This window comes from Embleya sp. NPDC005971, from assembly GCF_040629175.1.
GTDB lineage: Bacteria > Actinomycetota > Actinomycetes > Streptomycetales > Streptomycetaceae > Embleya.
Genome location: NZ_JBEXUX010000011.1, coordinates 57,672 through 115,342 on the forward strand (window position 1 = coordinate 57,672; position 57,671 = coordinate 115,342).

Below are 57,671 nucleotides of genomic sequence, written 5' to 3' on the forward strand. Positions count from 1 at the left end.
GTGCCCCGGCGAGGTCCTGGGAACAGGGCGTGCCCGAAAGGCGGTTGCGTTGCCATTCGGCCGACCGACGACGATTCGCGGTCATTTCCCTGCCGGCATCTCGCCCGGATTCGATCGCACCTGGTGTCATGGGCGCGCCATTGCCGACTCACCGGAGGTACGCATGTCACGCAGGAGATCGTCCGGGCTTCCCACCCTGCCCGCCCTGGTCCTCTCGCTGCTCCTCTCCCTGCTCCTCACGCCCGCAGTGGGCCCGTTCGCCGCTTCCGCGTCCGCCACCGAACACGAGTTCCTGAACGACTACGGGCTCCTGCCGCAGTCTCCGCAGCCGAAGTGCGCCGATCGCCGCCTCCACCTGGACGCGGGCACCTACGCCTGGACCCTGGATACGCCGGGCGGCAGCATCGGGCGGGACGCCGTGGAACTGGAGAGCGGCTGGTACCGGTGGACCGTCTGTGTCTGGCGTCGCGTCGGCACGTTCAATCAGACCGTCGAACTCCGCCCCGAGAACCCCGGGGCGCTGCTCACGATGGAGTACCCGTTCGCCGTCGACAGCGCCCTTGCGTACACGTGGGGCAGCATGCTCTATTGCTGGAAGCCCGCCTGAGCCGTCGGCTCGATCCACGGCTCCTCCGCCCGAGCCGACCCGCGCGCCCCAGCCGCAGCGGACCGACTCCCGCAAGGAGTGGGCCACTTCGTCGGCCGCGACCCGAGACTCGGGTCGCGGCCGACTCGCCTGTCGGGGTTGCGTTTGCGGGCGGACGCGCTGCCCGGGGTCCGGCTGCGTCTGCGTTGTCGACGACGGCCGCAGGATCAGAGGTCCGCCGGCGGCAGGCCGAGGTGGTCGTGCCATGCCCGACGGCCGGCGGGCGTCACGACGAGGGCGCGGGTGGTGCCGACGCGCGTCATCCATCCGGCGGCGAGTGCGTGGGCGCACAGGGCGGTACCCACTGCGCCGGCCAGGTGGGGACGGCGCTCGGTCCAGTCCAGGCATGCGCGCACCGGCGGTCGGCGTGAGCCGCCGGGCACGGTGATACCGACCTCGGTCAGCCAGAGGGTGCCCTTGCCGGTCAGGCCCGGCTCGGTCCCCCACTCCAGCAGTCCGCGCTCGACCATGGCGTCGGTGATCGCCAGCGCGACGGTTCCGGCCAGATGGTCGTAGCACAGCCGCGCACGGGCCAGCGCCTGCTGTCGGCCGGAGGCCGACAACGAACGCGGTCGGGCGCTGCTCTGCGGGGCCAGCGCGGCAAGGCTCTCGATCAGTTCGACCACCCTGCGGTCGGCCACCCGTACGTAGCGGTGGCGTCCGTGCCGCTCCTCGACGAGGAGTCCGCCACCGACGAGCAGGTTCAGGTGAGACGTCGTGGTGGACGGTGCGACTCCGGCGTAGCGCGCGAGTTCGTTCGCCGTCCACGCCCGGCCGTCGAGCAGTGCCAGGCAGAAGGCGGCCCTGGTCCCGTCGGCCAGCAGCCTGGCCACGCCGGCCAGGTCCACCCCTACGTCCCGACCTGCACGCCGAATGTCCACGTCGGTCATTGTCGCCGACGTCCCTTCGACGTTCGTCGAAGCGTCCACGTCCTAGCGTCGGCACGTGCGCGGGGCTTGCCGGCCCCGCACCCGAATCCGCTCGCGAGGCCGTGCCGCCTCCACCCACGTACCGGAGCAACCGTGACCACATCCGACACGAACGTCACCGCGTCACCACATCCCGAACCCCGGACGGAGCTCGTGGTCACCGACGCCCCCACCCCGGCGGACATCACGGTGATCTCCGACGCGCTGGACCGCTTCAACATCGAGCACACGGGAATCGCCGACCGCAAGGCGCTCGCCGTCCTGGTCCGTGATCCCGAGACGCACCGGGTGGTCGGCGGGCTCACCGGGCGCACTTCGCTCGGGCTGTTCTTCGTCGACCTCTTTCACCTGCCGCCTCGGCTGCGAGGCAGCGGGCTGGGAAGCGAGATCCTGCGGCGGGCCGAGGACGAGGCCCACGCCCGCGGCTGCCGCACGGCCGTGCTCTACACCATCACCTTCCAGGCCCCCGGCTTCTACCGGAAACAGGGGTGGAAGCTCCTGGGAGAGGTCCCCTGCGATCCGCCGGGCGCCGGCCGCGTCTTCATGACCAAGGAACTCACCGCACCGACCGGCCGACCGGTTCGGCCCCGGTAGGGTCGCCGTGCTCGTTGCACCATCACGCCGCCGGCGTGGGCGCTGCGTTGCGGGGGCCATTATTGTCTGCCTCCATCGCCTGGAGCCTGGTGGTCGGTGCTCATGAAAGCCACTGTCCGGCCCACACCAACCTCCGGGCCACCGGCAAACTGACAGCCGATGCCGGAAAACCGCCAACTTTCTCCAGGATCCGCAGAGCCGCGGGACATGGCCAGTGGCGCCGGATGGCTGCCGCACGGCTACCGCCTCGGCCCCCACACCCACGACCAGGGCCAGCTCGTCTACGCTGCCGCCGGGACACCGGCCACCACGACGGAGCGCGGAACCTGGGTGGCCCCGGCCAACCGTGTGACGTGGACGCCACCCGGCTTCGCCCACGGACACCGCTTCTACGGCCGCAGCGACGCACGCCTGCTGACGATCCCGCTCGAACTGTGCGGCCAACTCGCGGGACACCCCAGCGTTTTCGCCGACCTCCTGCATTCCGACCCCGCCCGGCCGGCAACCCCGACCGAACTGGGACGCGCCGCCGGAGCCAGTGAGCGCACCCTCAGCCGCCTCTTCCACACCGAACCGGGCATGAGCTTCCACCGGTGGCGCACGCTCCTGCGCATCCAACACGCCCTGGCCCACCTCACCAACGGCATGTCGGTCACCGAGTGGGACCGGCTCATGATCGGTGGGCCGCAGCCGATCGGCATCCGCGCGAGGTGGCTCGGCAGCGGCATGAATGTGTGATCACTACTTCGAGTCAGGGGGCCACCGCACACTTCCGCCGCCAATCAGCGGTCTGTCGATGCCTTCGGGACCGGTGAGACCACCCCTGGCCATGCGTCCGGCAGGGGAGACCGTCGTGCCGATCCCGAAGGTCGGGGTGAAGTTCGTCCACGCCCACCACACGCAGAAGACCGCGCGGAAAGGAACGATTTCCGACTCGGGTGTTCGAAATTCGTGCACGGGAGATTTCGCGGGATCTGTCACACCGGCACGGGCTGCGCGGTCCTATCTGGCAAAGAACGCCCTGAACACCGGAAAGGACCACTCGTGAGCATCACCGACCGGCCGGTCGTCGTCCTTGTCCACGGAGCCTTCGCCGAGTCGGCGAGTTGGAACCGTGTCATCCGGTTGCTGGAGGGCCGCGGGGTGCACGCGGTCGCGGTGGCGAATCCGCTGCGCGGACTCGCGGACGACGCGGCGTACGTACGCGATGTCGTCGACGGCCTCGCTCGCCCGGTCGTCCTGGTCGGCCATTCCTACGCCGGTCTGGTGGTCACCCAGGCCGCGGCCGGCCTGCCGGCGGTTCAATCCCTGGTCTACGTGGCCGCGTTCGCCCCGGAGACGGACGAGTCCGCCTTGCAGTTGTCCGGCAGGTTCCCGGGCAGCACCCTGGCCGACGCGTTGGCCGGGTATCCGGTGGCCTCCGGCGGCATCGAGTTCCGGATCGCCGAGGACCGGTTCCACCACCAGTTCTGCGCCGACCTGTACGCCGACGAGGCCGCCCTGATGGCGGCGACCCAGCGCCCGGTCACCGAGCGGGCGCTGACCGACGGACTGACCGGCGAACCGGCGTGGCGGACCATCCCCTCATGGTTCGTCTTCGGCGGGACGGACCTCAACATCCCGGTGGAGACGCTGCGGTTCATGGCCGAACGCGCCTCCTCGCGCGGAACCCGCGAGGTCACCGACGCCTCGCACGCGATCGCGGCAAGCCGGCCCGATGCGGTGGCCGCCACGATTCTCGACGCCGTCGAGGGAAAGCAAGGCTGAGCGTCGGATCGGGAGGTGCCGGGTGGGAGATCTCCGCCCGGCACCATCGACGCCGGCCCGGGCAGGGGTGCCCGTTCGTCGGCGTCAGGTGCCGGCCAGCGCATCGCGGAGCTTGTTCCGCGAGGTGATGCCGAGCTTGATGAACACCTTGTGCAGGTGCCACTCGGCCGTACGCGGGCTGATGAACAATTCGGCGCCTATCTCGGAGTTCGTCCTGCCCTCCGCGGCGAGCCGGGCGATCTGGACTTCCTGTGTGGTGAGTGACCCCTGTACGTCGACGGTGCGCTGCCGGACCGACTCGCCGGTGGCGGCAAGTTCTCGGCGGGCGCGCTCGGCGAAGGCGCGCGCACCGAAGCCGTTCAGCATCTCGTAGGCGGTGCGCAGGTGCTCGCGCGCGTCGGCACGCCGGTTCTCGCGGCGCAGCCACTCGCCATACACCAGGTGGGTGCGCGCGAGGTGGACGGCGATTCGGCTGTGCTCCAGGCGCTCCACGGCTTCGCGGTAGAGAAGGTCGGCGGCCTTGCCCTCGCTGAGCAGCGCTTGTGACCGGGCCAGCACTCCCAGGCCCCAGTCCGTGCTCTGCGCGCCGACCCGTTCCTCGAGTCGGCGCAGGGCCGACGCGGCCGACTCGGGGGCGTCGCTGCGCACGCCCGCTTCGACCTGTTCGACGAGGGTGAATCCGGCGACCGCCAAATCCTCGTGCTCACCGGCCCGTTCGGCACTCCCTCGGGCGTCCCGGTACCGGCCGAGGCCGTTGTACAGCACCGCCAGCAGGTAATGTCCCAGCCCGATCGCGCGCCCCTCACCCCAGGCGGTCGCGTCCTGAGCGGTGCTCAGGATCACGTCCGCCGCCTGGACGTCCTCACCGCGCCAGGCCATGAGGAGAAGCGAGGCGTACGCCAGCGGCGAGTTGCCGGTTGCCTCGGTGATGTTGTCGGACTCGTTGATCAAGGTGGAGGCGAGGTCGAACTCTCCGGCGTGCACGTGCACGGCGGCGCGGTAGGCGAGTGCCAGGGGAAGGAAATTGAGCGCGCCGGTTTCCCGGGCCGCCTGTACCGCGTGTGTGCTCAGAACATGCCACGTCTCGTCGTCCCACATGTCGCCGGCGACCGGCCACGCCAGCCAGAGCCAGCGCATGACGTCGTCCTCATTGCGTGCGGCGGCCTTTCGGAACGCTCCCAGCGCGGGCTTCAACAGCGTCGCGCCTTGCGCGCACCCTTCGGTGAACCATGTCGCCAGGCCGTCGAGGAGGGCGTCCGCCGGCCTGCCGGGCTGCGGTGCGCGCGGTGCCCTGCGGGCAGCTTCGGCAACCTCCCGCGCTCCGACGGGTCCGTTGAGGCGACCGCCGAAGACCGCCGCTCCGATCGCTTCGAGATAGGCCTCGCGCGCCTGGGCGCTGTCCCCGTGTTCCAGTCGCCCGGCTGCGTCGAGCATCAGCGGAAGAGCCTCACCACCGCGCCGGCGGGCGAAGACGATCTGAGCGCGCAGCCGGGCCAGTCGTGCGCGTTCGAGCTCACTCACGGGGCTCGTTTCCGCGGCCGCGACGAGTTCGAGTGCCGCGTCGGGGGCGCCGGCGTCGAAGGTGGCTCGCGCGGCGGTCGCAGCCCTGGTCCCGTACCGGATCGGGTCGGGCGTCAGTTCGGTCGCGCGCCTGAGGAAGGCGGCCGCCGCCGCGACGCCGCCGCGGGCCTTGGCCTGGTCCGCGGAGCGCTCCAGTTCCTCGGCCAGAGCCTCGTCGGGCGCAACCGCCGCGTGTGCCCGGTGCCAGGCCCGGCGGTCGGAGTCGAAATCGGAATCGGTCGCTTCGGCCAACGCACGGTGCACGTCGCGGCGCACCGCGGGATCGGCCCCGTGGTAGGCGGCGGAGCGCACCAGCGGATGACGGAACCGCACTCGCGGACCGATCTCGATCAGTCCCGACGCCTCCACCGCCTTCGCGACCTCCGCCGCGATGTCGAGCCGCTCGGCCACCCTTCGCAACAACGACACGTCCCCGACCGGCTCTGCGGCGGCCGCCAGCAGCAGGCGCTGTGCCGAGTCGGACAGGCACCCGATCTGGCGAAGGAAACTCTCCTCGATCCGGCTCGCCAACGGTCGCGCGTCCGGACGCCCGAAGCCGGCCAGCTCCGCCGGAGTCAACCCCCGGGTCAGTTCCAGCAGAGCCAGCGGGTTGCCGCGGGTTTCCGCGACGACGCGGTCCCGGATGCGCTCGTCCAGCCGTCCGGGGATCACCGAGTCCAGGAGCGCACGCGCGTCGTCGTCGCGCAACCCGCCGATCGTCAGCTCCCGCAGCCCCGTCAGCGGATCGCCGCCTGCGGCAGGCACCGTCGTGCGCGCCGAGAACACCAGGGCGACCCGCTCCGCGAGGAGCCTGCGTGCGACGAACGCCATCGTCTGTGCGGAGGCTTGGTCCAGCCACTGGGTGTCGTCCACGACACAGACGACCGGCTGTTCCTCCGCCACGTCGGCCAACAGACCGAGGACCGCCAGCCCGACCATGAAACGGTCCGGGGCACTGCCCGCCCGGAGGCCGAAGGCCACGGCCAAGGCATCCCGCTGCGGATCGGGAAGACGGTCGATCCGCCCCATTATCGGCATGCACAGCTGGTGCAGTCCGGCGAACGCCAGCTCCATCTCGGACTCGACCCCGACCACACGCAGGACACGGCATCCGGCCGCGTTCCCCACCATGTGCTCCACCAACGCGGACTTGCCGACCCCCGCCTCACCGCGCAGCACCAGCACACGGCTGTCACCTGCCCTGGCGTCGGCAACCACCTGGTCCAGAGCCCGGCATTCGCTGCGCCGGCCACGCAGCCAACGCAGAGGAGTGCCGTTCGACATGGGAACCACCGCAGGTCAGAGGGTCGGACCCGCTTCAGTCCGGGTCTTCCCCATGATGCACCAGCGTCCGGGCAGCGGTGCGGGCGGCTCGGACATCCGGCGGGAAGGGTGTCCGGGAGCGCGGGGCTGCTCCCCTCGATGGCACGGGCCCCGAGGGGGTTTCATGGCTCGTCGGGGTGCGGAGCCCCTGAAACAAACCGATGAGGCGCGCCATGTTGCCGGTGCGAGCCGCGTCGAGGAAGGCCTCCAACAGCCCGTCCAGCTCTGCGGGATCGACCGGGCGATGCCGTCGTCGGGCAAGATGCCCGCGCGCGCGGAACGCAAGTTGCCGGGCGTTTCCTTCGCTGAGGCCGAGGAGGTCGGCTATTTCGCGGAACGGGTACGCGAAAGCCTCCCGAAGTATGTACACCGCACGTTCGACCGGGGGCAGCCGTTCCATCAGCAACCGCAAGGCACTTGCGAGCGCCTCCCGGCGTTCCGCGCCCGGCGCCGGATCCACGGACCACGGCGCGTGCGTCGGACTTCGGAACTCGACGCTGACCTCGTGTCGGGCCCACGCCGAGGTCGCCGCGTTGAGCGCCGCATGGGCGGTGACGGTGGCGAGGAACGCCGCACGGTCCCGCACCCGGGCCGGGTCCACTCGCTGCCAGCGGAGCCACACGTCCTGGACCACGTCCTCGGCGTCGGCGGCACGACCGAGGTAGCGGTAGGCGATCCCGAGAAGCCGCGAACGGACACTTTCGAAGTCCGCGTCCGCATGCGGTCCCGGGCCGACCCTCGCCGCCGCGTTCTCCGGTACGTCTTCGGTCGACGAGTGTGACTCCGATACGACATCGATGCCGGACAGGCACACGACGATCTCCCCGCTTTCGATGGTCCGGAGCGCCGGGGGAACAGCTGATCGCCCGAAAAGGCGCCCCGGCTCGGCTCCACCCACCGTCGTCCCCGGCGGGCCCCGGGCGCGCCCGGGGAGACCCGGGTGTATGCCCGGGGGTGCCCCCGGGCCCATTCCCGTGCCCCGGCGTTCCTGCGGTCGGCCGCGCACGGGACGACCGCGCGGATCCCGGGTCCGCGCAGCCGGTGATCCCCGGGCGGCGCCCCGCACACCGGCACCGTGCGACTCGGCGGCACCGTCGCCGAGCATCCTCGGGCGAAGCCGCCGGCGGATCGCATCGAGCGCCGGGAACGGCTTGCCCACGGGCTCGGCGTACGCCTCGTGCACGGCGACGGAGCGTGGCGCGGACAGCAGCACGGCACGGACGACAACGTCGGACGGTGTCACAACCAGCGGTGCCGTCCTGTCTCTACGGGTGCAACCTAGAGGAACAGAGGACACCGTGCGGGAGATCTTGATCGTCGGCGGCGGTTACGCGGGCTTCTACACCGCGTGGGGCCTGACGCGGAAGTTGGGTCGGGACGAGGCACGTGTCACCGTGGTGGACCCGCGCCCGTACATGACGTATCAGCCGTTTCTGCCCGAGGTCTTGGCCGGGTCGGTGGAGGCCCGGCACGCGGCGGTCTCGCTCCGGCGGCACCTGCGTCGCGCCCGGCTGATCGCGGGAACGGTGACGGAGATCCGCAACAGCGCGCGGACCGTGACCGTTCGACCGGAGACAGGACCGGAGTACGAGCTGGCCTACGACATCCTCGTGGTCACCGCGGGGGCGGTCACCCGGACGTTTCCCATCCCGGGTATCAGCGAGGAGGCATTCGGGCTGAAGCATGTCGAAGAGGCCGTGGCCATTCGTGACCGGCTGCTGGCCTCGTTCGATGTCGCGGCGACACTGCCTCGCGGTCCCGAGCGACGCAGGCTCCTCACCGTCACGTTCGTGGGTGGGGGATTCTCCGGCGTGGAGGGGTTCGGCGAGTTGTTGTCCCTGGCGACCGCGCTGCTCGGGCACTACCCGGAACTCGACGCGGAGGAGCTGGACTTCCACCTGGTGGAGGCGCGTGGCCGGATTCTTCCCGAGGTCGGTGACGGGCCCGGGGCGTGGGTCGTACGCGCGTTGGAGAAGCGCGGAGCGCGGGTGCACCTGAACACGCAACTGGTCTCCGCCGTGGGCGGACATGTCGTGCTGTCGAACGGGGAGCAACTCGATTCGGGCCTGATCGTGTGGGCGGCGGGGAACGCGCCCAATCCCGTCGTTCGCAACCACACGGATCTTCCGGTCGACGAGCGCGGTCTGCTCGTCGTACGGGCGGATCTTCGCGTGGGCACGGAGTCGGAGGCGGTGGCCGACGTGTGGGCCGCCGGCGATGACGCCGCGGTACCCGATCTCGCGGTGGGGCAGCCGGGAGCGCACACGGTTCCCAACGCCCAGCACGCGGTTCGACAGGGCAAGCTTCTGGCGAAGAACATCGTGGCGACGCTGCGGGGGCGGCCCACCCGCAACTACGTCCACCACAGTCTGGGCGTGGTGGCCACGCTGGGGCTCGGCCGGGGCATCTTCCAGTACCGCCGCCTGGTCATCAAGGGCTTCCCGGCCTGGCTCATGCACCGCGGGTATCACGTGCTCGCCATTCCGACCTGGGAACGCAAGGTCCGGGTGCTCGCCGTCTGGATCACCGCGACCCTCTACGGACGGGACATCGTCTCCCTCGCCGCGGTGCAGCGCCCCCGGGAGGCATTCGTGTCCGAGGGAAACCCACGGCACGGCGAGCCGGTTGACGCCCCGACGCGGTGAGCCGGCCGCCTCGCCGCCGGCCGATCGCCCGGCGCGGGTCCTGCGGCGGCGCTTCAGGACCCCCTGGCGCGGCGACGCCCGTGTGATCCACGAAGCGGAGCAGGGACCCGGGTGAGTCGGTGAGTCGCCAACAAGCCGCGGCCGACCACCGGACCGCGGGCACGTACGCGGACGCCGCACCGGTTCGCGCTCGCCGTGGCCCCGAGACCGGGCGCCTCCGCCTTCCAGGGCCCGCTTCGGAGGCGGGCGGCCTCCCGGCGTGCTCTTGACCGACTGCGGCGCAGTCCGGGCACCTTCGGCCGGCGGCATGTGCGCGGTTGGAGTATCGCGCCGTGCCCGGATGTGGTGCTGCTCGTTGTCGGGTGTGCACGTTCCCGGCTGACGACAAGGAGAAGTCTGTCTCCGTTCGCTATTTCTCGGCCCGTTTGGTGCCGGCTGCGGTGCTGAGTGTGTTTGCCGTCCTGGGGGTGGCCGGTACCGCCCAGGCGGATAACGCTGCGGGGCCTGTCGAAACCACATGAAGCGGGTCCCGCAGCCCGCGCCCGGAGGTTCCGGACCGGGCGACCGTCCGCTCGGGTGAGGACGGTGGCCCGGTGGCGACGTCGTTCTCGGGACCGGGGCGGACGGCGTCCGACAGTCGGCACCACGGGGTGTGGCCGATTGCAGGGCGGCGACGAACGACTGCGGCCGGACCTCGGTCGCCACCTCGTGGGATGGGGATCCGGTGGAGGGCGTCGGATACGGTGCGCGCCGGCACGAGTCGCCGTCCTCGTCGTCGGTGCGTGGGCTATTCGGCGAGTTTTCCGTCGGTGGAGATCGCCTCCATCAGGGCGGCGATCTCGTCGGGAATGGGCGGGATGCTTTCGTGGGCGATCCCGGTGGTGGGGGACCACACGAGGTTCACTCGGAAGGCGGGATCGCTGTCCGGGTAGTCGCCGCGGTTGTGGCAGCCGCGGGTCTCGCGGCGTTCGAGCGCCGCTTCGAGGGTGGCCCGAGCCGCGAGGGCGGCCGACTTGAGGTCGAAGGCGTGTGCGAGGTCCTGGTAGCCGGCGATGTCGGGGTGGATGCCCACGTTCTCCATGCGCTTCTCGATGGCTTCGAGTTCCGTGAGCCCGGTGCGCAGCCCCTGCTCGTCGCGGAGGACGCCCGCGTGTTCCGTCATGGTGTTGCGGATGGCGCGCTGCAGAGCCCGGACGTTCTCGGGGCCGTCGGCGGCGAGCAGATCGTCGATCTCGGCGCGGGCCTGGGCGAGCGCCGCTGCCGAACGTGGTTGTGCGGTCAGGGCCCGGGAGTAGTCGGCGGCCGCCTGTGCGGTGATCCGGCCGTAGACCAGCAGTTCCACGAGGCTGTTGCCGCCGAGCCGGTTGGCCCCGTGGAGTCCGCTGGCCGCCTCGCCGATGGCGTAGAGGCCGCGTACGTCGGTGCTGTGGTCCTCGGGGCGGACCCAGACCCCGCCCATCGAGTAGTGGGCGGTGGGCGCGACCTCGATGGGATCACGCGTGATGTCCAGCATCTGCAGTTCCAGCAGCGTCTGGTAGACGCGGGGGAGGCGGCTCATGATCGTTTGGCGTGGGAGGTGGGAGACGTCGAGCCAGACACCACCGTTGGGTGTGCCGCGGCCCTCCTTGATCTCGGTGTAGGCGGCCAGGGCGACCCGGTCGCGCGTGGACAGTTCCATGCGGGTGGGGTCGTAGCGCTTCATGAATCGTTCGCCCAGGCCGTTGCGCAGGATGCCGCCCTCGCCGCGGGCGGCCTCGCTGACCAGCGTGCCGGCCGCGTTCTCCGGCTCGATGATGCCCGAGGGGTGGAACTGGACCAGTTCGGGATCGCGCAGCCGCGCACCGGCGTCGACGGCGAGCCGGAAGGAGTCGCCGGTGTTCTCGTCGCGGCGTGACGACGTGCGCCGCCAGATCCGGGTGTGACCGCCGGCTGCGAGGATCACCGCGTCGGCATGGACGAGGTAGCGGGTTCCGGTGCCGAGGTCGAAGCCGTACGCACCGAACACGGCACCGTCGTGTACCAGGAGCCGGGTGATGTACACGGTGTCGAGCATGGGGATGTCCAGTTGATTCGCACGCCGGATGAGGGTGCGTTGGATCTCCAGGCCGGTGTAGTCACCGGCGAAGGCGGTGCGCCGGAACTTGTGTGCGCCGAAGAAGCGTTGGGAGATGCGGCCGTCCTGTTCCCTGGCGAAGGCCATGCCGTAGCGCTCGAGGTCGTCGATGCCCCGGGCCGCGCCCCGGGTGACGATCTCGGTGGTGCGAGGATCGCCGAGCAGGTAGCTCTCCTTGAGGGTGTCGGCGGCGTGTTGTTGCCAACTGTCCTCGGGATCCATGGTGGCCAGCGCGGCGTTGATCCCGCCGGCGGCGAGGGACGTGTGGGCGTCTTCCTTGGGGCGTTTGCCGACCGCGAGGACGTCGAGCCCGGCCTCTGCCAGCTCGATCGCCGCTCGCAGCCCGGCGCCGCCGGTCCCGATCACCAGGACCGCGGTGGAGAGGCGCTTTTCGGTGGCGGCCACGATTGCTCCGATCAATGGGGGTCATTGATTACGACCGGGCCGCTCGGGTATTTGTGACACTTCGGTTCGCGAACTGCGGTGGATTGTTCGGGGAAGCAGGCCGTCCGGCGGCCCGGCGTGGATGGCGAGGACGAACGGCGTTCAACTGCTCAGCGATGCCAGGTAAGGCGACAGCTTGGCCGGGTTCATCACCCACATGATCCGGTCGATCCCCTCGGCGGACACATCGACGCAAAGGAGGGCCACGGCGTCCCCACCGGACGAGACGACGACGGCGGGACGACCGTTGGCCTCGACCCACCGCACCTCCGACCGGGGCCAGAACCGGGGGGCGAAGGCCACGAGGTATTTGGAGACGTGCAGGCGTCCGACAACCGGGATCCTCGACGCGCCGCGTAGTCCTCCGCCGTCGGTGTAGCTGACGACATCCGCAGCGAGCACCTTCTCCAGCGCCGCCAGATCACCCCGTTGCGCGGCGGCGAGGAACACTTCCAGGAGACGGCGGTGATCCGTCGTGCTGACGGGTTCCCTGCGCTCGGCAGCCAGGTGTTTGCGCCCGCGGCTCACCAGTTGACGGGCGTTGACCTCACTCGTCTCCAAAATGCCCGCGATCTGCGCGTAGGGGTAGTTGAAGGCTTCCCGCAGGACGTAGGCGGCACGTTCCATCGGGTTCAGCTTCTCCAACAGGAAGAGCACCGCCAGTTCGAGGGCCTCGGCCCGTTCGGCACCCACCTGCGGATCCGTGCCGGTGTTGATCGGCTCGGGAAGCCACGAACCGACGTAGGACTCCCGTCGGGCCCTCGCGGACTGGGCCAGGTTGATGGCCAGACGGGCGGTGACCGTGGTCAGGAAGGCCGTCGGCTCCACGATGTGAGTGCGGTCCGCGTTCTGCCACCGCACCCACGTCTCCTGGAGGATGTCCTCGGCTTCCACGGTGCTTCCGAGCACCCGGTAGGCGACACCGAAGAGCTGCGGGCGCGCCGCGAGGAAGTCCCTCGCCGCCTCGTCGAGGGAATCGGCGTCGGCCCCAGCGTGCATTCCTGTCCCCTTCGGCTTGGCGACGCCATGCTACAAGCCGGTCCGAAACAGTGCTTCTGCGGTGTACACGCCGAGTTGTCACGAGGCGACCATCCGCCGACGCCCGTTCGCCGGTCCGTGCCGGGTGCGGCTGACGCGGCGGACACCCCACGGATCGGGGGCGAACATCTCTGTCACAGACCCGAGGGTTACCCGGTCATCACTGCGAACGGCCATGGACGCCGGGCGCGATGACGCCTCCGGCAGATGGCGTGACCGCCCCATGCAGCGGCGGACCTACGGAAAGGTGGCGACACAGTGTCGGAGCAGGACTCGGCGCACGTGCACGGGAAGCATGCAGGATCGCAGGGCTGGATGACGGCGGCGAAGATGTTGCAGGACGCCTCGCCGATCACCGTCCCCGAGGGCGCCTCGGCGATGACGATCCAGGTCGACTGGGAACCCGGAGATCCGGGGACTCCTCCGCATCGTCACTCGGGACCGGCGTTCGGCTACGTTGTCGAGGGCGCGGTCCGGTTCGAGCTGGAGGGCGAGCCCGAGCGTGTGGTCGAGGCCGGCGGGACGTTCTGGGAGCCGGGCGGCGATGCGATCCACTACCAGGACGGCAACGCGCTGACGGATGCGCGTACCCGGTTCGTGGTCACCATGATGTGCGCGCCCGGAAAGCCCATGCTCGAACTGGTCGACCCGGAGGAGTTGGAGCAGCGGGCCCACCTGCGCGCCCCGCGGCCCACCGCCTGACCCGTCCGACCCGTCCGACCCGTCGAGGATGTACCGAATCCGTGTGCCGACATCTCGCGTGCAAGGCACGGTCGGTCGCGGCGGACGCGGGAAAGTCCGTCTCCCGGCCCAGGGCCGGGAGACGGACGGCCGGATCCGGCGGTGTGCCGGGTGGCTCAGCCGAACTGGCCGGGCTGGTAGTCCCCGGCGGGCTGCTGGTTGAGGATGTTGATGCGGTTGTAGGCGTTGATGACGGCGATGAGCGAGATGAGCGCGACGAGCTGGTCCTCGTCGAAGTGCTTGGCGGCGTTCGCCCAGGCCTCGTCCGCGGCGCCGCCGGCCGCGTCCGCGATGCGGGTGCCCTGTTCCGCCAGTTCCAGCGCGGCGCGCTCGGCCTCGGTGAACACCGTGGCCTCCCGCCAGGCTGCCACCAGGTTGAGGCGCTGCTGGGTCTCTCCGGCGTGGGCGGCGTCCTTGGTGTGCATGTCGGTGCAGAAACCGCAGCCGTTGATCTGGCTGGCGCGAATCTTCACCAACTCCTGCGTCGTGCCGGGCAGGGTCGAGTCCGACAGCACCTTGTTGGCAGAGTTGATGTGCTTCAGCACCTTGCCGGCAAGGGAGTTGCCGAAGTAGTCGAGACGCGCATTCATGATGTGATCTCCTCGCCGTTTTTCGGATACGTGCTACTGACCGGGCGACCACGGCATCTGTGACAGAAGCACGGGTGTGACGTGGAACTCATCCCCCGCGGACCCTGCCGAGTCCGGTCGCTGCTCGGCTGCCGGCGTGAAGATGCCGGACGGTTCGGTGGTGACCGGTGGAATCGACGCCGCGTCGCACCGAGCGGGGCCGTCCGTGTCACACCTTTCATGGGTCGGCTGTCTTGAGGGGTGAAGGCAGTACACATCTTCACTCACACCAGGAGCTGAGCCGTGAACGATCCGGTACTCGAATCCGCTGCTCGGGGACTCGCGGACGCGACCGCCAATCCGCCGTTCCTGTACGAGCTGGGTGCGGAGGGCGCGCGGAAGGTCCTCGACGATCTGCAGGCGGCACCCGTCGAGAAGCCCGACGTGGAGGAGAAATGGATAACCGTGCCGGCCGAGGTCGGCGACGTGCGGGTGCGCGTGGTCAGGCCCGTCGGTGTCGAGGGTTCGCTTCCGGTCGTTCTGTATGTGCACGGCGGCGGGTGGGTCATCGGCAACGCGGGTACGCACGATCGCCTCGTGCGTGAACTGGCCGTCGGTGCACGGGCGTCCGTGGTGTTCGTGGAGTACGACCGCTCCCCGGAGGCCAAGTATCCGGTGGCGATCGAGCAGGCGTACGCGACCGCCCGGTGGATCACGGCCAACGGTGACCGGGAGGGGCTGGACGCCGCGCGCCTGGCGGTGGCCGGGGACTCGGTGGGCGGGAACATGGCGGCCGCGTTGACGATCATGGCCAAGCGACGGGGCGACGTGTCCTTCGTACATCAGTCGCTGTACTACCCGGTGACGGATGCGGGCCAGGACACCGCGAGTTATCGGGAGTTCGCCGACGGGCCGTACCTGACCGCGAAGGCGATGGCCTGGTTCTGGGACTGCTACACCACGGATCCGGCCGAACGCGCCGAGATCACCGCGTCTCCGCTGCGGGCGGATACGAAGGACCTGGAAGGGCTCCCGCCCGCGCTCGTCCTCGTCGACGAGAACGACGTCCTGCGTGACGAGGGTGAGGCGTACGCCCGCAAGCTGATCCGGGCCGGCGTCCCGACCACCAGCATCCGCTACAACGCCACGTTGCACGACTTCATGATGTTGAACCCGCTTCGGTCCACGGGGGCCACCACCGCTGCGATGCAGCAAGCCGTCAGCACGCTTCGCGTCGCGCTGCAGACCGGCTGAGGTCCGCCGCCCGCGCGATACCGCAGGCCCAAGGCCGCGGAAAGGGCTCCTCGTTCGGGAGCCTCGTCATCCGGGGCGGGGACCGGCTCACGGCCTCGACCCCCTGCGGGAGCGCGCGTCGGGTGAGACCCGGCGCGCGTCGCCCCTCGGCCCTGCCGCGACGTGCGGTCCGGGAGCCCAACGGGCCCGCCACGGACCGGTGTTCGCGGTACATCTCCTTCCTGCCCGCCGGTTGTGTCCGTGTCTGATCGGACGCGACTGGTTCGGTTCACGACTCGAAAGGTTCTGTGATGAAACGTTCTCGTTCCCGAGGTGCCCGTTCCGCACTCTCCGTGATGGCCATGGTCACGGTGGCCGCGTCCGTTCTTGCGGTGTCGGTGTCGCCGGCGAGCGCGGAGAGAGAGGATTCCACCTCCCTCGCCTCGTCGAAGCGCAAGCCGACGGTGGTTCTGGTCCATGGTGCGTTCGCCGACTCCAGTAGTTGGAACGGGGTGGTGGCGAGGTTGCGGCGGGAGGGCTATCCGGTGGTGGCTGCGGCCAATCCGCTGCGTGGGCTGAGCAGCGACTCCGCGTATCTGAAGGAGGTACTGGCCGGAATCGAGGGGCCGGTGGTGTTGGCCGGTCACTCGTATGGCGGGTCGGTCATCAGCAACGCCTCATCCGGTGCGCGGAACGTGAAGGCGCTGGTCTATATCGCGGCCTTCCTCCCGGAGCGGGGGGAGAGCGCGGTCGAGTTGTCGGGGAAGTTCCCGGGCAGCACGCTCGGTGAGGCGCTGCGTCCGGTTCCGGTCACGCTGCCCAACGGGACGGCGGGTACGGATCTGTACATCGAGCAGGGGAAGTTCCGCAATCAGTTCGCGGCGGATGTCGCGAAGGGTACGGCAGATGTCATGGCAGTGACCCAGCGCCCGGTGACCAGTGCCGCGTTGGAGGAGGGTGCCTCCGAGCCGGGTTGGAAGACGATTCCGTCGTGGGTGCTGGTTACCGAGCAGGACCGCAACATCCCGCCCGAGGCCCAGCGTTACATGGCCGAACGGGCGGGGGCGCACATGGTGAGTGTGCGTGCGTCGCACGCGGTGAGTGTGTCGCGTCCCGACGAGGTGGCGCGGGTCATCGAGAGCGCGGCGCGCCCGGTTCGCTGACCGGCGGACGGACCCGGAGGGCGAGATGGCGACACCGCCATCCGCCCTCCGGCGGGCACGAACGTGACGCACAAGGACCGAACGAGCCGATGGTCGCACCAAGCCCATGAGGTGTCGGGCCCGCGAAGCGTGGTCGGCCCGCATCGGTTCTCAGCGCCCCGGCCTCCCGGCGCTCCCGGCCGGAGGGCCCGCGAGGGCATCCGGCAGTGCACGACGTGAGTTGATTCCGAGCTTGGAGTACACCTTCCGCAGGTGCCACTCCACGGTATGGGGGCTGATGAAGAGTTCCGCGCCGATTTTCGCGTTCGTCATGCCGTCGGCGGCGAGCCCGGCGACCTGTGACTCCTGGGGGGTGAGGGCACTCGTCGGCTTGCTCTCCCGCGCCCTGACGTGCTCGCCGGTGGCGAGCAACTCGCGGCGGGCTCGTTCGGTGAAGGCGTGTGCCCGCATTCCGTCGAACATCTCGTGAGCTGTGCGAAGGTGCTCTCGGGCCTGCGTTCGGCGGTGATTGCGGCGCAGCCACTCGCCGTACAGCAGGTGGGTGCGCGCCACCTCCACGGTCACACCGCCGCGGCCGAACTCCTCGATCGCGGTCCGGTACAGCCTGTCGGCATCGTCACCGTCGCTGAGAAGAGCCCGGCTGCGGCTGCCGGCACCATGGGCCCACCCCGAATCGGTGGCGCGGGTGAGTTCCAGCAGCCGGGCCAGCGAGGCGCGGGCCTGATCGAGTTCGCCGCACCGGGTCGCGGCCTCGACGTGCTCGACCAGCGACAGGCCGGTGAAGTTGAACCCGTCGTGCTCGATGCCCGTGCGAGCGGCCTCCAACGCCTCCTCGTAGCGTGCCAAGCCGTTGAACAGCACCCCTTGGATGTAGCCCATGGCGCCCAGCAGGGACACTTCGCCTCGTTGGTCGGCCCTTTGCTTGGCTTCCTCGATGATGGCGGCGGCGACGTCCGCCTCGCCTTGCCAAGCGGCCAGTACGAGGGTCGCGTACTTGTGCGGGGCGTGGCCGCTCGCGTCGGCGAGCGCGTCGGCTTCGCCGATCATCCTGGTCGCCTTGGCGAAGTCGCCGTAGTGGATGTGCACCCCACCGGCGTAGATGAGGGCGGGTGGCAGCGCGCCCAGGGCTCCGACGTCGCGGGCCAGGCGCACCGCGCGACTCGACAGCGTGTCCCACGCGTGCAGGTCCCAGGCGTAGTGAATGAACGCCTCCAGCGCGACCGGCACCAGCAGCAGCCAGCGCATGGTCGACTCCCGGGTGCCGAGCTCCTCGTGCGCGAGCAGCTCCAGCGCGTCGCGCAGGGCCGGGATGCCGGACTCGGATCCGTCCGTGAGGAGCGCCGCCACACCATCCAGGAGCAGGTCGGCGGCCTTGGAGTTCGACGGGGGCGCTCCGGAACCGCGGGCGGCGATCGCGGCGGCGCGGGCACCCGCGGGACCGTGGACCCGGCCCGCGAAGATGGTCGCGCTGATCGCTTCCAGGTAGGTTTCCCGCGCCAGGGGCGACCCGGCGGCGGTGAACTGGGCCGCCGCTTCGAGGAGGAGCGGTGCCGCCTCGTCGCTGCGGCTGCGGGCGAACAGGATCCGGGCCCGCAACCGTGCCAGGCGTGCACGGTCCAGGGCGCTCAGAGGACACAGTTCGGCCAGCGTCGCGAGCTCCGTCGCGCGGTTGGGCGCGGCGGCCGAGAAGTGCGCCTCGGCGGCCGCGAGGGCTCGGCGCCCCTTCGGCCACCGCTCCGGCGTCATCTCGGCCGCGCGTTCCAGCAGTACCGCCTCGGCCGCGATGCCGCCGCGTTGCCGCGCGCGGTCGGCGGCTCGCTCCAGCCCCGCGGCGACCTCCTCGTCCGGCCCGTCGGCAGCCTGGGCGGCGTGCCACGCTCGCCGGTCGGGGTCCAGGACCGGGTCCGTGGCCTCGGCCAACGCCCGGTGCACGGCGCGGCGTTCCTTGGGCTCGGCTCCGTGGTAGACCGCCGAGCGGACCAACGGGTGTCGGAACCGAACGGACTCGCCGAACTCGATCAGGCCGGCCGCCTTGGCCGGCGCGGCATCGGTGGTGATCTCGAGAGAGGCGGCTGCGCGGAGCAACAGGCGTGCGTCACCGACCGGTTCCGCCGCGGCGATCAGCAGCAGCGTCCGAGTCGCAGCCGGCAGCGAGCCGAGCCGGCTGATGAAGTCCCGTTCGACACGGCTCGCGACCGGCACCCGGATGTTCGGATACGCCGACGAGTCCAGGCCGTAGGCCAACTCGGCGGCGCTGCGGCCTCGGGAGAATTCGAGCAGGGCGAGCGGGTTGCCGTGCATCTCGGCCACGAACCGGTCCCGGACCCGCTTCTCGAGTTGTCCGCCGACGGTGGCCTCCAGGAGTTCGCCCGCCGCGGTGGTGTCGAGACCGCCGGTCTGCAGCGCCGGCAGACCGTTGAGTGCGGTCCGCCCCTCGGGGTCGCGTACCGCGAAGGCCATCGCGACCGCCTCGGCGAGCAGCCGTCGGGCCACGAACTCCAGGGTCTGCAGGGACACCTGGTCCAGCCACTGGGCGTCGTCGACCAGGACGAGCACGGGTCGCGTCTCGGAGGCCCGGGTGAGCAGAGTAAGCACGGCGAGACCGACCAGGAAGCGGTCGGGCGGGTCGCCGGCCGCCATTCCGAACGCCACACGGAGGGCGTCGCGTTGGGGCGCCGGCAGATTTTCGAGCTCGCCCAGGAACGGCGCACACAGTTGGTGCAGGCTCGCGTAGGGCAGCTCCATATCCGCCTCGATGCCATGCGCCCGGGCCACGTTCACCCTGGACGCCTGCGCCGCCAGGTATTCCAGAAGCACCGACTTCCCGATGCCGGCTTCGCCACGGACCACCAGCACTCGGGATCCGCCTTCGCGCAGGCCGATCAGCAGCTCGTCGAGCACCGCGCACTCGCGATGCCGGCCGACCAGGTCCGGAAGTGGACTGGCGATCATGCGACATGGCTCCTTGGGGAAATCGGGAAAGGATGTCTTCCACAACGGTTGGAACGGTCATTGCCACGATATCCGAGACGGTGTCGGCACCTTGTGATCGAATGTTGTGAGGGATTCCACGTCGGGAAATGCCGGGAGAGTGTCACGTTCGGCCGGGCTATTCGGTCTCCCACTGCCGACGAGCTCGTCCGCCCGCCGTCGTCGGATACCGGCTCGCCACATCCGTGCTCGTGGCGGGGGCCGGCGGGCAGGCAGCCGAGCGACCGTCGAGGTCGCCGGGTCCGGTGTCGCGGTGGGTCGACGCGATCGAGGGCCGCGTGCGGAACGTGGGAGCGCACGCCGACATCGGCCGCTTCCAGGACCTCGCCTATGCCGGTGACGTACCCGCCGCCGGTCCGGCGGCGCACCCCGTGGTCTCCGAAAGTGTGCCCATGGCCTGCCTGTCACACTTCCCGCGCCCGACCGGTCTGAGCATAGGACGATCAGGAGGGGCACGCGTCGGCGACGAACGCCGGGGGACGGACAGCACTCACCTGCCAACGGAAAGCCTTGACATGACGAGCGTATTCTCAGTGCCGGCCGCGCGTGACTCACATCGACACAGGATGGAGTTTCGGGAAGATGCGGCGACGAAAGAGAATTCTCTTTTTCGTGACCTCACCGTGCTCCTGATTTCGGAGGACGAGGAAGAGGGTTTCCGTATATGCGATTTGCTGCCGATTCCATTCGTTCGGTCGATGGTGTGGCACAGGAACGCCGGCGAAGCAGGGCCCTTCCTCACCGCCTGCCGCGGGCCCATGTGTGTGCTGGTGGGTCGTTCCCCTTCCGGGACGAGGGCGGCCGAGATCGCCCGCCGGCTGCGCCGATCGGCCCCGCACGCGGCCGTTGTCGTTCTCGCCGACGCCGCATCGGCTGCGGCGATAGGACCGGGTGACGGCGCGGCGCACGCCTATGTCGACCGACGACGTGTCGACCCGGAGGGACTGCGCGGTGCCATCCGGCTCGCTCTGCGGAGAAGGCACATGGAGGCGGCCACGGCCATGAGAGAGGGCAATGCGCAGATCGTTGGCGATTCACTCGTACTGGAGCGGGGTCTGCTTCCTGCGCCGGCTCTCCGGGGGAATGATTTCTCCGCGGCCACACGATACGAGCCGAGGCGCGCCCACGCGCTGTTGGGCGGCGACTTCTATGATGTGGTGCAAATCGAGGATTCCAGCGTCCACGTCATCCTGGGGGATGTCTCGGGGCACGGGGCTGCCGAGGCCGCCCTGGCGGTGCAGTTGCGGGTGGCCTGGCGAGCCGCCCTGCTCTGCGGAAAGACACAGCTTGAGCAACTGGGGCTGCTCGAAAGGATATTGACCGGCGAAAGGCCGGACAGCGAAACGTACGCCACCGTCATTTCCTTGGTGTTTCCCGCCGGGGGCGGCGCCGTGCGGGTGGTCAGCGCCGGGCACCCCGGCCTTCTCCTGCGGCGGGCCGGGGAGTTGCGATGGGTGGAGCCACGAACGGGAACGGCGCTGGGGATCTTTCCCGGGCAGGCGGACTGGTCGGAGACCGAGCTGGAGCTTGGTCCGCTGGACCGTGTGGTCGTCTTCACCGATGGCCTCTTCGAGGGTAGGACCGAGCCGTCCGCACGGCTCGGCGAGGAGGGACTTCTGCGCCTGGCGACCCACTACTCCCATCTGCCGTCCCAGGAGTTCGTCGACGCGCTGGTGCGCGGCGTCGCCTCCATGGCGGCTCCCTTCGGAGGACTGGCGGACGATGTGGCCGTCCTTCAACTCGGCTGGAATCCGCCCGCGTCACCGCTGGGGCGCTGAGCGCGAACGGTGCCTCCCCGGAGCGTCGACGCCGACGTAGTGCGGGCTCCGACGACGTTCGGCCGCCGCGCGGAACGGCTCGGCGGTTCGCCCCACGAACGCGGCAGCCGCCGCGACGTCCCGCGCGCCTGAGCCCGGCCGGCCGAACGCCGGATTCCCGCCCCCGCGCCCCGATGGTGATCGGCCCGGCGGCCTGGGACGGCGAGGCGGCGGCCCCGGCGATCATCGCCTTCACCGGGACCTGGGACGTCCCGGCCAAGGCCCACGCCTGAAAGCGCCGGTGGATGGTTGGCCAAGGCCCGTACGCCCGTACCGCTCGGGCGAGTCCCGGCACGGACCGCCCTTCGGCATTGCCACATCACCCCGTCGAGGCAGCCCCGCAACCGCCCGGGAGACGGGCCACGCTCCCAGATCGGGAGGACCGGCGGGCGGGTGGCGCCGACGGGCCGAGCTGCGAACCGTGCATTCGCGCGTGAGTGGGCCCGGGGGCCGCAGCCCCCCTGGTTCACCCCGGGGTGACCAGGGGGTGGACCAGGCATTCCCCAGGGTCCCGCGGAGCGGGCGATCGACGAGTGTGAAGACAGCCAGTTCGGCGGATGTCGTGGCCGCTCCGTCGGCGGTCCGAGGTCGTTGCCTCCGGGGGTGTCCGCCCGATTTCCCACGGTCGCGCGAGCCGTCGCATCCATACCCGCAGGATCGGAGACAGCAGGCTCATGCATTCCGAGTCGTCCCTCATCGAGGGCACATTGGACGAGGCCGTTGCCGTGTTCTTGGAGTTGCGTCCGCGCCTGTTCGGTATCGCGTACCGGATGCTGGGCAGCGCGGCGGAGGCGGAGGACGTGGTCCAGGAGGTGTGGCTGCGGTGGCAGCGGGCCGACCGCTCGGTGGTGGTCAGCCCCGCGGCGTTCCTCTCCAGCGCCACCACCCGCCTCGCCATCAACGTGGCCCAGTCCGCCCGGGTCCGCCGCGAGACCTACATCGGGCCCTGGCTCCCCGAACCCGTCGACACCAGCGGCGACCCTGCGGCCGGCGCCGTACGGGCCGAAGCCCTCGAACTCGCCCTGCTCCTCGTCCTGGAGAAGCTGGCTCCCACCGAGCGCGCGGTGTACGTCCTGCGTGAGGCCTTCGACTACGCCTACACGGACATCGCGGACATGCTCCGACTCAGCGTCGTCAACGTACGAAAGATCCTGAGCCGAGCCCGTAAGCATCTGCTGGGGGAACAGCGCGAGGACGTCGACGCGGTCGAGCACCGCCACCTGTTCGAAGCCTTCGTCTCGGCGGCACGCACGGGGGACATCGCCTCCCTGGAGGAGCTTCTCACCCCCGACGGCGTCGGCCTGCCCTCTGCTTCCGGCGTGCGGGCATCCCGCCGAACCGCGGTGCTGCCGGGATGACTCCGCCGAGCGAGCGGGGCTCGTGCGGGCGGTGGCCGGCCGACGCCGACCGCCGGGTCGCTGCGGCCGGCGTCCGGTTGTCGTCGTCGCCGGGATCCCGGATCGGGCCCGGGCGACGACGAGGGAGCCGGGCGACGACGAGGGACCTGGATCATTCCCGCGCCATCGTCTATAAGTGTATCCACAACGCTAAATGAGGCGGCGTGCGGCGCCGTCCGGCCCGGAACGCGCCGCCTCGGAGGAGCCCACATGGTCCAGGACCCGGACGAGGCACCCGTCACGCGGGGGTCGTCCGGAGCGGACCGGGGCCCGACAGGCGCCCCATTCCGCAGGTGGGTTCGGGAATTCGGCGCCGCGGGCGAGTGGGTCCTCGATCCGTCGTCGCCCCGCGAACCGACGGGCCCGGACGGGCGGCGACCGCATCGGTCGATGGACGCCGTGTCCATCAAATGTATGATGGGTACATTCATTGGAGCGCCCCGACGCGCCTGGGCGCGGGTCGACGGCCGACTCCTGGCACTGGGAGGCCCCCAAGGTGAACGCTCGCTCGCAACAGTTCGTTCTCATCCCGGAATTGGCCGCCATCATGGCCGCGGTTCCGCCGCTTCCGGTCGTGACGCCGCAGAGCGTCGCGGCGGTTCGCCGGCGGGTCGACGAGGCCGCGGCGCGCCAACCCCGCCCCGAGGTGCACTCGGTCGCCGACCGAGTGCTGCCGGGTCCCGCCGGAGACATCCCGGTGCGCATCTACTACCCCGGACCTGCGGAGCGCCTTCCCGTGCTGGTGTTCGCACACGGCGGCGGCTGGTCGATCTGCGGCATCGAGACCCACGAGGGCATCTGCCGGGAGATCGCCAACCGCAGCGGCTGCGCCGTCGTGTCCGTCGAGTACCGCTTGGCGCCCGAGCACGTCTTTCCCGCCGCCGCGGAGGACTTCTACGCGGCGGCGTGCTGGGTCGCCGAGCACGCCGAGGAGATCGGGGTGGACCCCGCGCGGGTGGCCGTGGGCGGCGACAGCGCGGGCGGCAACCTCGCGGCGGTGGCCGCCCTGATGACGCGCGACCGCGGCGGTCCCCGGTTCGCCTTCCAACTCCTGGCGTACCCGGCCCTGGACGCGCTGTCCGAACGGCCGTCCGCTCTGGCCAACGCCCACGCGCCGATGCTGGACCGGGAGACGTCGCAGTCGATGTGGAGTGCCTACGGCGGTGGCGCGGACTTCACCCAGCCCTACCTGTCGCCGTTGTACGCCCCGGAACTCGCGGGCCTCGCACCCGGGTTGATCGTGACGGCCCAGTACGACACGGGCCGGGACGACGCCCACGCGTACGCCGAGCGGGTGAGCGGGGCGGGCGGGGCGATGGAGGTGCTGGAGGTGGAAGGCGCCGTGCACGGCTTCCTCTCGTGGTTCGCGCAGGTGCCGGCCTGTTCGCACGCGCTCGACCACGCATGTGACGCGCTGCGAACCGCACTTGGTCATCCCGCGGTTCGCTGAGAGCTCGCCCCGCCTTCCCGACTTGGTCACGGAAGGCGGGGCGACATCGGCGCCGGGACGCTCGGTCGTGCGAACGTCCCGGCGATCACCCGGTCCTCCCGCCCCGTCAGCCCGAAGCGGCCGTGACGCGCTCGTCCGTCGCGGCGACGATGTCGGATGCCGTGCCGCCCGTGGCAGGTGTGCGGCCGGACTTCAACAGGAGGGCGATCACGGTGCCCAGACCACCCGCCGCGGCCACGACCCACAGCGCGGTGGTCCAGCCGGCGTCGGTGTACACCTGGGGAATGTCCGTCGTCACGGTGCCCTGCCCGGTCGGACCGGGGGAGACCGTTCGGAAGGTGTGCGCGGACAGGACCGCGGTGATGATCGCGGTTCCCACGGCCGCCCCGAACGACTGCGCGACCGCCAACATCCCTGCCCCGACGGCGGATTCGCGTTCGGGGACCGCCTCGACGACGAGGTTGTTGGCGGCGGAGTAGTAGAACCCGAAACCCACGCCGTAGACGGTGTAGAAGACGAGCACGGTCACCCAGTGTCCATGCCACAGTGCCAGCAGCCCGGCGGAGGTCCCCATCACGGCCATCCCCGCGATCAGCGGCCCGCGCAGGCCCGAGGCACGCCCCCACATCCCCGCAGCCGGCCCTGCGGCCATGCTGGTTGCCGACATGCCGATGGTGATGTGGGCGGCGAAGGCAAGGAGGCTGAAGCCGAACCCGTAGCCGAGGTCGCCCTCGAAGGTGATGATCTGCCGCATGACCTCCACCGGCTGCCCGGCGGTCGCCGCGGCACCGGCCAGGATCTGATCCTTGATCGCCGAGGCGTCGGTCTGGGCCATATACGGAACGATGTAGCCGATCCCGCCGATCACCACGTTGGCCAGGAATCCGACGGCCAGCACCATCGAGACCTTGGACGAACGCAGCAGGTGCGGACTCATCATCGGCGACGGGGTCTTCGTCTCCCATACCGCGAACAGGCCCAGCACGATCAGACCGACCGTGAGATACGCCCAGGCACTCGGCCGACTCCAGCCCCAGGTCTGGCCGTTGCTGATGTACACCAGGGCGAGTGCCACACCGCCGCCGAGCAGGATCGCACCGACCCAGTCGAGTCTCTCGTGCACCCGCACACTGCTCTCCGGGACGAGCAGCAGCATGAGCGGGATGATGACCGCCCCGTACACCACCAGGAACCAGAACAGCGAGCGCCAACTGTACTGGTCGGTGAGGGCGCCGCCGACGAACGGGCTGAGGATGCCCGAGAAGCCGAAGCCGGCCGCCAGGGCGCCGATCGCGACCGGGACGTACCGACGGGGCAACAGGTCGCGGAGCAGCCCCACGGCGATCGCGGTCATCGCGAAGGCGGTCGCCTGCAGGGCCCGGCCGACCAGGAACAACGCCCAGGAGTCGGTGACGGCGCACAGGATTGATCCGACCAGGAAGCCGACACTGCACATCAGCATGATCCGACGCTTGCCGTAGAGGTCGGCGAGCTTACTGACGATGGGGGTGGTCGCGCCGCCGACCAGGGCGATGATGATGACCATCCAGCCCAGGTTGCCACCCACCTCCGGCCAGGAGGCCCCGACCTTCTGTACGGCGGGCAGGACCATCGCGTATTGGAGGGGGACGACCTCGGCGAACAGGATGACGACGGCGGCGACGGTGACGATGCGCGCCTTGGATGCGCCGTCCAGGCGCCCGACGCCCGTTCCGCGCCTTGGGGTGGCGTCCGGCGGTGGGCTGGGTTGTGCGTTGCCGGCCATGAATCCTCTTCTCGGCATTGCGCGACCGCCGCCGATCGAGGGGATCGACGGGGACGCCTGCGGGGGTGAGCCGTCGGCCCGAAATTTTCGGGCCGGGGGGCGAAATACGGAGCGGCGCGGGCGCCGCGTCCGATGGAGGAACGGGCGCAGAAATTAACATAGGATGTACGCAAAATAAAGAGGTCCGTACCGGACGGGCCCGCCACGAGAGCCACCTCGTGCTGCCGAAACGGCACGGGGCAGCCCCGCCGGTCCGGCGCAGCCGCCCCGTGCCCTTGCCCGTGCTCGGTGCAGGGCGTGGTTCTGCGCCACCGGCCCGCGGGGCAGCGCCGGCGGCTTCCCGGGTCGGTCGGTCGGCCGTCGAAGCCGCGTCCGGAGGCGCCGACGACGCTTCCCGACTCACCGACATCGGGCGCTGCCGGCACCGATTTTGTGGGATGCGTACGCTTGTCCCGCGGATGATGGGCGCCGGTGGGGCGTGGCGAAAGGACGGAGCTCATGGTCGAGTCGTCGGGGGAGGCGCCTTCGCGCGGTCGGGGTCGGCCGCCGCGGCTGTCGCGCGGGCAGATCGTCGACGCGGCGGTGGCGTTGGTGTACCGGGATCCGGGGGCGCCGTTGACGATCAAACGGGTGGCGGAGGCGGTGGAGTCGGCGCCGATGGCGCTGTATCGCTATTTCCCCGATCGTGACGACCTGTTGTACGCCGTGGCGGACCGGGTGGCGAGCGACATGGAGTTCGACCGGCCGACCGGTTCGTCGTGGCGGGAGGAACTGCACGAGTGGATGTGGATGAGTCTGGAGCACCTGCGGCCGTATCCCCAGTTGCTTCCCTACATCACGTCGACCCGGCAGCCCGCCTGGTTGCCGGCGATCATGCTGTTGACCGAGATCCTGGCGCCACTGGAACTGGGGGACGAGGACCTGGCGTTGGCGGTCGCGCTGGTCAGCACGACGATCGTCGGCCAGGCGACCCTGGCGGCTCGGCGTGCCCCGGCCCCGGAGATGGCATCGGTCCTGCGGGAGGCGTTGGATCGCGCCGACGAGGGTGCCCGCGCGCGGGTCGGCCCGGTCCTGGCGCACCTGCCGGGCGCGTTCGAGCGACTGTACGACGAGGTCGTCGAGAGCACGATCGCAGCGCTCGAGTCCTTGAGCGGCGCCCCCGCCGGACCGGCCCACGCGCCGGGGCCGGGCCGGCGGGCCGTGGCGTCGACCCCCTTGTTCAGCAACCCCTCGCCCTGGTAGACGTCTCGCGCGGGGGGTCGGGGTTTGGCCGGCGAGGCTACGGAGGCGCCGCGCGAGCGGACGTTCGAGAAACCTGGTCAGGCCAGGTCGGGTGGCGTCGTCGGGTGGTCCAGGGTGAATTCCCGCCGCCGGATGCGCCACCCGTTCGGTGTGCGCGTCACGTGGTCGACGAAGCGGCCCGTGGTGTTGACGCGGCCGCTGTCGTCGGCGCCGGTCCGCAGCATGCCCAGCATGTAGTAGTGCACGGCCGCGCCCTCACGGGTGGGCTCGATCCACAGATTGCTCACGACGTGCCAGGCGTGGCCCTGCGTCCAGGTCCGGGTGTCGCGCGCGTGCCGTATCTGGGCTTCCAGGCCCCGGTATTCACCGATGCCGACGAGCGTGGTCACCACGTCCGCGGTGAACAGGTCGGCGAACCCTTCGTACCGGGCGTAGTCGGAGCAGTGACAGAACCTCGCGGGCAACTCGGCGATCTCCAGCCGATCCGCGGCCGACAACGCGTGGACGCCGTCCGACCCGGTGCCTTCCCGGGCGCTCATCGGGCGGCCGTCGCATGCGCGGGGAGGGCACGGCGCAGACGCGCGGCGGGCTTGCGAACGGGACGGACGTCGAGACGATCGCACCCGGGCTCGACAGCATGTATCGAGACGTACAAGAGACTTCTTCCTTCCGTTGTCGTGGTGACGCGACGCCGAAGCCGCGCCGGGTCGGGGACGCGACCGGTTGTCTTGCATCCGGCAGCCGGGGCTCGCGGGCGCGCGAGGACTCGGCGGGACACGGCGACACGCTCGAAGCGGACCGGCGGTAGTGGCCGGGCGCCACGGGCGTGAGCGGGGCGGGTGATCGGCACGTTACGCGGGAGCCACGGCGGACTCGATCGCGGCGACGAGATCCGGCGGCAACGCCACCAGCGCCTCGGCGTTGCGGAAGACCTGCTCCGCCGAGGTCGCGCCCACCAGGACCGAGGGGACGGACGGCCGACTTGCCAGCCAGGACAGGGCCAGGCTCACCAGGTCGTGCCCGGATTCCCCGGCGAGCGCGCGCAGGCGCTCCACGGCGGCGAAGTTCTCGGGCGTGGCGACGGAGGCGAAGTAGGGGAGATCGGCCAGACGTGACCCCCGGGGGTAATCCGCGCCCTGCCGGTACTTGCCGGTCAACAGGCCGGACGCCAACGGGAAGTAGGGGATGACGCCGACCCCGAAGTGCTCGGCGGCGGGGACGAGTTCGCTCTCGGCGGCGCGGTTGAGCAGGTTCCATTCGACCTGCACGGCGCAGAATCGGGCGAGCCCGTGCGCGTGGGAGACGTGTACGGCGTCGGCCAACTGCCAGGCCGACACGTTGGAGACCGCCGTGTAGCGCACCTTCCCGGCGCGGGTCAGGTCGTCCAGGGCGCGCAGCGTCTCCTCGACCGGAGTCGTGTCGTCGGGGTAGTGCTGGTAGTAGAGGTCGATGTGGTCCGTGCCGAGTCGGCGCAACGTGTCCTCGCAGGCGCGGACGAGGTGCCGCCGCGAGGAGCCGCCGCCGTGGGGACCGGGTGCGATCGGGGCGCCGAACTTCGAGGCGATCACCGCGTCGGACCGGCGGGCACCGAGTGCCTTTCCGAGGATCTCCTCGGAACGACCCTTCGCATAGACGTCTGCGGTGTCGAAGAGCGTGATGCCGGATTCCAGGGCCGCGTCGACCACCTTCGTTGCGGCGGCCTCGTCGATCTTCATCCCGAAGTTGTTGCAGCCCAGGCCCAGCGAGGACACCTTCAGGCCGGACCGGCCGACTGTTTCGTATTGCACGCGTGCTCCTCGGTGGAGATCGGTCGGGGGAGGCGAATCGATGCACGAGTACGTCACCGGTTCGCCGAGTGGGCGTAGGTCTGTCGTGGGTCGCGGTCGAGGAGCTTGCCGTTGGGGTTCTCGGCGAGGGCCTCGACGGCCACGACGTTATGTGGGCACGTCGAAGCCGGCGAGGTGGGTGCGGCAGGCGCCCGCGGTGCGGACCGGGGGTGATCCGGCCCGCTGCGCGGATATGTGTAACCGTTACACGAAATCTGGATGGGATCAAGCGTCGGGACGGCTTGTAGGTCCATCATGGCTATGATAGCTATGAAGTCATCGACGGATCGGGTGGCCGCCGCCCGGTGTCGACTCCCAATGGCCCACCGACGAAGAGGGACTCCATGAGCGAGCAGAAGCGCGTGGTCTACACGACCGCCGTCTACGACCAGGCCGAGATCGATGCCGTCGTCTCGGTCCTGACCGAGGGGCAGAACGGGCTGCGGGTCGGTCCGCGCGTCGCCGAGATGGAGCGCAGGGTCGCCGACCTGTTCGGCAAGCGCCATGGCGTGATGGTCAGTTCGGGCTCGGCGGCGTTGTTCCTGGCCGTCGACCTGCTCGATCTGCCGCCGGGGTCGGAGGTGATCACCTCTCCGCTCACCTTCTCCACCGACCTGTCCTGCCTGCTGCGGGCCGGGCTGGTCCCGGTCTTCGTCGACGTCGAACCGGACACGTTCCAGATCGACGTCACCCGCATCGAGGAGATGATCGGCGAGCGGACGCGGGCGATTCTGGTGCCGAACCTGGCGGGCAACGCGCCCGACTGGGACGCGATTCGTGACATCGCGGACCGGCACGGCCTCAAGGTCGTCGAGGATTCGTGCGACGCGGTCGGGTCGACGCTGCGGGGAACGCCGACCGGTACGCGGGCCGACATCTCGGTGACGAGTTTCTCGCTGTCGCACATCATCACCGCGGCCGGCAGCGGCGGCATGGTGATGCTCGACGACGACGAACTGCGGGACCGCTGCCTCACGTTGCGTGGTTGGGGGCGCCGCTCGGAGGCGCAATTGTTCGGCTCCAAGGCCGGGTCGCGCGACTTCTGGACGGACCTGGACGGGATCGACTACGACAACATGTTCATCTTCGACGAGGTCGGCTGGAACTTCCTGCCGAACGAGCTCTGCGCGGCGTTCGGCGTCGAGCAGGTCAAGAAGCTGGACCGCAACCACGCCCGCAGGCAGCACAACTTCGACCGCTACACCGAGGTGCTGCGTCGGCACCCGGACCTGTTCACCACCCCGCGTCAACTGGAGGGGTTGCACACGGCGTGGTTGTCGTACTGCTTCCTGATCAGGCCGGACGCCGGTTTCGGGCGCAGCGACCTCCAGCAGTTCCTGGAGGCGCGGGGTATCGACACCCGCGTGGTGTGGACGGGCAACGCCGTGCGGCAGCCGTTCATGAAGGACGCGGCCTTCCGTCAGCCCGAGGGCGGACTTCCCGGTGCCGACCACGTGATGGAGTTCGGCATGCTCATCTCCTGCAACCACGGTCTCACCGACGAGATGATCGACCACGTGGGCCGGCAGATCGACGCGTTCGTGACCGAACGCCTCGGCGCGGGTTGATACATCGGCGGACGAGGCCCGACGGGGCGCCCGGCGGGGCCGGTGCCGGGGGGCCGTCGGGCCGGTAGGTGAAGGTGCCGGACGCTCATCGGTGGGCTGGGCAGGGGGATGGCCTTGGGGACTCGGGCCCGGTGCGATCGGGCGCGGGCGGATCGGTGTCGCCTCAGGCGTCGCGGCCGATGATGCGGCGGAAGTCCGCTCGCCCTGTTCGTCCGAGGCAAGACGTGCGTGCACGGGAAGGGGTGGCGAGGGCGCCGCGCGTCTACCGCGGTGGTGTCGGTGTCTACTGCGTTCGCAGCAGACGCAAGTGTCTACGGCCGGGCAACGACACGCGGCCGTCGACGCGCGAGGGTTGACCAGGGCGGATGCGACCGATTGCCACGGTTTTCGTCGTCCGCCCCGGAACCTGTCCCCGACGCCGGCGTCCGCACGCGGCGTACGTGGGAGACACCCCTTCCTCGGAGGTTCGATGTCCGCGCTTGCCCGCTGGTGCCACAAGCACCGGATCCTGGTTGTCGTGTTGTGGGCGGCGGTCCTCGCAGCGCTGGCCGTCTCCGCCTTGTCCGCCGGAGCGAAGTACGCCAACGACTCGACCATGCCGGACACCGAATCGGCGACCGCCATCAAGCTCATGCAGGCCAACGCACCGGCCGCGGCCGGCGCCGGCGGGACCATCGCCTGGCGCGTCGACGCCGGCACCGTGACCGACGCGGGCGTGCGGGATCCGATGACCGGGGCCCTGGATCGCGTCGCCCACTCTCCCGGCGTGGCCGCGGTGGTCGGCCCGTACACCGATGCGGGTGCGAAACAGGTCAGCCCGGACCGGCGCATCGCCTACGCCACGGTGAACTTCACCCGGGCCGGCGGTGATCTCGACAAGGCCGAGGTACAGGCCGTGGAGGACCTGGCGACCTCCGTACGCAGCGCCGGCCTGCATGTGGAACTGGGCGGCCGCGCGTTCACCGAGACGGCCGCGGTGTCGAAGTGGAGCGAGATCATCGGCATCGGCATGGCCGCACTGCTGCTCTTCGTGGTCTTCCGCTCCGCGTGGGCCGCGGCCCTGCCGGTGATCACCGCGGTGGCCGGTGTCGTCACCGCGCTGATGGCCACCATGTTGCTCAGCCACGTGCTGACCCTCGCGGATGTCACGCCGACCCTGGGGGCGTTGATCGGCCTGGGGGTGGGCATCGACTATGCGCTGTTCATCGTCAACCGACACCGCGGCAACCTCATGCGAGGCGACGACGTGGCCTCCTCGGTCGCCAAGGCCCTGGACACCTCCGGACGGGCGGTCGTCTTCGCCGGACTGACCGTGGTCATCGCGCTGCTGGGGATGTTCACCCTCGGGATCGGCATCCTGAACGGCATGGCGTTGGGCGCGGCGCTGACCGTGCTCGCGACCGTGTCGGCAGCCGTCACGCTGCTACCGGCGTTGCTCGGCCTGTTCGGGACCCGGGTGCTCAGCCGCCGCCAACGCCGCGACCTGGCCGCACACGGGCCGCGCCCGGGCAAGGACGACGGCAGCGGGTTCTGGGGCCGCTGGGCCGCGCGGGTGCGGCGCCACCCGAAGGGGCCGGCCGTCGTGGCCGTGGTCGTCATGGCGATCGTGGCGATCCCGGCGCTGTCCCTTCGGCTCGGCGCGGCCGACGCGGGCAACAACCCGCCGGCCTCGTCCAGCCGAAAGGCCTACGACATGCTCGCCGACGGCTTCGGCCCCGGCTTCAACGGTCCGCTCCTGCTGGCTGCCCAGACCCCGGACGGCGCGGCCCGCCAGGCATTGAGCGGTCTGGTCGACCGTCTCGACACCGTCGACGGTGTCGCGGCCGTCAAGGCGCCGCCCGCGACACCCGGGCAGGCGTTCTCCGTGATCACGGTGGTTCCGGACACCTCCCCGCAGTCGCAGGCGACCGGCGATCTGATCGAGCGTCTGCGCAAGGACGTGGTCCCCGCCGCCGAGCACGGGAACGCGCTGCGCGTGCACATCGGTGGGAGCACCGCGAGCAGCAACGACTTCGCCGACGCCCTGATCGCCAAGCTGCCACTGTTCGTCGCGATCATCGTCGTGCTGGGATTCCTGCTGCTGATGCTGGCGTTCCGCAGTGTGCTGGTGCCGCTGATCGGCGCGCTCACCAACCTGCTGACCCTGGGAGCCGCACTCGGGGCGATCGTACTGGTGTTCCAACACGGCTTCGGCAGCGAACTGCTCGGGGTCGGCTCCGCGGGGCCGATCGAATCCTTCGTCCCCATCCTCGTCATCGGTGTGATGTTCGGCCTGTCCATGGACTACCAGGTCTTCCTGGTCAGTCGCATGCACGAGGAATGGACGCGCACCCGGGACAATCACCGCGCGGTCCGCGTCGGTCAGGCGGAGACGGGGCAGGTGATCGTGGTCGCGGCGGCCATCATGTTCAGCGTGTTCGCGGCCTTCGCCGGTGGCGGCATGCGCGTCATCGCCACCTTCGGCGTCGGCCTGGCCGCGGCCATCGCCCTGGACGCGATCGTGGTGCGGATGATGTTGGTACCCGCGCTGATGCATCTGCTCGGTCGAGCCAACTGGTGGCTGCCGTCGTGGCTCGACAAGGTGATGCCGCGGATCTCCGTGGAAGGCGCGCACCAGGACGCGCCGACACCCGCGACCAGGGAGGCCCCGACGGCGCACGCCGGCCGCTGACACCCCGTCCACCGACGACTTGCCGCCCTTTCGGCCCTGGTCGGCACGGATGACATCCCGTGCCGGCCGGGGCCTGCGTACCGTGCAGGAGTGCGCATGATCACCACCGTCCGCGACTACCTCGCGGCACATCGTCGGGCCAAGGACGCGTTCCCTGGTGCGCTGCTCCTCGTGGTCTCGGTGTTCGCCTCGATGGCGGGGCCCTCCGGCTGGCACGGCCCGCGGGCCGCCCCGGTGCTGTGGACGGCGGCCGCCTGCGCGCCGCTGGTGTGGCGTAGCCGCGCGCCCGTCCTCGTGACCGTCGCCGTCGCCTCGGTGGAGGTCGTCCACCTCGCGTCGGCGCCGGGCCAACCGCTGGTACCGGGGGCGAGCCTGATCGCCCTTTACACTCTCGCGTCGCGTCTGCCCCGTCGACGGGCGTGGGTCATCGGCCTGGTGGTCACCGTCGCGCTGACCGTCGCCCTCGCCGCAAGCCGCTCCGACGAGGTCTTCGCGGCAGGGACGCTCGCCTCGTTCGACCTGCTGGTGCTGTCGGTCGCGCTCGGGGACCTCACCCGCTCGCGGCGCGCGCATCTCGCGGCACTGAGCAAGCGAGCCGAACAGGCCGAACGCACGCGTGACGACGAAGCCGCCCGCCGGGTCACCGCCGAGCGCGTGCGCATCGCGCGGGACCTGCACGATGTGGTGGCCCACCACATCACCCTCGTCAACGCCCAGGCGGGCGTCGCCCAGCACCTGGTGCGCACCGATGCCGAGGCCGCATACCAGGCGCTGGGCCAACTGAAGGACAACAGTCGGGCAGCTCTCGACGAACTACGCGCCACGGTCGGCTTGTTGCGTCAGGACGACGACGTATCGGAACCGCGCACGCCGGCCCCCACACTCGCCGACCTGGACGACCTGGCCGCGTCGTTCGTCCACACCGGCCTGCCGGTACAGGTCACGATCACCGGCGCCCTCCGGCCGGCGTACCCCTCGATCGAACTGGCTGCCTACCGGATCACCCAGGAGGCGCTGACCAACACCGCCAAACACGCCGGCCCGGGTGCAACCGCCCGGGTCCACCTCGACTACGGAGACACGGCGCTGCGGGTGGAGATCACCGACACCGGCAACGGAGTTCGCGCCGCCGACATGGCCGCCACGGACGGCCACGGCCTGATCGGCATGCGGGAACGCGCCGCCGCGTTCGGGGGCACCCTCACCGCCGGCCCCGGCCGGGGCGGGGGCTTCCGGGTCGTCGCGGAACTGCCCTTGCCCCAAGACCCGGGAGACGCCCGATGACCATCCGGATCCTCCTTGCCGACGATCAGGCGCTGCTGCGCGGCACCTTCAGGCTCCTCATCGACAGCCAGCCCGACATGGAGGTCGTCGCCGAAGCCTCCACCGGCGCGGAAGCCGTCGAGCGTGCCCGCGCCGCGTGCGCCGACGTCGTCCTGATGGACATCCGGATGCCCGTCCTGGACGGCATCGAGGCCACCCGGCTCATCGGCGCCGACGAGGACCTCGCGGGCGTCAAGATCCTGATCCTGACCACGTTCGAGGTGGACGAGCACGTCGTCGACGCGCTGCGCGCCGGAGCAAGCGGCTTCCTCGGCAAGGGCATCGACCCGCCCGAACTACTGGACGCCATCCGCACCGTAGCCGCCGGCGACGCACTGCTCTCGCCCACCGCCACCCGCCAACTCATCGCACGGGTCGTCGCCCAACCGGCCGCCGCCGACCCGCGCACCGCGCGCCGCCTGGAACTGCTCACCCCCCGCGAACGCGAGGTCACGACCCTCACGGCCCTCGGCCTGTCCAACAACGACATCGCCGCACGTCTGCACGTCACCCCCCTCACCGCCAAGACCCACGTCAACCGGGCCATGACCAAACTCGGCGCCCGCGACCGAGCACAACTCGTCGTCATCGCCTACCAAACCGGCCTGGTCACAGCCGGGATGTAACCCCCGCAGACCGGCCACGCGCGGGGCACACGCGCCGGCACGCGCCTTGGCCGGTCCGGGCGGGCGCAGTGTTCGTGTTGCCCACCCGGAAGCGGCACAACCCGGCGCGGCGCCCGTCCGGCAAGGCCCGAAGCCCCGCCGGGGGCCGGTGGCCCGTACCCGTGTCGAGGGTGAGGCGAGCAGTCGAGCCGGCCGCGGCTCCGGGTGGCACCGTGGCCGGCTCCTTGGCAACCGTTGCTACACGGCGGGGGATCCGCAATAGCCTCCCGTGAGGCAGGCCCGGAAGTTCAGATCCCTCAGGTTGGTGTAGTCGCGATCGAAGTTGCCGCCGTTCGCGGCGGTCGCGACGGGCGTCCAACCCTGGCCCTTCCAGCGGGCCTGAAGGATGACCCACCGGCCGTCCTTCGGGTTGAGATCGTAGAACGTTCCGTGGAAGCGCCCGTTGTAGTTGCCGCTGGAGTTCGGGTACCAGTTCCAGCAGACGTACACCTTGCCGGCGGAATTGGAGGTCACCACGGTCCGGCACGCGTCGCCCAGTGCCGAGGTGGCAGCGCCCGCTTCGGTCGCGGTGCCGGCAAAGCCCAGTGTCAGTGCGAGGGTCGCGGTCAGCGCCGCGACATGCCGCTTCTTGCCCTTGATGAACAACGTTTCTCCTGTGGGTCGTCGGGTCTTCGATGGGCGATCAAGGCTCGCCGGCCGTCTCGCCGCGGCGCGACGGCTCTCTCGTACGAAGGGTGGGTTCCCATCGGCGGGTCGCGATCCCCAGGCGGGGATCCGCTTCCCCAACGTCCCCCGTACGAGGTGAGTCGAGAACGAGCCTGACATCCATCGGTTTCGACCGCCATGCCCTTCACCGGCAGCCACAGGGTTCCGGCCATCGAGGATGGCGCAGCGTGGTGCGCTTTCATTTCACCGAGGCGGATCTACGCCGGGTCGCTCTCGCGCTCAACGCCCTGCTCGAAGTCGCCCTCGGTGTGCGCTACCCGATATCCGCACACGCACCCGGCCGAGATCACGTGGTCGCGGGCGGGACTTCGGGAATGGCGACAACGCGTCGGGGGAGCCTGGCTCCACGGGCGGGACTCCTCCAGGACCTGGACCCTCCGCAAGGAGGCGTATTCGACTCCTTCTGCCAACTCTCGGCTCCCGAGCCGAGCGCCGGTGTCGACCTCGCCATCCGTACCCCGACCCGGGAACCGGCGGACGAAATCGCCGCGTTGCCTCGCCGTCTCCGCGTACCTCTCCCGCGTCCGGGAGGCCGAGCCGTGCGGGGTGCGCCGGGGTGACGTCCACTGGGCGGAAACTTGCTTCCTCCAGCGCGCTCAGCATGGCGGCGCGCAACTTCCCGCCGACCTCGTCGAGCCCGTCCAGGAACAGCGCGATCCGTCCCTCCGCCGGCAGATCTCGCGCCCGGGCGACTCCGCCTCTGCCCCGGAACAGGGTGTACTCGCGGGCGAGTCGGCCCGCCACCCAGTCGGTCGGAAGCTCCTTTGCGGGGTCCCAACCGAACGGCGTGAGCATCACCGGCACGGGGATACGGGTCCGCCGCCTCGCGGTGCCTGAGCGCCTCCCGCAGGAGCAGCAGGGCGGCGGACGTCTTGCCCACCGCCGGCGAGCCCACGAGGAGCAGACGGCCCGAGGCCAAGCCGCCGTACACCGCGTGCAATTCGGGCAGGGTGCCCCCCTGGCGCAGATCGTCGAGGGTGACCGCCTTCAACCCGGGCAACGGGGTGAAACGGGCACGGCCCTTGTCGGCGATCGCCCCGTCGATCCGGCCTGCCACTTTGCGTTCGGACACCTGCCATCGCGTCGGAAGAGGCGCGGGTTCCAGGAGCCGCCGCAGCTTGGCTTCCTTCTCCCACTCACGATGCACGGCCTTGGCCGGCGAGTCGGCCGCGACGTCCAGTGGGGGCGCGGGGCGGCGGCCTGTTGCGTCAGGACGATTTTCCGGATGTACCCGGTGTTGGCCACGCTGTTGTTGTCGGCACGGGCGTCCCCGGTGTGGCTCACATGTATCGAGCCTGCGGGGGCGGGGTCGGCTCGGGTGTGGTCGGACACCGCCGGGGCGCCGTCGCGGGCGGTGGCATCGTCGGCCTGCTCGGCGGCTACCGCCGTCTCCCGCGTGGCGTCTGCGGTGTCGCGTCCTCCGGTGCCGGGATCACTCTCCGGGTCGGGGCGGCGGCCGGGCCATCTCACCATGGGGACGGAACCCCTCCCATCCTGTGGTCCTCTCGGTGTGGGTCGGCCGAAGCCGCCACCCGTACTCGCTTTGCTGCCGGGCCCGTTCGCAACGGCAGCACCGGTTCGCTCCACCCGGCAGCCGACGATACCCGCCCGTCTGCCCGCAACAGCATCGAATGAACTTCACCCGTACGCAAGGACATTGCCGCACGGCCACCGGATTCGGCCGCACGCCGCCGGCACGACGGCGACCGCGCACCGCCCGCCCCGGGGGCGCGCACTTCCCACCACCGCCCGCGTGCGCCTGGGCTGCGAATCGTATGCGTGTCCGACACCCCGGGTGGGTACCGAACACCGTGCAATGGGCCCGCTGTCGGGCCCACAGGGCCAGGCCGGGCCCGCCGGTGGCGGCACGCGCGCCGGCCGCGCCGAGTGCGGCGAAGGCCGGAACTCGGGCCTGTCCGTACGCAGTCGGGACGGGTATGGGAGACTCGCCGATCACCCCAGGAGGAACGCGTGTCTCTTTCATACCCCGAGTTCATCCCGGGCGCCGGAGCGAGCCTGGCAACGAGGAGCGTTCTCGCGGGCGAGAGCCGGATCCGCTGGGTACACCGCAAGCCGTCCCGGCAGCCGGCCGACAACGGGTGGCGCATCCTGGGCGACTCGGACACGGGCGAGTACCTGTCGAACGCGAAGAACTGGGCGCCCGTCGATTTCAACGAGCTCTGCGCCATCGAACCGGCCCTCATCGGCATCTACGACTTCCCGGTCGGGTCGGAACTCCAGTTCGTGCGTGAGGGCGGGGGAGTGTTGATCGTCGACGTCGAGTCGGGCCGCGAGGTCCCCCGGAGCGCGCTCTACGTGCCTCCGCAGCACCGGGCGGGGCCTCCGCCGCGCCGGGCGGGCGACGAGGGCTGATCGAACACGGGACACGTTCACCCTGCGCCGTGCCTTGCCTGCCTCGACCCCTTGCCGACGAAAGCGCGGTTGATCTCCGATGGACGTGGTACCCGACGGGATCGACGACCTCATCGTGTCGTTCCTGGGTGGCGACAACAGGGCCGGCGCGAGGCTGGTGGCCGCTGGACCGGTGAGTCTGCACCGTCTGATCGGCGCACTGGCGGTTCGGGTCGACCCGGGCCGGGACGCCCCGGGGGCAAGGGGGGAGCGCTGCGGCCGGGAGGAGTTCGAGCACCTCGACCGGTTGGAGCGGCTCCTGGTCCGCGCGTTTCCCGAGGCCCTGTTCGATGCGGTGGCGCACGACCGCACCCTCGAATCGGCGGTCATGCGGATGCTCAAGAGTGTCGACGATCCCCGCGCGGTGCCGATTCTCGAACGCGGGCTGCATCCCGACAGCGGGGCCCGCTGGTCGGCCCTGTGCGGTCTGGCCGTACACGGCACCGCCGATCACACGGAGGCCGTTGTCGACTGCCTGGACGACGCGAGCGAACTGACGCGGTCCGAAGCATTCGACGTGCTCGGGCGACTGGGGGACGCCCGCGCAATCGAACCCTTGCTGCGCAGACTGAGCGCCGACGATGCGCACACGGCGAGACGCGCCTCGGCGGCGCTGGACCGCATCGAGCGACGTATCGGCGGACCACTGGCACCGCCGGTCTGGCTCGACATGGGGCCGCGCGAGCTCACCACCGGGGGCGCGGCACCGTTCGGCGAACCGTGGCGCGTGATGGAGGGCTTGGTGGAGCGCGGGCGGACGGTCCGCGACGGTGAGGTGCTCGCGGTCCTGGAGAACGACTACGTCTCGACCGAGCTCACGGCTCCCGGGCCCGGCACGGTCACGGACGTTCGGATCTCGGTCGGCGACGAAGTGTCCGACGAGGTCGTGGCCGTCGTTCTCCAGACCCGGCGGCGCATCGGCTAGTGCCCCCGGCCATCGCCGAGAGCAGTCCGAAACGATCCGCCGATCGCGCGGCCACCAGGACGGGGCCGACCAGCGTTTCGTGCTTTCCCGGCCCCGCCCGGTGCAGGCCGAACCGGGGGGACACGCAGGCTCGGCGGCCGGACCGTGACACGGGTGGCGAGACGAGCGCCGGCAAGTCGAAGCATCGGTGCGGGGCTGCGCGCGCGGCCGGCGGACCGGGCGGGGCGGCCGCCCCGCCCGGGTTGTGCCGTCGGGTCAGTTGTCCTTCACCAGGGACGCGAGTGCCGCGTCCAGGAGTGCGGTTGCCTCCTGGGCCACCGGGCGCAGGGCCTCCAGGCCGGTGAAGGCGACCATCGTGTGCGGGTCGAGGGCCTGCACGAGGGTGTGGTCGCCTTCGCGACGGACGACCACATTGCACGGCAGCAGTAGGCCGATGGCCCGGTCGGCGGCGAGTGCGCGGTGCGCCAGCGGCGGGTTGCAGGCGCCGAGGATCAGATAGTCCTCCATGTCGTGGTCGAGCTTCGCCTTCAGCGTCGCGGTCACGTCGATCTCGGTGAGCACGCCGAAGCCCTGCGCGGCGAGTGCCTCGCGGACGGCCGCCACGGTGGTGGTGAAGTCGGAGTCCACGCGGACGGTGCGGTCGTAGGTCATTGCCGATCCTCTCGTTGCCTGTTTCCGCCGGACTTCCTCCGGCGTTTCACATACGGGTGGGGGTATCGGGTACCCTCGGGAGCAATATTACCCCTGGGGGTATTTTTCGAGGAGGATTCATGACGATCAGCCCGGACACCGGGACCGCACCCGCCGCAATCGGCTCGCCGGCCGCCCTCGGCCCGTTCGGACGTCTGGGGGTGTGGTCCGCGAGTCGCCTCCGCTTGGTCGCCCTCATGTGGTTCGCCGTGGTCGTCGGGCTGGGCGCCTTCGCACCGCAGGTCACGTCGGCCCTCGCGGGAGCCGGCTGGCAGGCCAACGGCAGCGAGTCCGTACAGGTGCGCGACCTGGCCCAACGGCACTTCGGCGGGAATGCCTCCACCGCGCTGCAAGTCGTCGTCGGCGCGGACCGGCCGGTCGACGATCCCGCGGTGCGAACCGTGATCGAACGGGCCACCGCACTGCTGCGCTCGGACCCGCGCATCGGTGACGTGATACCCCCGCAGCCCGGCACCGGAATCAGCCCGGACGGTCGTACCGCGGTCCTCCTGGCCGGCGCCGGCGTCGACAGCAACGACATGGTGCGGGCCGCCGACGACCTCAAAGGGCCGCTGGCCGCCCTGTCCACCGACGGCGTCACGGTCGACGCCACCGGATCCTCGGTGATGTGGAGCGACTTCAACACCGCCAACCACGACGCCATGATGAAGTCCGAGATGTTGTCGTGGCCGGTGACCCTCGCGATCCTGGTCCTGGCGTTCGGCTCGCTTGTCGCGGCCGGCCTGCCGCTGCTCCTGACGATGGCGGGACTCGCGGCGTCCGCCGGGGCGCTGGTGCTGCTCAACCACCTGACCCCGGTGTCGATCTGGGCGATGAACTTCGCGATGATGTTCGCCCTCGCGCTCGGCATCGACTACGCACTGTTCCTGGTCGTACGCTTCCGCGCCGCCCTGGCCGGACACGGCGACGCCCGGCGGGCCGTCGGCGAGACCATGGACACCGCCGGCAAGGCCGTGGCCCTCTCCGGCGCGACCGTCCTGGTGAGCCTCTCCGCCGTGATGCTGGTACCGGCGCCGGCGTTCCGCTCGATGGCGCTCGGGATCATGCTCGCGGTCGCCTTCGTCCTGGCCGCCACGCTCACGCTGCTGCCCGCGATCCTCGGACGGCTCGGCGACAGGGTCAACGCGGTCGCGCTGCCGTGGACCCGGCGGGCCGACAGCGCCGGATCACCGCGCTTCACGGCCTGGGGCGAGCGACTGTGGCGGCACCCGCTGCGCTATGGCGTACCCGCACTGGTGGTCCTGCTCGCACTCGCCGCACCGGTGATCGGGCTGCGCACCGCGATGCCCTCGATCTCCGTTGTTCCACCGGACTCGTCCGCACGTCAGGGCTACGTCGCCGTGCAACGCGCCTTCGGCCCCGGCGCACCCGGCATGGTGCAGATCCTCACGCCGACCGACCAGGCCGCGACCGTCGCGGCGGATGCGGCGACCGACCCGGGGATCGCCGCCGTACTGCCGCCGACCCCCGCGTCCGACGGGTCGAATCTGAGCCTGATCCAGGCCCTTCCCGGGGTCGACCCCTCCGACCCCGAACTCGCGGCCACCGTCGACCGCTTGCGTAGCGGGTTGGCGGACGACGCACTCGTCGGCGGCGCGGCGGTCGAAAACCTCGACCTGCAAGCCGCACTGGATGCCAAGACACCCCTGGTGATCGCCATCGTGATGGGCCTCGGCTTCCTACTGCTCGTCGTCGCCCTCCAAGCGCCCCTCGCGGCGCTGCTCGGCACCGTCACCAGCCTGCTGTCCACCGCCGCGGCCTTCGGCGTCGCGCGACTGATCTTCCAGGACGGCCACGGCGCCGGACTGCTCGGATTCGATCCACAGGGGTTCCTCGACGGCTGGGCACCGGTCTTCTTCTTCTCCATGATCTTCGCGATCGCCATGGACTACACGGTGTTCCTCTTGGCCTCGGCCAAGGAACAGGTCGAGAAGACCGGCGACCCTCGACGCGCCATGGTCGGCGCCCTCGCCCACTCGGGCCGCGTCGTCTTCGCCGCAGCGGCCGTCATGGTCGCCGTGTTCTTCACCTTCGCGCTGTCCGGACCGCTGCCGCCCAAGGAGATGGGCATCGTGCTGGGCGCGGCCGTACTGCTGGACGCCGCGCTGGTACGGCTGGTCCTCCTGCCGGTGCTGCTCCGGCTCTCCGGTCGGGCGGCGTGGTGGAGCCCGGCGTGGCTGCGCAAGGTCCTGCCGGACGTGCGCTTCTCGCACGACTGACGTCCCGCACTGCCGGGTCAAGATACCCCCCGGGGTACGATGTACGGGTGAATCGGTTGGGGAAGGAGTCCCGATGACGGTGGACGAAGAGGCGAGCCGCGCCGTCCTGAACCGGCTGCGCCGGGCCCAAGGACAACTCAACGCGGTCATCGCGATGGTCGAGGCGGGGCGCGACTGCAAGGACGTGGTCACCCAACTGGCCGCGGTTTCCAAGGCATTGGACCGCGCCGGGTTCAAGATCATCGCAAGTGGCATGCGCCAATGCCTGACCGAGAGCAATGGTGACGCGCCGCCGCTGAGCGAGGCCGAGTTGGAGAAACTCTTCCTGTCCCTCGCGTGAACCGGGCGCGTGGGAGCGCACAGCGCAGCGGATGTCGACACCCACGCGCTCGCCGGACGGATGAGCGGGCGGCCTTCACGAGGTACCCACGTTGCACGGTGAAGGCCGCCGGCGCGCCCCGAGCGGGGTCGCCTCCCACACCCGCGACCCCGCGGCCGGGGCGGCAGGAGCACACCCGAGTCGGAGTTCGCTCCGGGACGCGTCGGCTCCGTCAGGTGACGGCGAGGGCCGGCCTTCGGCCCCGGATCGCCCACGCGCGGGCGGTGAGCGGGATCGACCCGTCGGGCCGCGTGGGCACGGTCGCGCGAAGCGTGTCGCGCAACCGGTCCCGGCCGCGTGGAGCGAGGGCGGCGACGTAGCCGGGAGCGGGGCCCTGCCCGGCCAGGAACGGCTCCCACAGATCCGCGAAGTCGGCGAAGACGGTGGAGACCTCGATCGGGACGACAACCACGTCGACGAGCCCCGCCTTCGTCCACAGCGCGTGCAGGGGATCCGGTCGGCACACCGGGAACCGGCGGCCCTCGTCCAGCGCGGCAGCCGCCGGGTCCACCACGATCGCGGCGTCCCAGAACCGGCGCAGGAACGCCATGCCTTCGGCGTAGTCCCACACGTACGCGGCGACCAGCCCACCGGGCCGCACCACCCGGGCCGCCTCCGCCACCGCGGCATCCGGCGAGGGCAGAAAGTTCAGCACCAGCCCGCTGACGACCGCGTCGAACACCGCGTCGCCCAACGGCAGCGACTGCGCGTCGGCCACCACGAAGGAAGCCCGCGCGGGAGCGGCCTCCCGGGCCGAGACCACGAACCCTGTAGACCGTTCCAACCCCATCACCATCCGGGGCCGGCACCGGGCGGCCACCGTCGCCGTCAACGCTCCCGTACCGCAGCCCACATCCAGCCACCGCAGGCCGCTCCCGCAACCCAGCCACGCCACGAACTCATCCGCAACCAGGCGGCTCCACCGACCCATGTACAGCTCGTAGGCATCGCCGGTGGCCCACGAGTCGAACCGTTGCTCCGTCATGCCCACACGATCCCCCGACCGGGCCCGACCCGGGCCCGACCCGGGCCCGGACACGCCGGCACCCGCCCGGCATCGCCCATGGCCATGTGCCTGCGGGATCGGCCTGTCGGCGGGCGATGCGGCTGCCGGGCATCGTGGTGATGTCGGCGTGGCCCGGAGGCGGGCCGCGCCTGATTCGAGGCGAAGCAATGGTGCGCCGGTCGGCGAAGTGACGTGTCGGGAACGAGACTTGGAGAAGCTGTACCGGCGATGCCCGGTCGAGCAGGGTGTGGCGGCCGGGAGGTGACGGCTCGCGGAGCGATCGGCTTTTTCAGGCGCGTCGGAAGGTGGCGGTGGGGCCGGGAGTCACCGGTCGCACCGCGATAGGAGTCGTCATGGACGGGAACGGCGTTGCCGATCCGGCTTCGACCGGCGGGCGCTGTTCGGGGCGTCACGCGTTTCGGGGATTCGCCACTTTCGGCTGTTGCATGCTCGGGCAATCGCCGTGCTCGGGTGCGCCGAGGAACTGCTCGGCCCAGTTGCCCAGCTCCTCCAGGGCCGGCCGCAGGGCCTCCCCCGCAGGGGTGAGGCGGTAGGTGACGCGCAGCGGCGGGCCGGAGTCCACCTCGCGGCTCACCAGGCCGGCGTCGCCGAGTTCGGCGAGGCGGTCGGAGAGCATGCGCTCGCTGATTCCGCTGACGGCGCGGCCCAGTTCGGCGAAGCGGCCCGGGCCGTTCATCAGGCTGGCAAGGATGACGCCGTTCCAGCGCTTGCCCAGCAGGGCGAAGACGCCTTCCACCGTGCTGCCCGCTCGTGCGCACTGCCCCGCGTCCCCGTGCTGCCCCTTTGTCATGCGGCCATGTTAGCGCCCACCGTGCTTTGGCTGCGGAAAAGTAAGCTACTGTATTAATGTAAGCAGCTTACGAAGCTGATGCCCGGTGCCTCGACGCGCCGGTTTCACCGCATCCGCGCGCCCATCCCGAGGAGTGCCTGCCATGGCCGTTCTGCTGCACGTCGACTCGTCCCTGTTCCCGCTGGAGGGCTCCGGCTCCCGCCAACTCACCGACGCGTTCCGCAGGGTCTGGGAAGAGGCACACCCGCAGGGGAGCGTCATATACCGCGACCTGGCCGCCGCCCCCGTGCCGCACCTGGACGCCGCCACCGTCACCGCCGAGTCCGTTCCCGCGCTGCGCGAGGAACTCATCGCCGAATTCGAGAGGGCCGACGTCGTCCTCATCGGCGCTCCGATGTACAACTTCACGATCCCCTCGACCCTGAAGGCCTGGCTGGACCAGATCATCCTGGCGGGGCGGACCTTCGGCGAGGGCGTGGCGCCGTCCGGCAAGCGCGTCGTGGTCGCGGCCTCGCGCGGCGGCTCCTACCGCCCCGGCACCCCGCGGGCCGGCTTCGATTTCGACACCAACTACCTGGAAAAGGTGCTGGAAGGCGGGCTGGGCCTGGAGGTCGAAACCATCACGCGCGAACTGACGATGGCGCCCCGCAAACCCGCCATGGCCGACCTGGTGCCGCTGGCCGAGGAATCCGCGCGGCAGTCGCTGGAGCGCGCCGCCGAGTCCGCGCGGCGACACGCCGCGCTCCTGGCCTGACCGCCGGGCCTGCACGAAGCGGGTGGGCCCGGACAGTTGGCCGTCGTATGCGGGGAAGCGCCGGCTTCGGCACCGGCCTGCCGACGGCATCGTCCACGGTTGCGGCGGCGTCCAGCTCGAACGCCTCAAGGCTCGGCATGGCCGAACGCGGCGTCGATCCGGCCGCCCGCGACCGATCCGGCGTCCGCCTCATCGGCTGCACCGGCTCGGCCCTGCCCGGGTCCGCCTACCCTTGGGCCCGCGACCACGTCGGGTTTCCTGTTGTGCTGCCGGCTCGGTGCGGATCCGGCCTGCCCGGCTCCGACGGCAGCTCCGATGCCCCACACCGGGAGCATCGCGGTGTCCGGGACGGCGCAGCGCGTGCCGCGCCGTCCCGGGAGCCGGTGAGGCGAGGGATCGCGGCTACTCCGCGTAGGGCTGGTCGGTTCCCTGGGCGCTGTAGCCCAGACTCCAGACGTAGCCGTCCGGGTCGGCGAAGGTGCCGCCGTAGCCGCCCCACGGCAGGGCACCGGCGGGGTTGAGGATCGTGGCGCCGGCCTTCCCGGCCTCCGCCATGATCTCGTCGACCCGTGCCTCACTGCGGACGACGTAGGTCAGAACCAGCCCGCTGAAGCCGCTGCCTTCCGGGTCCGTGCCCACCTGGCCGGCCAGACCCTCGCGAGCGTAGAAGCCGACCGGCGAAGCGCCGTCCGACTCGAAGAACACCGAGATGCCGTAGTCGTTCGCGATCTTCCAGCCGAGTCCCTCGGTGTAGAACTGCTTGGCCCGGTCCATGTCACGGACACCGAGGAGGATCGAGCTGACGTGCGCCTTCATGTCTTGCCCCTTGCACCGTAGATGTATACCTGCCGGACATCCGGGCCGGGGCCCCGATGTGCGGTGGTTGCCATGACCACCACGCTAGGGGCTGGGTGGCGGGTGGGGCTTCTCGAATCCTGATCGGTCTTGGGACCCGTCACGCACGCGTCCGCGCCGTCGGCTGTCCGCCTCGCCCTGGCGATGGTCTCCCGGTCCGGACTCCCGCCGTCGTCCGGCGCTGACCTGCCGACGGGGTGTCCAGCAGCGGAATCGAGCCTTGTCATCTCGGCACGCGACCGATAGGACTGTCCGCGTGTCTGATCATCGGAACTTTGCACGCTCCGCCATGGCGGCATCCTCGGTCGTGATCGCTGCTTGTGCGGTTGCCGTGGCGATCAAGGTGGTGGAGACCGACTTCAGCCCTGCCCCGCCACCGCGCCTCATGGACCCCGGATCGGTGGAGCGGCGACTCGCCGATCAGCTCCAGGGTTACCGGGACACGCCGGTGACGAGAGTGAGTTGCCCCGCTTCCATCGTGGTCAAGGTGGGCAGCAAGTTCACCTGTCACTTCTGGGACGGGCGCATGGGGACGGTGCCGGTCACGATCTCGACCGACCAGGGCGACATCGACGTGGGCAACCCGACACGGTTCTGATCGCGGGGTACCGCCTCCCCGCCGACCGCCGCCCCTTTGCTCGCCACCCCCACCCCGAGGGCCTCGGCGCCGGCAAGGCTGAGCTTGAGTCCTTCGACCCCACCGAGCCGGCCTTCTCGTTCGGCTTCGGCGATGCGGGCGATGAAGGTAGTCGCGATTTCCTCGATGACGGATCCCGTTCGGGGACGCGGTCCGGCTGCGGCTCGGTGGAGCGGAAGCATGATGGTGGCCGGGTGGACGGTGTTCTCGGAACTGCCGGGGCAATACTCGTAGTCGGGTCGAGCGCCCACCGCCGATGCGGCCATCGACATCGACATCGACATCGGTCTCGTCGCTCGGGCGCAGGGCCACGACCTTGCCGGTCGACGACCCGGGCGCGTACTTGGAACGGAGCGTCGACCGGAGGTGTCGATCCTGCGGATGCTTCAGCGGCAGGCCGTGCGCGACGCAGGGCTCCCATACGACCTCCAACGTCCGAGGCGCGGCGTCGAGCGTGGCCGGGACGTGCAACTTCCCACCCTGTCGGGGCGGTTCCACGTCCTCGGGCCGCAGCACCACCCACACGTCCTCGGTGCCGCGTCGCCACTCGGCAGGCAACGCCCGTGTGGGGGCGACGCATCCGTCGCCCGGCTCGATCACGGCTCGGGGCGTCGTGGAAGATCGGATCCGGCCGGCCGAACAGGAGATGGTTGCGCTCCCACGCGCCCCGCCCTCCGCGCGAGTTCCGCTGCCGGGGGAACAGCCCCGGGGGCACTGCTTTTTGCGGGAGGCGGTACAACGCAGGTACAGACGCTGCCACGGTGCGCTCCCTGAGTCGAATCCGTGGCGTCGCACTCGAGAATCCCGGAGGCGGCCGGGCTCGGCGTCGGCGATTCGCACAGGATCGGAGATCGTTCTTCGTGCGCGGCGACGATCCCTCGGTTTCCGGCCACTGCCTACCGTGATCGTCCGCAGCGGCGCATGCCGCCGCGTTCCGAGGAGGTTTCCCGTGACGAGACGATCCGAATTGCCGGGTACGCCGCCGACAGGCCGCCGATGGGCACCGGGCGCCGGGTCGGGTGCGCTGCGCGGCACCGGGCACGCCGTGGCCGGGTATTTCCCGGTTTCCGGGCGTTTCCCGGTCGCCGAGTGCTTCGCGTTCGCCGGGTGTTTCCCGGGAGGCGCGCGATGAGACGCGTCTCGCGTGGGGTCGTGGGGACCCTCGTCCTGGGTCTGCTCGCCGCCGGATGCGGTGGGAGCGATGGGGGCGCCGGCGGCGACGGCGATACGCTGACCGTCGGGGTCGTCGCCGATCCCGGTGGCCTGAATCCGCTCACCGCGCTGAACGCGAGCGCGTTCATGCTGAACCGCTTCTCCTACGACGGGCTGCTCAACATCCAGCCCGACGGGCGCATCGTCTCCGGCGTCGCCGAGAAGTGGACGTCCGATGCGACCACCGCGAGCTTCACCCTCAAGCGCGGCGTGACGTGCGACGACGGTACGCCGTTGACCGCCTCCGCGATCGCGGCGCAGTACGCCTACATCGCCGAGCCGGCCAACGCGTCGCCCATGCTCGGCATGATCGTGCCCACCGGCCTCACCGTCTCCGCCGACGACGCCGCCGGTACCTTGACGTTCAAGACGCCGGAGCCCACTCCCTTCCTGCTGCGCAACGCCGCGACGCTGCAACTGGTGTGTCCCTCCGGCATGCGTGCGCAGGGCAGGCTGGACCAGGCCTCGGACGGCACCGGACCCTACCGGCTGACCGAGGCGGTACCGGGCGACCACTTCACCTTCACCAAGCGACAGGGCTACACCTGGGGCCCCGACGGCGTGGACAACGCCCGCACCCCGAACCGAGTGGTCTTCAAGGTGATCGGCAACGAGTCCACCCGGACCAATTTGCTCCTGGGCGGCCAGTTGGACGTCACGACGGTGGTCGGCCCCGATCGATCCCGGCTGGCCGCGGCCGGGATCGAGTCCACGGCCATGCAGGACCCGCTCGGCCAGTTGTTGTTCAACGAGGATCCGAACCGGGTCACCGCCGATCCGCAGGTGCGTCGGGCGCTGGTCACGGCGATCGACCTCCGGCAACTCGGCGCGGTCGCCACCGGCGGCAAGGGTGTGCGGCCGACCCGACTGGGCACCGCGATGTCCCCGCCCTGTCCGACCGACTCCGTCACCGCCAACCTGCCGACGCACGACGTGGACCGCGCCGCCGAGATGCTGAGCACCGCCGGGTGGAAGAAGTCCGGTGGGTACTGGACCAAGAACGGGCGGCAACTGTCCATCGCCGTGCCCTACCCGGGCCTGTCCGGCACCCAGGTCGTCGCGGCGGCCGAGCTGGCGGTCAAGCAGTGGAAGTCGTTCGGCGTGAAGGTGACCCTCCAGCCGACCACACCGGCGACGAAGGTGTCCACACTGATGACCGGTGAGTGGGACGTGGCGTGGGCGCCACTGTCACTGAGCACACCCGACCAGATGCTCCCGTTCTACTCCGGGACCAAGCCGCCCGAGGGCCTCAACTTCGGTTCCGTGCAGAACCCGGAGTACGAGCGCCTGACCGCGCTCGCGATGGCCAAGCCGGACACCGCCGGCTGCGCCGAATGGACCGCGGCGGAGGAGGAGTTGATGAAGCGGATCGATGTGATCACCTTCGTGGACAGCAACGTCCCCTACTTCACCCGGGGCTACACGTTCGAGGTCGACGGCGGCGGTTTCCTGCCCACATCCCTGCACCGCACCGACGCGCGCTGACGCCCGTTCGGCGGCCGACCCGCGCGCACCTCACCCGCCCGCACCACCCGGGGCCGCCGACGTGTGCTCGCCCGCAGGCGCCCGGGCGGATGAGGGTGCGGAAACGGGGGTCGTCCGACCGGACGACCCCCGCGGCTCGCGACGCTCCCGTACCGCGGCCCGAAGCAGTCCCACCGGCCCGAATGGGATCACCCTTGGCCACTGCTTGTCATCGCGGCAACCGCACAAGCACGACGTTCGCCGACGCTGATTCCGGCTCGGGTCAGGCGCAGGGGGCACCAGGGTAGCCAGGGCCTCCGGGCGGGCCGGAAGGCTTCCAGGAGGAGATGACGTCGTTCATGGACGAGCCACCGATCGGCGTTGCCGCGAGGTTGGGGATACCGCTGTAGCCGGGTATCAGGATGCCGCGGCCCTGGTAGTTGTTGTGTTCGAAGAAGCAGATCGGCGTGGGGGTGGGATTCACGATGGACGAGATGGTGTCCTGATAGCCGGGGCCGACCCCTTTGAGAGCGTCGGACACGGTGGTCGGGACGAGGGTCACACAGTTCTGCTGGCCCGCGTCCCTGCAGACGGTGATTTTGGTTGGGGTGGCCATTGTCCCCGCGTTGCCACCGGAGGCGGCCGCGGTGCCGGTGACGGCGCCGATGATGCCAACCGTCAGTGCGAGACATGCGGTGGCGCTGAAGAGTGGGTTCTTGATGACGCGCATGAGGTGCCTACTCCTTGGGTTCGAGACCGCCCACCGGTGTACTTCCGACAGACGGTGGTCGGCCGACTGCGATCGCCCGGGCATATCCGGATCGTCGACTTCTAGACCGGGTACGCACCTCGGATGTGACAAGTCGGGGACGAGACAAGGCCGTTGCGGTTCGCGATCCGCAGGTGGACCATCTTGCGGTCGAGCGCGACGGCCCGTCGTCGGTCCCTTCTCGCGCCCGGTCGTCTCGAATGGAGAGGCACTCGCCGGGTGGCCTGCGCCGCCACTACCGCTTGCGGCGCGAAGTCGCTCCCACGAAGCGGCAGTTCGGCATCGAGCGATCGGGGCGCCCCGGGCGGAGGTTGCCGGTCAGTCGGTTCGGTGTGACGGCCCGTAGAGGTCGTCGAGGCGGAGCGGTGCGGGCGGGGGCAGGGGCGGCGCGCCGTCCGTGGCCCGGCAGGACCGGAGGAAGTAGGCGAGCAGGCGGCGCGAGGCGGCCAGGGACACCTCCGGGGACTGTTGCACGACGCCGCTGTTCGCCAGGAGCAGGAGGGTGACGTCGCTGGGATCGAAGTCCTTGCGCAACTGCCCTGTGTTCTTCGCGCGTTGCACCAGCCTGGCGAGTCCCGCCTCGGCGCGGGCGCGCTCGCGACGAAGGTCGGGATCGTCGGGGGACTCGCCGAGGAACGCCGCGCTGAACCCGCGGTCCTCGGCCTGCATCCTGCACACCTTGGCGAGGGCGGAGCAGAAACCGCGCCAGGGATCGTCGTCCCGCAGGGCCTCGTCCAAGGCCCCGGAGCACTCGGTGAGCTGCTCGGAGAACGCCGCGGCGATCAGCGAGCCCCGGGTCGGGAAGTGCCGGTAGAGGGTGGCGGCGCCGACGCCGGCCCGGCGGGCGATGGTGCTGGAGGGTACGTCGGTGCCGTTGAGGGCGTATGCCTCGCGGGCGGCCCGGAGGAGCCGGGCGCGGTTGTGCCGGGCGTCGGCTCGCTGCTCCCGGACGGCGGTCTCGGCGGCGGGCGAGGACTGGTTTCGAGACGGCTGAACAGGCATGTCTCTCACTTAACCACAAATGGAAGAGGTCGTCCGTTTAGCGGGTTAGCGTGATCCGGTGCCGCGACATCGAGGTCACCGAGGTCACCGAGGATGTCCGAGCCTCGTTGTCCGGCAGCCACTTCCCCTTCTTTCATGCGCGACAAGGCGCGACGAGGAGACATCATGCGTGCAGTGGAGATCACCGAATTCGGTGGCCCGGAGAACCTCAAGCCGGTCGACCGACCGGACCCGACCGCCGAGCCGGGCCATGCCGTATTGGCGGTGGCAGCGGCCGGGGTCGGCTTCTTCGATGTCCTGCTACGGCAGGGTGCCAAGCCCGATGTCGGCACCGGCGCCGTACCCGGGCTGGAGGTGGCCGGCACGGTCGTCGAGGTCGGTTCGGGGGACGACGCCGGGTGGGTGGGACGCCGGGTCTTCGCGACGACCGGACACGGCGGCGGCTACAGCGACCGCGCCATGGTGCCCGTCGAGTCTCTCGTGGAACTGCCGGAGGACGTCTCGTTCCATGACGCGGTAGCGCTCGGGGTGAATTCCCTGGTCGCCGCGGCAAGCGTGGAAAGGGCCGACGTCAAGGCGGGCGAGCGGGTGCTCGTCCGCGGCGCCGGTGGCGGGATCGGCGTGCTCACCACCCAACTCGCGGCCGCTCGGGGTGCGACGGTGATCGCCTCCGTTCCCGACCGGTCCGTTGCGCAGCGGCTGTACGACCTGGGGGCCGCGGAAGTCGTGGGCGTGGACGCGGTCGACCCGGGCCCGGACGGCCGCTATGACGCCGTCATCGACATCGTCGCCGGTTCCGACGTGGCCGACTTCATTCCCCTGCTGCGCCCGAACGGCAGGTACGTGATCAGTGGTGTCGTCGCGGGTGCCCCCACTCCCGACTTCGGCATGGCGCTGTTCGCGAACTTCCAGCAGTCCTGGACCATTTCGGCCCTCAGTCTCTCCAGTGCGCCGTCGAAGACCGCCGCCGAGACCTTCGCACTCGTCTTCGCCGACGTGCGCGAAGGCCGACTGGAGCCGGTGCTGCACGGCACCTTCCCGCTGGACGAAGCCGCGGCCGCGCACACTCTGCTGGAGTCCCGCGCCGTCTTCGGCAAGATCGTTCTGACCGTCTGATTCGGCGGAACGATCAGTGTTCGTGTCGGGTCACCAGCGCACCGGGAGGGCCTGCAGCTTGAGCACCCGCAGGCCCTCCGACCACACCAACTCCTCGACCGGAACGGCCAGGTCGAGGTCCGGCAGACGGCGTAGCACGGCCTCGAACGCGACCCGCAGTTCGAGCCGGGCAAGGTGCACGCCCAGGCAGTGGTGCGGCCCGTGGCCGAACGCGATGTGGCTGGGCGGGTCGACGCGGGTGATGTCGAAGGTGTCCGGGTCGACGAACCGGGCCGGGTCGTGGTTGGCGGCGCCGAACGGCGCGATGACCCCCTCGTGCGGCTTGACCCGGACGCCGCCGAGCTCGATCTCGGTGGTGGCGATGCGCGGGGTGCCCCCGGAGCCGGGCGGCACGTACCGCAGGATCTCCTCGACGGCGGCGTCCAGGCGCTCGGGCTCGGCACGCAGCAGGGCGAGTTGTTCGGGGTGGGTGAGCAGCGTGTAGAGGCCGCGGGTGAACACGGTGGCGGTGGTCTCGTGGCCGGCGGAGATCAAAGCCCGGACGAGTTGTACGAGTTCGTGCTCGCTCAGCCGGTCGTCCTGGTCGCGGGCGCTGACCAGGGCGTCCAGGAGGTCGCCCGCATCCCCGTCGTCGCCCGTGCCGTCGGCCCCGCCGGCGCTTCGCCGTGCCGCGATCAACGTACCCACGTAGTCGACGTACTCGCGTTGCGCCGCGAGCATCTCGTCGCGCGTCCAGCGGGTGAGCGACAGCCCCATTTCGGTCCAGCGCCGGAAGTCGGCCGCGTCGTCGTCCGGAATGCCGAGCAGTTCGGAGATGATCCGGATGGGCAGCGGGAGCGCGAATCCCTCGTACAGGTCGCCGGTCCGCCCCGGGTCGGCAACGAAGTCGTCGAGGAGCCGCTCGGCGACCGCCCGAACCCGCGGCTCCCACGTACGGATCCGGCGCGGTGTGAAGGCGCCCTGCACGATCCGCCGGATCCGGGTGTGCTCCGGCGGGTCCATGCCGACGATCATGTCCTTGACGAGCGACGCGTCGAAGCCGGTGGCCAGTCGCGGGGCGCCGGCGCGGGACAGGTCACGGCTGAAGCGCGGGTCGTCGAGGACGGTCAGGATGTCCTGGTATCGACTGGCCAGCCACGCTCGGTCCCCGGACGGCAGGATCACCGGTGCGACGGGGCAGCCTGCGCGCAGTTCGCGGTACTGCTCGGGCTGGGTGCCGCCGGGTCCGCCGGCGAACGGGAAGTGCAGTGTGGCGTCGTCGAGTTCCATCCCTACCCCCGTAAATTTCCAGAACACGTTCTCATTTCCTGTCGAGAATGGTCGAGTCGCCGCGTCGATACAAGGGCCACCACATGAACGCGCGGGTGAACAAGAGTTCGATGACGCCAGGCTTTGCCCGAGGCCCGTCCCCGTCGGCGCCCGCATCCGCATCCGCAGGGGGCTCCTCCCGTCCGCCCTTCACAAGGGTGATCGCAGGCGTACTCCGCACGCCGAGGCGGGGGACCGTGCGACTCCCGGATGGCCAACGGGGCCGACACAAGTCCACGCAATACACAGGGTGACGCATATTCACCGTATAGTGACCGACGGTCGTCACTCGTGACCGTGTGCCGTGCGCCGACGACGCCTGCGGGGAGGCTCGCCGACCGACCGGCGTCTTCCCGGAGCGGCGCCGGCCTCGGCTGATCGTTGCCCAATGGTGGGCGCCGCCCCGGTGGACCGCAGCGTTGATACAAGAATGGAGCAGCCGATGGGGATCGTCGTCCGCAGGCTCTCGGCGGTGGTCGCCGCCGCGTTGCTCGCCACGTTGTCGAGCGGTTGTTCCGACAGTGGTGGAGGGTCGTCGTCTTCGAAGTCCTCCGCTCCAGGTACGGGCACGGCGTCCGCGGGTGCGGCCACGGTCACCACCCGATCGGGTTCACTGGGCAAGATCCTGGTCGACTCCACCGGCCGAACCCTCTACCTGTTCGAAGCCGACACCTCGGGTACGTCGACCTGTTCCGGCGACTGCGCCGTCGCGTGGCCGCCACTGCTCGCACCCGGACAACCAACCGCGGGCGGGGACGCCAAGGCCGACCTGCTCGGCATCACGACGCGGGGCGACGGCGGTCGGGAGGTCACCTACAACGGCCACCCTCTGTACCTCTACCAAGGTGACCGGCAACCCGGCGACACCAACGGCCAGGGGCTCGATCAGTTCGGCGCCAAGTGGTACGTCCTGGGCCCGGACGGAAACAAGGTGACGACCTCCCCGAAGAGCACCAACAGCAGCGGCGGCGGCTACTGACCGTGCGGCGTCCGAGAGTCGCGGTGCCGAGGGTACGCGCGGGCCCCGGCCCAGGTCAGCGGTGGAGCGTGAGCCGGTCGTCGGGCTCCGCTCGCACCTCGGTCCCGAACGGGTGGCCGGCCCGGGTCAGTGTTGCCGCGAGCCACTCGACGTCGACGCGCGCGGCCCGCCGCAGACGCATCTTGACGGCACGCAGCGGCGCCATGCGCAGGCCGACCAGCTCTCCCGTGTCGCTTGCCACGGTGGCGAAGTACAGGAGCCGCAGGTCGTCGCGGTAGGACTCGTAGCCGCGGATGCCCTCGTAGTCGTCGACGCAGTCGCCGCAGCCGTACAGGATCAGCTTGTTCCGGTACACGTGGATCGCTCGCGGGTGGTGCGAGGAGTGGCCGTGCACGACGTCGACGCCGCCGTCGATCAGCCGGCGCGCGTATCGGGTCTGCGCGGGCTCGATGTCGTGGCCCCAATTCGAGCCCCAGTGCAGGGACGTGACCACGACGTCGCCCGGGCGTTTCACCCGCCCCACCCGTTCGAGGAGTTCCGCGACGTTCCGCTCCGATCCCTCGTGCGTGAAGTCGACGCCGGAGCGGTTGGCGGTCGCGGCCCAACCGGGCGGCACCCCGCTGGACGGCATGCCCTGGGCGAAGACCACCACCCGCCCGTCCTCCCCGACGGGCACCACCGCGGCACGCCGGGCCTCCTCCAGGTCGCTTCCCGCGCCGGCGGTGCGCAGCCCGGCCCCGTGCAGCGCGTCGAGGGTGTCCGCCAGACCCGTGCGGCCGAAGTCGAGGACGTGGTTGTTCGCCAGGACGCACACGTCCGGCCGGACCGCCTCCAGGCACGGGATGTTGTCGGGGTGCATCCGGTAGTGCACGGCCTTGAACGGCTCGAAGTCGTCGCAGGTGGTGATGCCGGTCTCCAGGTTCACGACCCGGGCGTCGGGCGCCTCGGCATCGAGGACGTCCAGCGCATCGCCCCAGGGCCAACGGAATCCCACCGGTCGCGGAATCGACCCGTTGGCCTCCTCCGCCAATCGCACGTACTCGCCCGCGTCACGGACGAAGCCCTCGCGCAGCGACGGATCCCCCGGGTGGGGAAGAATCCCGTCGATGCCGCGGCCCAGCATCACGTCTCCGCACAGACACAGCGTCACGTGGCGATTCCTCATGCTTCCAGGGTTCCACCACCGGGCAAGCCGTCCCGGGACCATCACCGCCGCGCAAGCCGTCCCGGGACCATCACCGCGCAAGCCGTCCCGGGTCCATCGCCGAATACGGCGTCGCACCGGCCGCCCGAGACGACGGCGGGGAACTGCTCCATCGGTGGATCGGCCGCAACCGTGCCCGACATTGATAGTTGATTCAGTGGCGCAACTATGTTTCCCTGGGGCGACCGCCGAGCCGGGCTCGCCGGTCGCCCCGGGCGCAGACAGGGAGAGACGCCGTGGAGGATTCGATTCGCACGTGGCTGGAAAAGCACATGGGCCGCGTCACGAGGCTGGAGCGCCAGGCCAGGTGGCGGCCCGTGTGGTTCGCCGACGTCGACAGCGGCGCCGAGTCGCGCGCCCTGTGCGTGCGTGGCGACCGTACCGACTACCCGGGCATCTTTCCGCTGGAGCACGAGATGCTCGTCCAGCGACTGCTCCACGACCGAGGCGTGCGCGTCGCCGCGGTGCACGGATGGATCGACCAACCCCGGGCGTACGTGATGGACCGGGTGCCGGGTCGGTCCGATTTCGCCGAGTGCACCCCGCAACAGCGCGACGCGGTGATGGACGACTACATCGACATCCTCGCGGACCTGCACGCGCTCGACGTGCGGCCGTTCGAGGCGGCCGGCGTGCGGCGCGACGGCATGGGTGCCTACGAGCGCTGGTACCGCTCGTCGAAGAAGCGGCCCGACCCCTTCCTGGAGTACTGCCTGGCCTGGCTGAGGCGTCATCCGCTGGACACCCGCGGCCGGGACTCGGTCATCGTCTGGGACTCCGGCCAGTTCCACCAGGACGGGCAGCGGGTCACGGCGGTACTCGACCTCGAACTGGCCCATCTCGGCGACCCGTTGATGGATCTCGCGGCCATGCGCATGCGCGACACCGTGATCGGCTACGGCGACTTCCGCCGACTGTACGCGAGGTACGAGGAGCGCTCGGGGACCGCGGTGGACCTGGAGGCGCTCCAGCACCACCACTTCGCGTTCACCCTGTCGAACCAACTCGCCTTCCACCACGCGCTCGCCGACCCGCCGCCCGGCTCGGACTACATGACCAACCTGCAGTGGTGCCACGAGACCAATCTGTTCGCGGTCGAGGCATTGGCGGACCACCTCGGAATCGCACTGGAGCCGGTCGCCCTGCCCGAGCCGCAGGTGTCGCCGGCCGCGGTGCCAGGCCGCCACCTGGTCGAGTCGCTGCGCTCCGGCGACTACGAACAGCGCCGCCTGTTCCGCCTGGCCCGACACATCCGGCGTGTCGACGAGATCGGACGCGAGTGCGACGAGGCGAACCTCGACGACCTCGCCGCCGTCCTTGGGCACCGCCCCGGGACCTGGCAGGAGGGGGACGCCGACCTGGAGGCGTTCGTTCTCGCCGACGACGGCAGGTCCGACCACGCCCTCGTCCGACTCTTCCACCGTCGCCTGTGGCGCGCCCACCAGACGCTCGGCCCCGCCGGCTCGGCAATGGCCACACACCACCCTCTCCAGTCGTGGTGACGCGGCCGCCCAAGCGGCACGATCCCGCTCGTTCCCTGCCCGTCCCCGCCCCCTTTCCTGGGAGGAATTCGCCATCGTGAACGACCGCGAGAAGCGCGCCCGCACCGTCGCCGACTTCTGGAAGGGCGTCGACACCCACGACTGGGACCTCGTGGCCTCCACGCTCGCCGACGACTTCGTGCGCGTGGGCATGCGCGACAACGAGGAGGACACCTGCCGCGGGAAGGACGCCTACACGG

General features: G+C 70.5%; 45 protein-coding genes and 1 pseudogene (1 of these 46 only partly in view). 27 read left to right on the forward strand and 19 right to left on the reverse strand.

All coding sequences use genetic code 11. The annotated features are described in order from the left end of the window. The first annotated feature begins 163 nt into the window (after nt 1–163). Entirely contained in the window at nt 164–607 is a 444-nt protein-coding gene (locus ABZ374_RS12610) for a hypothetical protein (protein ID WP_360309971.1), read from the forward strand. Between the two features lie 206 nt (nt 608–813). On the opposite strand, the gene ABZ374_RS12615 is transcribed toward ABZ374_RS12610, so the two are convergent. Further along, nucleotides 814–1,536 (reverse strand): winged helix-turn-helix domain-containing protein, encoded by a 723-nt coding sequence (locus tag ABZ374_RS12615; RefSeq protein ID WP_360309973.1) that lies wholly within the window; start codon nt 1,534–1,536, stop codon nt 814–816. Between the two features lie 132 nt (nt 1,537–1,668). Here ABZ374_RS12615 and ABZ374_RS12620 point away from each other — a divergent pair, with 132 nt between their 5' ends. The 3 genes from ABZ374_RS12620 (at nt 1,669) to ABZ374_RS12630 (ending at nt 3,936) form a co-directional block, all read left to right on the forward strand. Further along, entirely contained in the window at nt 1,669–2,169 is a 501-nt protein-coding gene (locus ABZ374_RS12620) for a GNAT family N-acetyltransferase (protein ID WP_360309975.1), read from the forward strand. Between the two features lie 207 nt (nt 2,170–2,376). Beyond that, complete coding sequence (locus ABZ374_RS12625) at nt 2,377–2,907, forward strand: AraC family transcriptional regulator (RefSeq protein WP_360309977.1); 531 nt, start codon at nt 2,377–2,379, stop codon at nt 2,905–2,907. 306 nt (nt 2,908–3,213) lie between these two features. Further along, complete coding sequence (locus ABZ374_RS12630) at nt 3,214–3,936, forward strand: alpha/beta hydrolase (RefSeq protein ID WP_360309979.1); 723 nt, start codon at nt 3,214–3,216, stop codon at nt 3,934–3,936. An 84-nt stretch (nt 3,937–4,020) separates the two neighbouring features. Here ABZ374_RS12630 and ABZ374_RS12635 read toward each other — a convergent pair whose 3' ends face one another. Both ABZ374_RS12635 and ABZ374_RS12640 read right to left on the reverse strand, forming a co-directional pair. After that, nucleotides 4,021–6,780: an AAA family ATPase gene (locus ABZ374_RS12635; protein ID WP_360309981.1), complete on the reverse strand. Its 2,760-nt coding sequence runs from the start codon at nt 6,778–6,780 to the stop codon at nt 4,021–4,023. A gap of 34 nt (nt 6,781–6,814) precedes the next feature. Then, the gene (locus ABZ374_RS12640; RefSeq protein ID WP_360309983.1) at nt 6,815–7,717 is read right to left on the reverse strand and encodes a sigma-70 family RNA polymerase sigma factor; all 903 of its coding nucleotides are present in this window, start codon (nt 7,715–7,717) and stop codon (nt 6,815–6,817) included. Between the two features lie 400 nt (nt 7,718–8,117). Between ABZ374_RS12640 and ABZ374_RS12645 the strand changes: the two genes are divergently transcribed. Then, a complete protein-coding gene (locus tag ABZ374_RS12645) occupies nt 8,118–9,464 on the forward strand; it encodes an FAD-dependent oxidoreductase (RefSeq protein ID WP_360309985.1) in 1,347 nt (448 codons plus the stop codon). A gap of 787 nt (nt 9,465–10,251) precedes the next feature. Here ABZ374_RS12645 and ABZ374_RS12650 read toward each other — a convergent pair. Together ABZ374_RS12650 and ABZ374_RS12655 are read right to left on the reverse strand one after the other, a co-directional pair. Beyond that, complete coding sequence (locus ABZ374_RS12650; protein ID WP_360309987.1) at nt 10,252–11,982, reverse strand: FAD-binding protein; 1,731 nt, start codon at nt 11,980–11,982, stop codon at nt 10,252–10,254. A gap of 141 nt (nt 11,983–12,123) precedes the next feature. Beyond that, nucleotides 12,124–13,020 carry an RNA polymerase sigma-70 factor gene (locus ABZ374_RS12655; RefSeq protein WP_360309989.1) on the reverse strand — a complete coding sequence of 299 codons (897 nt, stop codon included), beginning with the start codon at nt 13,018–13,020 and terminating at the stop codon, nt 12,124–12,126. A 354-nt stretch (nt 13,021–13,374) separates the two neighbouring features. Here ABZ374_RS12655 and ABZ374_RS12660 point away from each other — a divergent pair, with 354 nt between their 5' ends. After that, on the forward strand, nt 13,375–13,761 hold the full coding sequence (locus ABZ374_RS12660; protein WP_360310168.1) for a cupin domain-containing protein: 387 nt from the start codon (nt 13,375–13,377) through the stop codon (nt 13,759–13,761). A 155-nt stretch (nt 13,762–13,916) separates the two neighbouring features. Here the strand turns inward: ABZ374_RS12660 and ABZ374_RS12665 are convergent, their stop codons facing one another. Continuing rightward, nucleotides 13,917–14,390: a carboxymuconolactone decarboxylase family protein gene (locus ABZ374_RS12665; RefSeq protein WP_360309991.1), complete on the reverse strand. Its 474-nt coding sequence runs from the start codon at nt 14,388–14,390 to the stop codon at nt 13,917–13,919. Between the two features lie 282 nt (nt 14,391–14,672). Here ABZ374_RS12665 and ABZ374_RS12670 point away from each other — a divergent pair, with 282 nt between their 5' ends. Both ABZ374_RS12670 and ABZ374_RS12675 read left to right on the forward strand, forming a co-directional pair. After that, nucleotides 14,673–15,623 carry an alpha/beta hydrolase gene (locus ABZ374_RS12670; RefSeq protein WP_360309993.1) on the forward strand — a complete coding sequence of 317 codons (951 nt, stop codon included), beginning with the start codon at nt 14,673–14,675 and terminating at the stop codon, nt 15,621–15,623. A 335-nt stretch (nt 15,624–15,958) separates the two neighbouring features. Next, complete coding sequence (locus ABZ374_RS12675) at nt 15,959–16,765, forward strand: alpha/beta hydrolase (RefSeq protein WP_360309995.1); 807 nt, start codon at nt 15,959–15,961, stop codon at nt 16,763–16,765. 150 nt (nt 16,766–16,915) lie between these two features. On the opposite strand, the gene ABZ374_RS12680 is transcribed toward ABZ374_RS12675, so the two are convergent. After that, a complete protein-coding gene (locus ABZ374_RS12680; protein ID WP_360309997.1) occupies nt 16,916–19,717 on the reverse strand; it encodes an AAA family ATPase in 2,802 nt (933 codons plus the stop codon). A gap of 605 nt (nt 19,718–20,322) precedes the next feature. Here ABZ374_RS12680 and ABZ374_RS12685 point away from each other — a divergent pair. The 3 genes and pseudogenes from ABZ374_RS12685 (at nt 20,323) to ABZ374_RS12695 (ending at nt 24,420) form a co-directional block, all read left to right on the forward strand. Then, the gene (locus ABZ374_RS12685) at nt 20,323–21,534 is read left to right on the forward strand and encodes a PP2C family protein-serine/threonine phosphatase (protein WP_360309999.1); all 1,212 of its coding nucleotides are present in this window, start codon (nt 20,323–20,325) and stop codon (nt 21,532–21,534) included. 713 nt (nt 21,535–22,247) lie between these two features. Then, nucleotides 22,248–22,910: pseudogene (locus ABZ374_RS12690) on the forward strand (sigma-70 family RNA polymerase sigma factor); the annotation flags it as partial. Nucleotides 22,911–23,466: 556 nt separating this feature from the next. After that, on the forward strand, nt 23,467–24,420 hold the full coding sequence (locus ABZ374_RS12695) for an alpha/beta hydrolase (RefSeq protein WP_360310001.1): 954 nt from the start codon (nt 23,467–23,469) through the stop codon (nt 24,418–24,420). Between the two features lie 106 nt (nt 24,421–24,526). On the opposite strand, the gene ABZ374_RS12700 is transcribed toward ABZ374_RS12695, so the two are convergent. Beyond that, on the reverse strand, nt 24,527–26,185 hold the full coding sequence (locus ABZ374_RS12700) for an MFS transporter (RefSeq protein ID WP_360310003.1): 1,659 nt from the start codon (nt 26,183–26,185) through the stop codon (nt 24,527–24,529). Between the two features lie 498 nt (nt 26,186–26,683). On the opposite strand from ABZ374_RS12700, the gene ABZ374_RS12705 reads away from it, so the two are divergent. Beyond that, entirely contained in the window at nt 26,684–27,427 is a 744-nt protein-coding gene (locus tag ABZ374_RS12705; RefSeq protein ID WP_360310005.1) for a TetR/AcrR family transcriptional regulator, read from the forward strand. A 77-nt stretch (nt 27,428–27,504) separates the two neighbouring features. On the opposite strand, the gene ABZ374_RS12710 is transcribed toward ABZ374_RS12705, so the two are convergent. Beyond that, nucleotides 27,505–27,966: a nuclear transport factor 2 family protein gene (locus tag ABZ374_RS12710; RefSeq protein ID WP_360310007.1), complete on the reverse strand. Its 462-nt coding sequence runs from the start codon at nt 27,964–27,966 to the stop codon at nt 27,505–27,507. Nucleotides 27,967–28,278: 312 nt separating this feature from the next. Then, entirely contained in the window at nt 28,279–29,214 is a 936-nt protein-coding gene (locus ABZ374_RS12715; RefSeq protein WP_360310009.1) for an aldo/keto reductase, read from the reverse strand. A 383-nt stretch (nt 29,215–29,597) separates the two neighbouring features. On the opposite strand from ABZ374_RS12715, the gene ABZ374_RS12720 reads away from it, so the two are divergent. The 4 genes from ABZ374_RS12720 to ABZ374_RS12735 all read left to right on the forward strand — a co-directional run bounded on the left by ABZ374_RS12720 (nt 29,598) and on the right by ABZ374_RS12735 (nt 35,441). Then, the gene (locus tag ABZ374_RS12720; protein WP_360310011.1) at nt 29,598–30,821 is read left to right on the forward strand and encodes a DegT/DnrJ/EryC1/StrS family aminotransferase; all 1,224 of its coding nucleotides are present in this window, start codon (nt 29,598–29,600) and stop codon (nt 30,819–30,821) included. Between the two features lie 469 nt (nt 30,822–31,290). Beyond that, nucleotides 31,291–33,492 carry an MMPL family transporter gene (locus ABZ374_RS12725; protein WP_360310013.1) on the forward strand — a complete coding sequence of 734 codons (2,202 nt, stop codon included), beginning with the start codon at nt 31,291–31,293 and terminating at the stop codon, nt 33,490–33,492. A gap of 96 nt (nt 33,493–33,588) precedes the next feature. Further along, on the forward strand, nt 33,589–34,776 hold the full coding sequence (locus tag ABZ374_RS12730) for a sensor histidine kinase (RefSeq protein ID WP_360310015.1): 1,188 nt from the start codon (nt 33,589–33,591) through the stop codon (nt 34,774–34,776). After that, entirely contained in the window at nt 34,773–35,441 is a 669-nt protein-coding gene (locus tag ABZ374_RS12735) for a response regulator transcription factor (RefSeq protein WP_360310017.1), read from the forward strand. Before ABZ374_RS12730 ends, ABZ374_RS12735 begins: the two co-directional genes overlap by 4 nt. A gap of 237 nt (nt 35,442–35,678) precedes the next feature. Here the strand turns inward: ABZ374_RS12735 and ABZ374_RS12740 are convergent, their stop codons facing one another. Beyond that, nucleotides 35,679–36,086 (reverse strand): hypothetical protein, encoded by a 408-nt coding sequence (locus ABZ374_RS12740; RefSeq protein ID WP_360310019.1) that lies wholly within the window; start codon nt 36,084–36,086, stop codon nt 35,679–35,681. Nucleotides 36,087–38,138: 2,052 nt separating this feature from the next. Between ABZ374_RS12740 and ABZ374_RS12745 the strand changes: the two genes are divergently transcribed. Both ABZ374_RS12745 and ABZ374_RS12750 read left to right on the forward strand, forming a co-directional pair. After that, nucleotides 38,139–38,540, forward strand: coding sequence for a DUF2185 domain-containing protein (locus ABZ374_RS12745; RefSeq protein ID WP_360310021.1), 402 nt, complete (start codon nt 38,139–38,141; stop codon nt 38,538–38,540). Nucleotides 38,541–38,619: 79 nt separating this feature from the next. Continuing rightward, the gene (locus ABZ374_RS12750; RefSeq protein ID WP_360310023.1) at nt 38,620–39,504 is read left to right on the forward strand and encodes a HEAT repeat domain-containing protein; all 885 of its coding nucleotides are present in this window, start codon (nt 38,620–38,622) and stop codon (nt 39,502–39,504) included. Nucleotides 39,505–39,759: 255 nt separating this feature from the next. Here ABZ374_RS12750 and ABZ374_RS12755 read toward each other — a convergent pair whose 3' ends face one another. Continuing rightward, nucleotides 39,760–40,155 (reverse strand): DUF302 domain-containing protein, encoded by a 396-nt coding sequence (locus tag ABZ374_RS12755; RefSeq protein WP_360310025.1) that lies wholly within the window; start codon nt 40,153–40,155, stop codon nt 39,760–39,762. Between the two features lie 119 nt (nt 40,156–40,274). Between ABZ374_RS12755 and ABZ374_RS12760 the strand changes: the two genes are divergently transcribed. Continuing rightward, complete coding sequence (locus tag ABZ374_RS12760) at nt 40,275–42,434, forward strand: MMPL family transporter (RefSeq protein ID WP_360310027.1); 2,160 nt, start codon at nt 40,275–40,277, stop codon at nt 42,432–42,434. Between the two features lie 73 nt (nt 42,435–42,507). Beyond that, nucleotides 42,508–42,774, forward strand: a complete 267-nt coding sequence (locus ABZ374_RS12765; RefSeq protein WP_360310029.1) for a metal-sensitive transcriptional regulator — start codon at nt 42,508–42,510, stop codon at nt 42,772–42,774. A gap of 211 nt (nt 42,775–42,985) precedes the next feature. Here the strand turns inward: ABZ374_RS12765 and ABZ374_RS12770 are convergent, their stop codons facing one another. Both ABZ374_RS12770 and ABZ374_RS12775 read right to left on the reverse strand, forming a co-directional pair. Beyond that, the gene (locus ABZ374_RS12770; RefSeq protein WP_360310031.1) at nt 42,986–43,798 is read right to left on the reverse strand and encodes a class I SAM-dependent methyltransferase; all 813 of its coding nucleotides are present in this window, start codon (nt 43,796–43,798) and stop codon (nt 42,986–42,988) included. Nucleotides 43,799–44,228: 430 nt separating this feature from the next. Further along, a complete protein-coding gene (locus ABZ374_RS12775) occupies nt 44,229–44,630 on the reverse strand; it encodes a helix-turn-helix domain-containing protein (RefSeq protein ID WP_360310033.1) in 402 nt (133 codons plus the stop codon). 142 nt (nt 44,631–44,772) lie between these two features. Here ABZ374_RS12775 and ABZ374_RS12780 point away from each other — a divergent pair, with 142 nt between their 5' ends. Continuing rightward, nucleotides 44,773–45,384 carry an NAD(P)H-dependent oxidoreductase gene (locus tag ABZ374_RS12780; protein ID WP_360310035.1) on the forward strand — a complete coding sequence of 204 codons (612 nt, stop codon included), beginning with the start codon at nt 44,773–44,775 and terminating at the stop codon, nt 45,382–45,384. 402 nt (nt 45,385–45,786) lie between these two features. Here the strand turns inward: ABZ374_RS12780 and ABZ374_RS12785 are convergent, their stop codons facing one another. Continuing rightward, nucleotides 45,787–46,200, reverse strand: coding sequence for a VOC family protein (locus ABZ374_RS12785; RefSeq protein ID WP_360310037.1), 414 nt, complete (start codon nt 46,198–46,200; stop codon nt 45,787–45,789). A 346-nt stretch (nt 46,201–46,546) separates the two neighbouring features. On the opposite strand from ABZ374_RS12785, the gene ABZ374_RS12790 reads away from it, so the two are divergent. Together ABZ374_RS12790 and ABZ374_RS12795 are read left to right on the forward strand one after the other, a co-directional pair. Then, nucleotides 46,547–46,837 (forward strand): DUF4333 domain-containing protein, encoded by a 291-nt coding sequence (locus ABZ374_RS12790; protein ID WP_360310039.1) that lies wholly within the window; start codon nt 46,547–46,549, stop codon nt 46,835–46,837. A 1,191-nt stretch (nt 46,838–48,028) separates the two neighbouring features. Next, nucleotides 48,029–49,573 (forward strand): ABC transporter substrate-binding protein, encoded by a 1,545-nt coding sequence (locus ABZ374_RS12795; RefSeq protein WP_360310041.1) that lies wholly within the window; start codon nt 48,029–48,031, stop codon nt 49,571–49,573. A 262-nt stretch (nt 49,574–49,835) separates the two neighbouring features. Here ABZ374_RS12795 and ABZ374_RS12800 read toward each other — a convergent pair whose 3' ends face one another. Further along, a complete protein-coding gene (locus tag ABZ374_RS12800; protein WP_360310043.1) occupies nt 49,836–50,282 on the reverse strand; it encodes a hypothetical protein in 447 nt (148 codons plus the stop codon). A gap of 357 nt (nt 50,283–50,639) precedes the next feature. Then, on the reverse strand, nt 50,640–51,323 hold the full coding sequence (locus ABZ374_RS12805) for a TetR/AcrR family transcriptional regulator (protein ID WP_360310045.1): 684 nt from the start codon (nt 51,321–51,323) through the stop codon (nt 50,640–50,642). Nucleotides 51,324–51,488: 165 nt separating this feature from the next. On the opposite strand from ABZ374_RS12805, the gene ABZ374_RS12810 reads away from it, so the two are divergent. Beyond that, nucleotides 51,489–52,439 carry a zinc-binding dehydrogenase gene (locus ABZ374_RS12810; protein WP_360310047.1) on the forward strand — a complete coding sequence of 317 codons (951 nt, stop codon included), beginning with the start codon at nt 51,489–51,491 and terminating at the stop codon, nt 52,437–52,439. A 30-nt stretch (nt 52,440–52,469) separates the two neighbouring features. On the opposite strand, the gene ABZ374_RS12815 is transcribed toward ABZ374_RS12810, so the two are convergent. After that, on the reverse strand, nt 52,470–53,708 hold the full coding sequence (locus tag ABZ374_RS12815; protein WP_360310049.1) for a cytochrome P450: 1,239 nt from the start codon (nt 53,706–53,708) through the stop codon (nt 52,470–52,472). Between the two features lie 481 nt (nt 53,709–54,189). Here ABZ374_RS12815 and ABZ374_RS12820 point away from each other — a divergent pair, with 481 nt between their 5' ends. Beyond that, nucleotides 54,190–54,726: a hypothetical protein gene (locus ABZ374_RS12820; RefSeq protein WP_360310051.1), complete on the forward strand. Its 537-nt coding sequence runs from the start codon at nt 54,190–54,192 to the stop codon at nt 54,724–54,726. A 55-nt stretch (nt 54,727–54,781) separates the two neighbouring features. On the opposite strand, the gene ABZ374_RS12825 is transcribed toward ABZ374_RS12820, so the two are convergent. Next, complete coding sequence (locus ABZ374_RS12825; RefSeq protein WP_360310053.1) at nt 54,782–55,891, reverse strand: CapA family protein; 1,110 nt, start codon at nt 55,889–55,891, stop codon at nt 54,782–54,784. A 275-nt stretch (nt 55,892–56,166) separates the two neighbouring features. Between ABZ374_RS12825 and ABZ374_RS12830 the strand changes: the two genes are divergently transcribed. Further along, on the forward strand, nt 56,167–57,432 hold the full coding sequence (locus tag ABZ374_RS12830) for a phosphotransferase family protein (protein ID WP_360310055.1): 1,266 nt from the start codon (nt 56,167–56,169) through the stop codon (nt 57,430–57,432). A 76-nt stretch (nt 57,433–57,508) separates the two neighbouring features. Continuing rightward, nucleotides 57,509–57,671: the beginning of a nuclear transport factor 2 family protein gene (locus ABZ374_RS12835; RefSeq protein ID WP_360310057.1), read on the forward strand. 281 nt of this gene lie beyond the right edge of the window; 163 of the gene's 444 nt are visible here — the first part of the coding sequence; the start codon lies at nt 57,509–57,511; its stop codon lies off the right edge, out of view.

Coding starts and splice junctions, on each gene's coding strand:
- ABZ374_RS12810 (WP_360310047.1), top strand. CDS start 51,489: ATGCGTGCAGTGGAGATCACCGAATTCGGTGGCCCGGAGAACCTCAAG.
- ABZ374_RS12700 (WP_360310003.1), bottom strand. CDS start 26,185: ATGGCCGGCAACGCACAACCCAGCCCACCGCCGGACGCCACCCCAAGG.
- ABZ374_RS12685 (WP_360309999.1), top strand. CDS start 20,323: ATGGAGTTTCGGGAAGATGCGGCGACGAAAGAGAATTCTCTTTTTCGT.
- ABZ374_RS12805 (WP_360310045.1), bottom strand. CDS start 51,323: ATGCCTGTTCAGCCGTCTCGAAACCAGTCCTCGCCCGCCGCCGAGACC.
- ABZ374_RS12770 (WP_360310031.1), bottom strand. CDS start 43,798: ATGACGGAGCAACGGTTCGACTCGTGGGCCACCGGCGATGCCTACGAG.
- ABZ374_RS12765 (WP_360310029.1), top strand. CDS start 42,508: ATGACGGTGGACGAAGAGGCGAGCCGCGCCGTCCTGAACCGGCTGCGC.
- ABZ374_RS12785 (WP_360310037.1), bottom strand. CDS start 46,200: ATGAAGGCGCACGTCAGCTCGATCCTCCTCGGTGTCCGTGACATGGAC.
- ABZ374_RS12655 (WP_360309989.1), bottom strand. CDS start 13,020: ATGCACGCTGGGGCCGACGCCGATTCCCTCGACGAGGCGGCGAGGGAC.
- ABZ374_RS12735 (WP_360310017.1), top strand. CDS start 34,773: ATGACCATCCGGATCCTCCTTGCCGACGATCAGGCGCTGCTGCGCGGC.
- ABZ374_RS12820 (WP_360310051.1), top strand. CDS start 54,190: ATGGGGATCGTCGTCCGCAGGCTCTCGGCGGTGGTCGCCGCCGCGTTG.
- ABZ374_RS12610 (WP_360309971.1), top strand. CDS start 164: ATGTCACGCAGGAGATCGTCCGGGCTTCCCACCCTGCCCGCCCTGGTC.
- ABZ374_RS12720 (WP_360310011.1), top strand. CDS start 29,598: ATGAGCGAGCAGAAGCGCGTGGTCTACACGACCGCCGTCTACGACCAG.
- ABZ374_RS12760 (WP_360310027.1), top strand. CDS start 40,275: ATGACGATCAGCCCGGACACCGGGACCGCACCCGCCGCAATCGGCTCG.
- ABZ374_RS12780 (WP_360310035.1), top strand. CDS start 44,773: ATGGCCGTTCTGCTGCACGTCGACTCGTCCCTGTTCCCGCTGGAGGGC.
- ABZ374_RS12615 (WP_360309973.1), bottom strand. CDS start 1,536: ATGACCGACGTGGACATTCGGCGTGCAGGTCGGGACGTAGGGGTGGAC.
- ABZ374_RS12635 (WP_360309981.1), bottom strand. CDS start 6,780: ATGTCGAACGGCACTCCTCTGCGTTGGCTGCGTGGCCGGCGCAGCGAA.
- ABZ374_RS12725 (WP_360310013.1), top strand. CDS start 31,291: ATGTCCGCGCTTGCCCGCTGGTGCCACAAGCACCGGATCCTGGTTGTC.
- ABZ374_RS12755 (WP_360310025.1), bottom strand. CDS start 40,155: ATGACCTACGACCGCACCGTCCGCGTGGACTCCGACTTCACCACCACC.
- ABZ374_RS12825 (WP_360310053.1), bottom strand. CDS start 55,891: ATGAGGAATCGCCACGTGACGCTGTGTCTGTGCGGAGACGTGATGCTG.
- ABZ374_RS12775 (WP_360310033.1), bottom strand. CDS start 44,630: ATGACAAAGGGGCAGCACGGGGACGCGGGGCAGTGCGCACGAGCGGGC.
- ABZ374_RS12625 (WP_360309977.1), top strand. CDS start 2,377: ATGGCCAGTGGCGCCGGATGGCTGCCGCACGGCTACCGCCTCGGCCCC.
- ABZ374_RS12730 (WP_360310015.1), top strand. CDS start 33,589: ATGATCACCACCGTCCGCGACTACCTCGCGGCACATCGTCGGGCCAAG.
- ABZ374_RS12710 (WP_360310007.1), bottom strand. CDS start 27,966: ATGAGCGCCCGGGAAGGCACCGGGTCGGACGGCGTCCACGCGTTGTCG.
- ABZ374_RS12750 (WP_360310023.1), top strand. CDS start 38,620: ATGGACGTGGTACCCGACGGGATCGACGACCTCATCGTGTCGTTCCTG.
- ABZ374_RS12665 (WP_360309991.1), bottom strand. CDS start 14,390: ATGAATGCGCGTCTCGACTACTTCGGCAACTCCCTTGCCGGCAAGGTG.
- ABZ374_RS12675 (WP_360309995.1), top strand. CDS start 15,959: ATGGCCATGGTCACGGTGGCCGCGTCCGTTCTTGCGGTGTCGGTGTCG.
- ABZ374_RS12815 (WP_360310049.1), bottom strand. CDS start 53,708: ATGGAACTCGACGACGCCACACTGCACTTCCCGTTCGCCGGCGGACCC.
- ABZ374_RS12705 (WP_360310005.1), top strand. CDS start 26,684: ATGGTCGAGTCGTCGGGGGAGGCGCCTTCGCGCGGTCGGGGTCGGCCG.
- ABZ374_RS12800 (WP_360310043.1), bottom strand. CDS start 50,282: ATGCGCGTCATCAAGAACCCACTCTTCAGCGCCACCGCATGTCTCGCA.
- ABZ374_RS12680 (WP_360309997.1), bottom strand. CDS start 19,717: ATGATCGCCAGTCCACTTCCGGACCTGGTCGGCCGGCATCGCGAGTGC.
- ABZ374_RS12660 (WP_360310168.1), top strand. CDS start 13,375: ATGACGGCGGCGAAGATGTTGCAGGACGCCTCGCCGATCACCGTCCCC.